The sequence below is a fragment of the Tsukamurella conjunctivitidis genome (genome assembly GCF_007858475.1).
Taxonomy (GTDB): Bacteria; Actinomycetota; Actinomycetes; order Mycobacteriales; family Mycobacteriaceae; genus Tsukamurella; species Tsukamurella conjunctivitidis.
Window position 1 is genome coordinate 1 of record NZ_VIGX01000018.1, and the last position, 57,671, is coordinate 57,671.

Sequence of the window (57,671 nt, forward strand, 5' to 3'; positions counted from 1 at the left end):
CGCAGTCGGACAGATGGTCGCCCTCCACGGCACCCAGATCACCCTCGTCCCCCTCGCCGACGCCGTGAAACAACTCAAACGCGTCCCCCGCGAGCGCTACGACGACGCCGCCACCTTCTTCGGCTGAGACCGTGCGCGGCGTGATGCCCGGCCGGCACGAGGGGATTGGCCTCCCTGAAGCGATCCTTAAGAGGCGTCGTACACAATTCCGGGTATGAATCCGAATCCTCCCTCGAACCCGGGGTTCAACCCGGGGCAGGATCCGTCCGACCCGAACGAGCAGACGCAGCTGCGCCCCACCTGGCAGCCCGAGAACCCGGCCGCCGGCGCCCCACCGTACGGTGCACCGTCGTATCCGCAGGGCGGGCCGTCGTCGCACCCCCAGTACCCGGCGCAGGGCTTCCCCGCCGCCGGCCCGCCGGGGCCCGGTACGCCCCCGTTCCCACCCGGCCCCGGCGCGCCGAAGAAGCCGCGGCCCTCCTGGCTGATCCCCGCCCTGATCGGCGGCGGCGCCGTGGTGCTCGTGATCATCCTCATCGCCGGCATCGCCATCGTGAAGAGTGTGGGTGGTGGCGGCGACACCGGCTCGCCCGGCGGCACCGTCAAGGCCTACTTCGCCGCGCTGCAGGCCGGCGACGCCAAGAAGGCACTCGGCTACGGCAAGGAGGCCCCCGCCTCCACCGAGCTGCTCACCGATGAGGTGCTGCGCAAGCAGCGCGAGTTGGCGCCGATCAAGGACCTCAAGATCGTCAGCGAGACCGACAGCTACATGGGCTCGGTGCACCTGACGGTGACGATCGGTGAGGTCTCCTACGACGAGAACCTGAGCCTCGAGAAGGTGGGCGACGAGTGGAAGCTGCAGACCGCGGCGGTCCAGCTCAAGCCGTACTCGTCGTACGACTCGGACAAGAAGAACGTCACCATCCTCGGTAAGCCGCTACCCGCGTCCGGCGTCGTGTACGTCTTCCCCGGCGCACTCGACCTCGGCTCGGTCAACAAGTACCTGGTGCCGCAGCAGGAGAAGATCACCGTCGGTGACAACAAGGGGCAGGCCCCGGTGAACGGACTGTCGCGCTACAGCGTGGGCAGTACGTTGAGCATCGCCTTCGGCCTGAGCGACGCCGGGAAGACCTCCGCCAGGGAGCAGATCGCCGCGAAGTACTCCGCGTGCGCCGCGTCGAAGGACCGCTACCCGTCGGGTTGCCCGCAGTCGGACTTCTCCGGTGAGAACGGCACGTACACCTGGACCGCCCCGAACGTCCAGGACATCGACCTCGGCGAGACCGTCCGCGACGGCGAGGTCTCCTTCCGCGACACCCGTCCGTGGACGTTCACCGCGACCGGGCGCGACGGCAGGCCGATCACGGGTTCGGACTCGGGCTTCGTCTCGGGCACCATCACGGTGACCGCAGACGCGGTGGCCGTCTCGGTGCGCTGACCGGCGCCCATTAGGCTGGGGGCATGAGTGCCGAGCTTGCCGATATCGACCTTCCCGAGTACGCGGACGTCGTCGCCCGCTACGAGCCCGTCATGGGCATGGAGGTCCACGTCGAGCTCGGCACCGCCACCAAGATGTTCTGCGGCTGCCGCACCGAGTTCGGCGCCGACCCGAACACGCAGGTGTGCCCCACGTGCCTCGGAATGCCGGGCGCACTGCCCGTCGTGAACAGCGAAGCGGTGCGCTCGGCCATTCGCATCGGCCTGGCGCTGAACTGCTCCATCCGGCCGAGCTCGGTGTTCGCGCGGAAGAACTACTTCTACCCGGACCAGCCGAAGAACTACCAGATCAGTCAGTACGAGGACCCGATCGCGTACGACGGCTACGTGGACGTGCCGCTCGAGGACGGCACCACGTGGCGCGTGGAGATCGAGCGCGCGCACATGGAGGAGGACACGGGCAAGTCGACGCACATCGGCTCCGCGACGGGCCGGATCCACGGCGCCTCGCACTCGCTGCTCGACTTCAACCGCGCGGGGGTCCCGCTGGTCGAGATCGTCACCCGCCCCATCGAGGGAGCAGGGGAGCGGGCGCCCGAGATCGCCCGCGCGTACGTGACCGCACTGCGCGACCTGCTCGCCTCACTGGACGTCTCCGATGTCCGGATGGACCAGGGCTCGATGCGCTGCGACTCGAACGTCTCGCTCAAGCCCGTGGGCTCCACCGAGTTCGGCACCCGCACGGAGACCAAGAACGTCAACTCCCTGCGCTCCGTCGAGGTCGCGGTGCGGTACGAGATGCGCCGCCAGGCGGCCGTTCTCGACGCCGGCGGCACCGTCGTCCTCGAGACCCGTCACTTCCAGGAGGGCGACGGCACCACGACCGCCGGTCGCCCCAAGGAGACCGCGGACGACTACCGCTACTTCCCCGACCCGGACCTCGGTCCCGTCGCGCCCGCAGCGGAACTCGTCGAGGAGCTGCGGGGCACGATCCCCGAGCTGCCGTGGCTGCGCCGCGCCCGGATCCAGGCCGACTGGAGCCTCTCCGACGAGGTCATGCGCGACCTGGTGAACCTCGGCGCGATCGACGCGATCATCGCCACCGTCGATGCGGGCGCGACGCCCGACGCCGCACGGTCGTGGTGGGGCAGCTTCCTGCCGCAGCAGGCGAACACGCGCTCCGTGGAGCTCGACGCGCTGGCCATCACCCCGGCCCAGGTGGCCCGGGTGATCGCCCTGGTCGACGAGGGCAAGCTCACCAGCAAGCTGGCGCAGCAGGTGATCGTGGGCGTGCTGGACGGCGAGGGCGGGCCCGACGAGGTCGTCGCCGCTCGCGGCCTCGAGGTGGTCCGCGACGACGGTGCGCTGCAGAAGGCCGTCGACGAGGCGCTCGCCGCCAACCCCGATATCGTGGACAAGATCAAGGCCGGCAAGGTCCAGGCCGCGGGCAAGATCGTGGGCGACGTCATGAAGGCCACCCGCGGCCAGGCCGACGCGGCACGCGTCCGCGAGCTGGTCCTCGCTGCGTGCGAGTGACGGCGCACCCCGCGCCGCGATCGCGGTGACATCGCTGATCACGATGGCCTGGCCGGCCGAGCGCTGTGCGACGCCATGATCGCGGGTGGGCTCATCGCCGATCCGAGCCGACGACGAGCGCCGGGACCGGACGTGCGCGATGCGGCTCCGCGTTCGTCGGATCAGTCCGGGCCTTCGCCGGTCGTTGTCTGATCGGGCGGGACGATTAGCACGACTCGGTCGTCGTTCGGTGTCGCGCCGCCGGACGTGCGATTGACAGTCCCGCCGAGCATGGTCTTCTCCTCCGGCCCGCCACCGATGCGCCCGAAGTGCCCGTAGCTCCCGTTCGCGGTGGAGAAGCGCACAGGCTCTCCGTCTACGAGCGGCCCGCCGTCCTTGAGCTTGAGGAAATAGATGCTGTCGACGCCGCGCTGCGAGACGCCGATCCACTCACCGCTGACGCCGCAGCCCAGCGCGCCGGGGCGCTCAGGCCAGGACCACACGGTCTCGGCGGGGGAATTCGGGCGCAGAACCCTGAGGGTATCGGCGGTGGGACCGTCATCGGCGACGTAGACCGGTCCCTTCGGATTGAGAGGATCGAGGCAGAGAGACGAGCGCACGCCACCGTTCGTCGCCAGGATGCGGGGGTTGGCACGCTGACCGGGTGCTCCGTCCAGGAGGAAGACCTTCCCCGCGAGGGACGCTGGATTGGAGGCCGCACCCGGATCGCCAGCGTTGCCCGCGGCCACCATCAGCCCGGCCGGCGTGAACACGAGGGAACCGAGGTTCCCGACGGAGCCCTTGGGAATCCCTGCGAACACGACCTTGGGCACGTCGCCCTGAGTGACCCGAACGATGCGATTGTCCGTCGGAGTGGTGATCAGGGCATAGATGAGCCGGTCCTGCTCGTAGGTGGGCGACAGCGCGATCGATGCGAGCCCGCCGTCGCCCGACGTATCGACGTCCAGCCGGAGGATCTCCCGATTGGGCTGGTCGGTCGTCGTGTACGTGATCACGCCGTTGCGCTGCGCGACGATCGAATGTTCGGCCGTGTCCGTGGGGATGATTGCGGTGGGGGTATCGAGACAGGTCGCGACGACGGCGACGTTCTTGTCGATGCACGGGCCGTCCGGCTTGGGTGTCCTGCTCGTGGGCGGCGCCTTCTTCGTGGTCACCTGGCCCGTCGGCGGGCCGGTGAAGGGCGCGGCCTCGCTGCCGGAGAAGTCCGCGCAGCCCGCCAGCAGCGCCGCCGCCGTCGCGACCACGACCGCTCGCCGCGCGCCGGAACGCGCGCGCCGGGTCCCCTCACTCATGCCGCCACCCTACCGATCGGACCGGTGCGCGGTTCGCTCCCAGCCCACGGCGCGTTCGCACTCTAGGGTGGTTTCCGTGAGTGACAAGGACGGAACCGAGAACGAGACCAGCGAGGGTGCGGGCGAGTCCCCTTTTGACTTCCGGTCCACGGGCGAACTGCCCCGGTTCGGCGAGCGGCACCCCACCGGCGGGTTCATCCTGGACCCCCACGACGATTCGGACACGGGGATCGGGCCGGTGCTTCCGCGGTACCGCGACGAACCGGCGGGCACGACGCCCGCGGATCCGCCCGCCGCCTCGAGTGCGCCGACGGCCGCGAGCACGCCCGCAGCGGCGACCCCGGCACCATCGGGTGGCGGCGAGCCGGCCGCGTCCGTGCCGGACACCAGCGACCTGGCCGCCGCGATCGCCGCGGCGAACGCGGCCACGGCGGCGATCTCCACCTCCGGAACACCGGGGAGTCCGGACGCCGCCACCGAGCGCGCCGACCTGTCGAGTGACGAGCGGGACGAGTTCGGTAAGCGGTACAACCGTCGGCGGGGCCGCGAGCGCGCCGCCCAGGCCCGCGCCGAGGCGGAGGGCATTCCGCTCGAGACCGCGGCCACCGAGCAGATCGCGCCGCCGCCCGGCCGCCGATTCGGCAAGCCCGTCGCCGACGTCCCCGCGGAACTGGAGGAGGCGCGTAAGGCCGCGCGGCGCGGCACGACCGACCTCGGGCTGCTCGTGCTGCGCGTGGCCGTCGGCGTCATCCTGGTCGCGCACGGCATCCAGAAGCTCTTCGGCATCTGGGGCGGGCCCGGCATCGACGGCTTCGCCGCCTACCTGCAGAACGGCGCCGACCCGTCGCTCGGCTTCGAGCGGTTCACCAAGATCATCGCGATCGCCACGGGCGTCGTCGAGCTCGGCGGCGGCGCGATGCTCATCCTCGGCCTCCTCACGCCGATCGCCGCTGCCGGCGCGGTGGGCGTGATGCTCTCCGCGACGCTGTTCAAGCTGACGACCGCCGGTAACGGCTTCGTCTTCTTCGCGCAGGACAAGGGCGTCGAGTTCGAGCTGCTGCTCCTCCTCGCGTCGGTGGCGATCATCCTCACCGGCCCGGGGCGGCTGTCGTTGGACTTCAACCGCGGCTGGGCGCGCCGCCCGCACATCGGTTCGGTCGTGTGGCTCGTCGTCGCGGTGGCCGCGGCGGTCACCGTCTGGATCCTGCTCAACGGAGCGAACCCGCTGGTCAAGCAGTAGCCGTCCAGATGCCGAACGCCCGGCCTCCCGCGAGGGAGTGCCGGGCGTTCGCGTTCGACGGTGCGCTTACGGCACGTGCCGGACCGCGCCCTTGTCGGCCGAGGTGGCCAGGGCGGCGTAGGCCCGCAGCGCCGTGGTGACGGTCCGCTGCCGGTCCTTGGGCTGCCACGGCCGCTCCGAAGCCTCCATCTTGGCCCGGCGACGCGCGAGCTCCTCGTCGTCGACGAGGACCTTCAGGGTGCGCGAGTGGACGTCGATGAGGATCTCGTCGCCGTTCTCGACGAGCCCGATATCGCCGCCGGACGCGGCCTCCGGCGAGGCGTGGCCGATCACCAGACCCGACGAGCCGCCCGAGAACCGGCCGTCGGTCACGAGGCCGCACTTCTTGCCCATGCCCGTGCCCTTCATGAAGGCGGTCGGGTGGAGCATCTCCTGCATTCCCGGTCCGCCCGCCGGGCCCTCGTAGCGGATCACCAGGACCTCGCCGGCCTGCAGCTCCTTCGACAGGATCGCGTGGACGGCGTCCTCCTGGCTCTCGACGACGCGCGCCGGGCCCTGGAAGTGCCACAGGTCCTCGTCGACTCCCGCGGTCTTGAGGATGGCCCCGTTCCGTGCGATGTTGCCGCGCAGTACGCACAGGCCGCCCTCGACCGTGTACGCGTGCTCGAAGTCGCGGATGCAGCCGTCCGCGGCGTCGGTGTCCAGCGATTCCCACCGGTTCGACGTGGAGAACGGCTCGGTGGTGCGCACCCCACCGGGAGCTGCGTGGAAGAGTTCGATCGCCGCGTCGGTGGCGGTACCGCCGCGGATGTCCCAATCGGCCAGGTAGGCCTGGAGCGAGGGCGAATGCACCGGGCGGACGTCGGTGTTCAGCAGCCCGGCGCGGTTCAGCTCGCCGAGGATGGCGGGGATGCCGCCGGCCCGGTGGACGTGCTCCATGTAGTACTTCGGCGAATTCGGGGCGACCTTCGCCAGGCAGGGCACGTTCCGCGAGATGCGGTCGATGTCGTGCAGGTCGAAGTCGATCTCGCCCTCCTGCGCCGCTGCCAGGATGTGCAGGACGGTATTGGTGGAGCCGCCCATCGCGACATCGAGCGCCATCGCGTTCTCGAAGGCCTCGCGGGTCGCGACGTTGCGGGGGAGGACCGACTCGTCGTCGTCCTGGTAGTACTGCTTGGCGATGTCGACGACCAGCTCGCCGGCCCGGGTGAACAGGTCGCGACGCGCGGTCTGCGTGGCGAGGGTCGACCCGTTGCCGGGCAGCGACAGGCCGAGGGCCTCGGTGAGGCAGTTCATGGAGTTGGCGGTGAACATGCCCGAACACGAACCGCACGTCGGGCACGCGGAGCGCTCCACCTCGAGCAGTTCGGTGTCGCTGACGTTGCCGTCGGCGGACGCCGAGATCGCGTCGATGAGGTCGGTGCCGGGGCGGACGACGCCGTTGATGACGACCGAGGTGCCGGCCTCCATGGGCCCGCCGGAGACGAACACGGTGGGGATGTTCAGGCGCATCGCGGCGTTGAGCATGCCGGGCGTGATCTTGTCGCAGTTCGAGATGCAGACCAGCGCGTCGGCGGTGTGGGCGTTGACCATGTACTCGACCGAGTCGGCGATGATCTCGCGACTCGGCAGCGAGTAGAGCATGCCGCCGTGACCCATCGCGATTCCGTCGTCCACCGCGATGGTGTGGAACTCCTTGGCCACACCCCCCGCCGCGACGACCGCCTCCGCGACGATCTCGCCGACGTTCTTCAGGTGCACGTGACCGGGCACGAACTGCGTGTAGGAGTTGGCGATCGCGATGATCGGCTTACCGAAGTCGTCGTCGGTCATTCCGGTGGCGCGCCAGAGCGCGCGCGCTCCGGCGGCTTCTCGTCCGACGGTGGTGGTGCGTGAGCGGAGCGGTGGCATGTGCTTCTCGCCTCGGATCTTCGTATCGTGCGGGCTGGTGGAGGAGACGCGCTCCCCGTGAACAGGAAAAGGTCTGTCCGGCGGGAATTATTCCGCGGTGACGTCCGGGATCCGGCCGCCGGAGGCGACCGCGACGCGGGGGAGCTGGCTGATGGTGACGGCGGGTAGTCGCACCTCGGAACCGTCGGTGCGGACTGCGTACACCGCACCGTTGCGTCCGATTCTAATGCCTGCCAGTTCGTCCCATCCGATCGTGGTGGCGCCGAGGACCCGGACCGATCGGATCCCGTCGGGGCCGACGACGGTGCGTACGCGCAGGATCCACAGGGCGAGCAGGATGGGCGCGATCAGCATGAACCAGCCGAGGAGCATGATCCCGGTGCCGGCGGCTCCTCCGTCGACGGAGCGGCCCAGGGTCCAGGGGCCGGCGATCGGGGCGAGGCAGATGGCGAACAGTCCGACGCCGAGCAGCGCGATGCGGGGATGTTTGAAGACGACCCGGTCACCCGCGTCGATCGGCACGGCCGTGTCCGACGTGTGATCGGTGGTCACGGTGCGGGTGGTTCCGGTCGTGCCCGGCTGCTTCGCGGCGCGCTCGCTCATAACACGCATTGTCGCATGCGGCAGGCGGTTCCCAGAATGTGGGACGGGGTTGCTCACTGGTTTGACGCGACTGCACATCAGCGCCTAGTTTCACTGGTGTGAAGCACAGCTACCAGCTCCTCGTAATCGGTCGGCGCGTCGCCGCCTGAACCGGTTGCATCCGTTTCACACCAGCATCGACGCGCTACCCTCGCTCAGCTACCGCTGACGGGGGTTTTTTGTTGCCCGGATAGTCTTCGGGCAGCGCCGCCCGCCGATACGTCCATAGAGCAGAGCACCGCAAGAGTGGTGAGAAGGTCACATCGTGAGCGCACCTACAGCTCGGCCCCATCCAGGGCAGAAGCCCGGGGCCCGTAAGCCCGGCGCCGGGATCCCCGGCGCGCATTCCGCCGCCTCGAAGCAGCACGTCGCAGCCGACGTCGCGCACAGCGCCCTCGAGGGCGCCCGCGTCGTGGCCCCCGAGCGCGTCACCGGCGCGCAGTCGGTGGTCCGGTCGCTCGAGGAGATCGGTGTGGACACGGTCTTCGGCATTCCCGGCGGTTGCATCCTCCCGGTCTACGACCCGCTCCTCGACTCCAAGAAGGTCCGCCACGTCCTGGTGCGCCACGAGCAGGGCGCAGGCCACGCCGCCACCGGCTACGCCCAGGCGACCGGCAAGGTCGGCGTGTGCATGGCGACCTCGGGACCCGGCGCCACCAACCTGGTGACGCCGCTCGCGGACGCGCAGATGGACTCGGTGCCGATCGTCGCCATCACCGGCCAGGTCGGCCGCCCGCTGATCGGCACGGACGCCTTCCAGGAGGCCGATATCTCGGGCATCACGATGCCCGTGACGAAGCACAACTTCCTGGTCTACGACGCGGCCGACATCCCTCGCGTCATCGCCGAGGCCTTCTACCTCGCGCAGAGCGGTCGTCCCGGCGCCGTGCTGGTCGACATCCCGAAGGACGTGCTGCAGGAGGACACCGTCTTCTCGTGGCCGCCGCAGATCGACCTGCCCGGGTACCGCCCCGTGACCAAGCCGCACGGCAAGCAGATCCGCGAGGCCGCGCGCCTCATCGCCGCGGCGAAGTCGCCCGTGCTCTACGTCGGCGGTGGCGTGCTCAAGGCGGAGGCCTCGGAGGAGCTGCTCAAGCTGGCCGAGCTGACCGGCATTCCGGTGGTCACGACCCTGATGGCGCGCGGCGTCTTCCCGGACAGCCACTCCCAGCACATGGGCATGCCCGGCATGCACGGCACCGTCGGTGCCGTGGCGGCGCTGCAGCGCTCCGATCTGTTGGTGACGCTGGGCGCCCGGTTCGACGACCGCGTCACCGGCAAGCTGGACTCCTTCGCGCCCGATGCGAAGGTCATCCACGCCGACATCGACCCGGCCGAGATCGGCAAGAACCGCTTCGCGGACGTCCCGATCGTGGGCGACTGCAAGGAGGTCATCACAGAGCTCATCGCCGCGATCTCCGAGGATCGCGCGACCATCGCCGCCCCGGATCTGAGCGCGTGGTGGGAGTACCTGGACGGCATCCGCAAGACCTACCCGCTGGCCTACAAGCCGGAGTCCGACGGTGCGCTGAGCCCCGAGTACGTGATCGAGCGCCTCGGCGTCGCCGCGGGCCCGGATGCGATCTACTGCGCGGGCGTCGGCCAGCACCAGATGTGGGCGGCCCAGTTCGTCAAGTACGAGAAGCCGCGCACCTGGCTGAACTCGGGCGGTCTCGGCACCATGGGTTACGCGGTCCCCGCGGCCCTCGGCGCCAAGATGGGCGCGCCCGAGAAGGAGGTCTGGGCGATCGACGGTGACGGCTGCTTCCAGATGACCAATCAGGAGCTCGCCACCGCCGCGATCGAGGGCGCCCCGATCAAGGTCGCGATCATCAACAACGGCAACCTGGGCATGGTCCGCCAGTGGCAGACCCTGTTCTACGAGCAGCGCTACTCGAGCACCGATCTGTCGACGCACTCGATGCGCATCCCCGACTTCGTCAAGCTCGGCGAGGCGATGGGCTGCGTCTCCTTCCGGTGCGAGCGCGAGGAGGACGTCGACGCCGTGATCGCGCAGGCGCGGGAGATCAACGACCGCCCCGTCGTCATCGACTTCATCGTGGGCGCCGACGCCCAGGTGTGGCCGATGGTCGCCGCGGGCACCAGCAACGACGAGATCATGGCGGCGCGGGACATCCGTCCGCTGTTCGACGAGGACGACGCGGCCGACGAGCCCGCGGTCATCCACGCCGCGATGGAGCGTTCGGAGGAGCAGAAGTGAGCACCACGCACACGCTGAGCGTCCTGGTCGAGGACCGTCCGGGCGTGCTCGCCCGCGTCTCGTCCCTGTTCTCCCGCCGCGGCTTCAACATCGAATCCCTCGCCGTGGGCGGCACCGAGCTCAAGGGCGTCAGCCGCATGACCATCGTGGTCACGGTCGACGAGCTGCCCCTCGAGCAGGTCACCAAGCAGCTGAACAAGCTGGTCTCCGTGCTCAAGATCGTCGAACAGGATTCGACGACCTCGGTCGCGCGTGAGCTCATGCTCATCAAGGTGCGCGCGGACGCCACCTCGCGCGGCCAGGTCACCGACACCGTCGACCTGTTCCGTGCCAAGATCGTCGACGTCTCGCCGGACTCGGTGACCATCGAGGCCACCGGTACGCCGGACAAGCTCGACGCGCTGCTGGCGGTCCTGGATCCCTTCGGGATCCGTGAGATCGCGCAGTCCGGCGTGATCGCGCTGGGACGCGGTCCGAAGTCGATCACCGCGACCCGCTAACTTAACTACTGCAAAAAACCAGAAGGGACACCGAATCACAGTGGCAATCGAACTGTTCTACGACGAGGACGCCGACCTCTCCATCATCCAGGGCAAGAAGGTCGCGGTCATCGGCTACGGCTCGCAGGGCCACGCGCACTCGCTGAGCCTGCGCGATTCCGGCGTCGACGTGCGGATCGGCCTCAAGGAGGGCTCGAAGTCGCGGGCCAAGGCCGAGGAGCAGGGGCTGACCGTGGGCACGCCCGCCGAGGTCGCCGCGTGGGCCGACGTGATCATGCTGCTCGCGCCCGACACCGCGCAGGCGGAGATCTTCAAGGCCGACATCGAGCCCAACCTCAAGGACGGCGACGCGCTGTTCTTCGGGCACGGCCTGAACATCCACTTCAAGCTGATCGAGGCCCCGGCCAACGTCACCGTCGCGATGGTCGCGCCCAAGGGCCCCGGCCACCTCGTCCGCCGTCAGTTCGTCGACGGCAAGGGCGTCCCCGCCCTCATCGCCGTGGACCAGGATCCGACCGGAGGCGGCCAGGCGCTCGCCCTGAGCTACGCGGCCGCGATCGGCGGCGCCCGCGCCGGCGTCATCAAGACCACCTTCAAGGAGGAGACCGAGACGGATCTCTTCGGTGAGCAGGCCGTGCTCTGCGGCGGCACCGAGGAGCTCGTCAAGGTGGGCTTCGAGGTGCTGGTCGAGGCGGGCTACGCCCCCGAGATGGCCTACTTCGAGTGCCTCCACGAGCTGAAGCTCATTGTGGATCTCATGTACGAGGGCGGCATCGCGCGCATGAACTACTCGGTGTCCGACACCGCGGAGTTCGGCGGCTACCTCTCGGGCCCGCGCGTCATCGACGCCGACACCAAGAAGCGCATGCAGGACATCCTCACGGACATCCAGGACGGCACCTTCGTCAAGCGCCTCGTCGCGAACGTCGAGGGCGGCAACAAGGAGCTCGAGGCCCTCCGCAAGGAGAACGCCGAGCACCCGATCGAGGTCACCGGCAAGAAGCTGCGCGACCTGATGAGCTGGGTCGATCGCCCGATCACCGAGACCGCCTAGGGTCTCACCGCACCACCGCAGAGCCCCGTCGGACCGCGCGTCCGGCGGGGCTCTTGCGTGTCCTGAGGGCGGACCGTAGAGTGCTGAACATGTTCAGTGAACCTGTTCAATCACGGGCGGAGGCCAAGGCCGGCACGCGGGCTCGCGTCCTCGCCGCCGCCGACCGGTCCTTCCGGGCCCACGGCTTCGCGGGGACGACGGTGCGCGCCATCGCCGCCGATGCCGGCGTCAGCGTCGGTACGGTGATGGCCGTCGGCGACAAGGATGCGCTGCTCATCGCGATCGTCGACGAGTGGATCGCGGCGGTGCATACGTCTCGCGACGCGGGCAAGGGGCTGCCGGCTCTCGGGCGCGCGGAGGCGACCGCGCGACTGGTGGGCATCGTCGCGCCCTTCGTCACGTACTTCAACGCCGACGGCGACCTCTCCCGCGAGTACGCGGCGGTTCTCGCTCGCGGGAAGCATCGCTCCCGGACCTTCGGCGACCTCGCCGACGAGCTGCAGTCCGATTTCGAGCGGATCTTCGCCGCCGCGGGCTGCGCCGACCCCGGCGCTGCTGCCCGGACTCTGTACTTCGTCTACATCGGTCTGCTGTTCGCCACCTCGGGTGGGGCGGTGACGCGGGAGGCCGCGGCGGAGCGTCTCGTCGAGGCGATAGGACAGATCCTGGGAGAAGGGGTATCGCAATGACCACCGGTTTCATCGACACGCCGCACTGGCCGTGGCTCACCGTCGCGCTCGCGGTCGTCCTGTTGGGCGACGCTCTGCTGTCGGTGCGCCCGCCCGGGTTCATCCAGGACTGCCTCGACGGTGTCCGGTTCCCGCGGGACTGGTGGTGGACGCTCATCGTCATCAAGCTGGTCGCGACGGCGGGGCTGCTCGCGGGGCTGTGGTACCCGGGTGTGGGCGTCGCGGCGAACGCCGGCGTGGTCGCCTACTTCGTGTGCGCCGCGGTCGCGCACGTGAAGGCGGGTTTCCTCGGCTCGACGTTCTGGGTGAACTGCCTGGGCATGCTCGGCTTCACCGTCGTCGTGCTGATCCTGTCCTACGCCTAGCCCGTGAGCGAAGAAACCAGCACTGCTGATTGATAGTGATAGAGTGCTCCGAAACGGCTATCACGACGACGATGGCCGCGGACGGAAGCGAGATGTGGATGCGACTGGCCCTCACGCACATGGGACGCACGCAGGGGAACCCGTTCCCCGGGCAGGCCGAGTACGAGCAGACCCTGCAGGATCTGTCGGAGGCGTCGGTCAACCGGAACTTCGACCCATACCTCGATATCGACTGGGACAACCCCGAGCTCGCCATCGTCCCGGACGATCCCCGGTGGGTCTGCGATTCCCGCTTCGATCCCATCGGCCGGCACCCCTGGTACCAGGCGCAGCCGCTGGCGAAGCAGATCGAGATCGGGATGTGGCGCCAGGCGAACGTCGCGAAGGTCGGCCTGCAGTTCGAGTCGATGCTGATCCGCGGGATCATGCAGTACACGGCGGCCCTGCCGAACAACTCGCCGGAGTTCCGCTACGCCACGCACGAGGCGAAGGAGGAGTGCCAGCACACGCTCATGTTCCAGGAGTTCGTCAACCGCGTGGGCATGGACGTCCCGGGCGGCAGCTGGTTCCTGCGCCGCATCTCGCCGATCGTGCCGCTCTTCGCGACCATGACGCCGCTGTACTTCTACATGATGGTCCTCGGCGGCGAGGAGCCGATCGACCACCTGCAGAAGCAGTTCCTGCGCTCGGGCTCCGAGCAGCACCCGGCGATGAGCTCGATCATGCAGATCCACGTGGCGGAGGAGGCGCGCCACATCGGCTTCGCACACCAGCTGCTCGAGCACCGCATCCCGACCCGCGGCGCGTTCCCGCGGCTCGTGCTCTCCCTGATGCTGCCCATCACCATGCGCGTCATGGTGACCATGATCATGATGCCGCCCAAGGAGTTCTGGGAGACCTTCGAGATCCCGCGGTCGGTGAAGAAGGACATCTTCTGGCGCTCGGACGAATCGCAGCAGATGAAGCGCGACGTCTTCGGCGACGTGCGGATGATGGCCGAGAGGTGCGGCCTGATGAACCCGCTGAGCAAGCTCATGTGGCGGATCTGCGGCATCGACGGCCGCATCTCCCGGTTCCGCAGCGAGCCGGCGTACGCCGCGCAGTAGCCTGCCGCCCAGGGGGAGGACAGTGGACTTCCCGGACCGGCCTGGGACGGACGCGCGCTGAGGTTGCCACCGCACCTGTGGCCGCGAACGCTGCCACTGACGAGGCGCTGCCGTTCGTGGGCCACTGCGTGTGGTGTCGGACGGGCAGTACGCGTCACCGATCAGAGCAGGGGCTTCCAGCGGGTCGATGAGGGTGAGTCCGACAGCGTGGCTTACCTCTCCGAGGTGTTCACCGCTGCAGGTTCCTGAGCCGGCCTACAGCTTCGCAAGTGCCCGGGTGGCGGCGTGGTGGCCGCACATGCCGTGGGCGGCGGGCCCGGGCGGTGTCGCGGCGGAGCAGATGTACATGCCGGGGACACCGAGGTCGTACGGCTGCAGGGTGATCCGCGGGCCGAAGACGAGTTGCAGCGGGTCCTTGGAGCCGGTGTTGATGTCCCCGCCGACGAAGTTGGCGTTGTAGCGGGACATCTCGGTGGTGGAGCAGACCGCCGTGCCCACGATGCGGTCGCGAAACCCGGGGGCGAAGCGTTCGATCTGGGCGACGATCGCCTCGGTGGCGTCGCCGGCGTAGCCGCTCGGCACGTGGGCGTAGGACCAGACGGGGTGCACGTCGCCGACGCTCCGCGAGGGGTCGGCGAGGTACTGCTGCCCGACGAGCACGAAGGGCCGCTCGGGCATTCGCCCCGCCGCGATGGCCCGCTCGGTCGTGGCGATCTCCGCGAACTCGCCGCCCAGGTGGACGGTGCTCGACCGCCGCGCGTCGGGGTTGGTCCAGGGCACGCCGTCCTGGACGGCGAAGTCCACCTTGAACGCGCCGGGCCCGTACCGGAAGCGCGCGAAGGCGCGCCGCACCCGGGCCGGTAGGCGGTCGCCGAGGACCGACGCGACCTGGCGCGGGTCCAGATCGAAGAGCGTGACATCGGCGGCGGGCAGATTCGCCGCGGTCACCCGCACGCCGGTCTCCACCCGGCCGCCCAGGCCCTCGAACTCGGCGAGCAGTGCCGCGGCGATCGCCCCCGAACCACCCTCGGCCACCTGCCAGCCGAAGGCGTGGCCGGCCGTGAGCATGCCCTTCCCGATCGCCGAACTCATCGGCTCGTGCAGCGGGCGGAAGGCGTGCGCCGCGACGCCACCCCAGAGCCCGCGCGCCTGCGGCGTGCGGAAGGCCCGCGCCAGCGCCGCGGCGGGCAGGGGAGTGGGCGCACCGAAGCCGGCCAGCGCCACCGGGTGCCGCGGCACGCGCAGCAGCGGCCCCAGCATCGACGGTCCGATCTTGTCGAAGTTCCGCACGGGCCGGCCGAACAGGGCGCGCCAGGCGGCCCCGTCGGGCCCGAGACCCGCGGCGGTGTCGGCGACGCCGCGGTGCAGCACCCCCGCCGTGCCGTCGTCGAGCGGGTGCACGCACTCGAGTTCCGCGGAGCGCCAGCGCAGCCCGTGGCCCGCGAGATCGACCGTCGCGAGGAAGGGGGAGCCGACGGCCATGGGATGGATCGCCGCGCAGTGGTCGTGGATCAGGCCGGGAACGATCCCCTCGAAGGAGCGCAGGCCGCCGCCGACGGTGTCGCCCGCCTCCAGCAACGTCGTCTCGACGCCCGCGCGGGCCAGGGTGATCGCGGCGGCGAGCCCGTTGGGCCCGCCGCCGACGACGGTGCCGGTGGTCATGCCCGCGAGCCTAGCCCGAGACCGAGCGGGAAGCGGTCGTGGTCCGCTGACCAGGTGATCTCGCACGCGACGGGGCCGTCGGGCAGCCAGGGCTGGGTCGTCACGCACTCCGTGACGCTCCACCGGCCGCGCGCCACCACGCCGAGCGCGGCGTCGATGATCTGGAAGTCCTGCGAGAACCGCGTGATCGGCTGCGATTCCGCCCACACCACGATCAGCTCGCCGGGCTCGAAGCCGGCCTGCTCCTGGACCGCCGCGATCAGGCTCGCGTCGTGCAGGTGGCCGTCGCCGAAGTTGAAGCCGATCATGGTGTTGCACACCAGCTCGCCCTCGCGCAGGGTGCGGCCCTCCACGTCGGGCACGTGGCTCAGCAGGGTGGAGAACAGGCCGCGGCCGTTGCTGTGCAGGGCCCGCCAGCCGAGCCCCATGTTCATGAGCGTCTCGGCCCACTCCCGCGAGACACCGGTGGCCACGAACTGGTCGACGGTGTTCGTCGTCCGGCGCTGCACCCGGTTCAGCTTCTCCTCGGCCCCCGGTGCGAAGGCCCACATCCCCGTCGCCCAGTTGCCGGCGTACTGGCGCAGCGAGGGCAGGAAGGAGACCTTGTCGGGACGGATGTTGCCCAGCACGGGGAACGCGAGGAGCGCGGCCAGCACGACGAGGATCAGCCACGCCGGCGACATGTCGAGCACCGAATAGCCGTCCTGCGCGGGGAATCCGACGAACAGGAACAACGCGGTGTACGCGAACAGGAGGTTCCACTCCAACGGAACGGCCAGCGGGAAGGTGGAGATGATGAACAGGTGGTAGCAGACCATGAAGACGGCGCAGACCACGGTCAGGGTGCGGTTCATCGAGAACAACAGGATGAGCGGCGCGACGATCTCGACGAAGGTGCCCAGTCCCTCCGCCATGAACCGGGCCAGCTTCGACGGCAGCAGGTCGTGCGGGGCGTTGCGGTAGTGGGCGCGGCGCAGGCCCTTGAAGGGCATGCAGGGGGAGTTGGAGACCATCACGGGGATCACGTTGATGAAGTGCTTGCCGATTTTCGACATCCCGGCGCCGACCCAGACCACCACGATCAGCAGTTTCAGCCCGACGATCATCGTCGCGAAGGACAGCAGCGGCAGCAGGCCGAACATGATCAACGCGGGCATGTACTGCTCGCCGCGGGCGGCGAGGAAGATCGTCTTGTCCCGCAGGCCGACCAGTACCAGCAGCGCGACCGGAGCGATCATCAGCCAGGGAGCGACGAGCTCGTACGGCGATGAATCGGTGACGATCACGCCGGGAAGAGCGATACCGAGCACCAGCGAGGCGAGCAGGAGGCAGTAGAGGCCGACGTCCAGCGCGGTACGTCGGGTGCCGGCGGTACCGGGGACCCAGGTGTACGGGCGCAGCCGGATGGTCCCGGTGCGGGCCCAGAACCGGATGCCTCCGGTCATGGGCTTGATCTTGAAGGTGAGAGGTCCCCACGCGCCGGCCACGCCGACGGCCTCGAGCAGGGTGGTCCACAGCACCAGCTTCTGGTAGACGATGGGTTGGTTCCACCAGGTGGACACCTCCCAGAAGTGCAGGCCCGAGGTGGCGGTGGCGAGGAGCACGCCGCCGAAGGCGTAGAGCACCAGCAGCTTCACGACGTAGATGACGAACGCGACCTTCTGCGTGCCGAAGCCGTGATCCACCCAGCGCTGGGTGGCGAAGCGCAGCCGGTCCTGGAGCGGGCGGGTGATGAACTCCGCCGGATCGACCTCGGGGAGGTCGGGTTTCATGAATCCCATGAGAGAAGTCCTTAGGGTGGAGGCGGATCAGGCAGTGGTGGGGGCGGCGTCGAGGCGGCGCAGGGCGGGCTTGTCGATCTTTCCGACGGGGTTCTTCGGCAGCGCGCCGAGCACCGTGATCGCCACGGGCTGCTTGTACTTCGCGAGCTGCTCCCTGGCGTGCGCCGCGATCGTGTCGACGTCGAGCTGCATGCCGGGAGCGGCGGAGACGTAGAGCACGGGCAGTTCGCCGTACTTCGCGTCCGGGCGGCCGATCACTGCGGCCTCGGCGACGCCGGTCACGCCGTACACCGCGGTCTCGATCTCCTTGGGGTAGATGTTCTCCCCGCCGCGGATGATCATGTCCTTCGCGCGATCCACGAGCCGGAGGTAGCCGTCCTGGTCGAGGACGCCCACGTCGCCGGTGCGCAGCCAGCCGTCGACGACCGTCTTCGCCGTCTCCTCGGGGCGGTTCAGATAGCCGCGCATGATGTTCGGGCCCGCGAGCAGCACTTCGCCCGCCTCGCCGACGGGGAGCTCCGCGCCGGCGCCGTCGACGATCTTCAGTCGCTGGCCGGGGAGCGGGAGGCCGACGGTGCCGACCTTCTTCACGCCGTGCAGCGGGTTGACGGTGGCGGCGCAGGTGCACTCGGATAGGCCGTAGCCCTCGATCAGCGGGAAACCGTAGCGGGCTTCGAAGCCCTCCAGCAGTTCCCGGCTCGCGGGCGCCGCGCCGCACACACCGAAGCGTACCTTCGACAGGTCCGGCCGCACCTCGGGCGGGAGGCCCGCCAGCATCGTGTAGATCGTGGGCACCGCGGAGAAGTACGTCGCGCCGGTCTCCTCGAGGACTCCGAAGAAGGTGCGCGGGTCGAACCGGCCGGCGATGGTCACCCGGCCGCCCCCGCGCAGCGGGTTGAGCGTCGACACCACGATGGCGTTGACGTGGAACAGGGGCAGGATCAGCAGGCTGTGGTCATCGGCGTCGAAGTCGAAGGCCGCCGAGGACATCTCGCTCATCGCCACCAGGTTCGCGTGGTCGAGCATCACGCCCTTCGGGCGCCCCGTGGTGCCCGAGGTGTAGATCAGCAGCGCGAGGTCCGACGGTGCCGCGACCGGCTCCGCTCCGTCCGGGGTGTGGTCGAGCAGCGTGCCCGCGGCGATCACGGCGACCCCGGCCGGCGCGTCCGCGTCGGCGACCAGCACCGCCGCGCCCGCGTCCTGCACCTGGTACTCGACCTCCGGCTGCGCGAGGTACGGGTTGATCGGGGTCGCGGCCGCGCCCAGGCGCCAGGCCGCGAACAGGGTGACCACGAGCAACGCGGTGTTCGGCAGCTTCACCGCGACCACGTCGCCGGGACCCACGCCCGCCGCGCGGAGGGCCGCGGCGGCGCTGCGCACCGCACCGTCGAAGGCGGCGTTGTCCAGGTCGATCGCATCGTCGGCGATCGCGGGTGCGTGCGGGGCCGCGGCGGCGCGCACCCCGGGGAGGTGGGCGAAGGTGGTGAAATCGAAGGTCACGGTGGCTCCTAGTCCGGTGGGTGCATCCACGGTAGGCCGGACGTGATGGCGATCACATCGTCCACCGGCGACGATAGGTGGCGCAGAATTCGTCCTGGGAGGACGAATTCGTGCGTGATGGGGGCGTCGGTCGAGCTAGGATTTGGCGATGGACCCCGACGCGCCGCGGCGGCTGATCGCCCGGGTGCTCAGTGCCGCGCCCCGGCGCGCGGTGTCCGACGCCATGACGGAGCGGATCGCAACGGACCTACCCGACCTGCGGGCGGACGACGCCATCTTCGGCGCACTCGCCGCGAGCGTCGAGGCCAACGTCGAGAACGTCACCCACGCCGTCGTCCTCGACGTCCCCGTGGAGCGCATCGAGGTTCCGCTCGCCGCGCTCGAGTACCCGCGCCGCGTCGCGCAGCGCGGCATGGCGGCGACCTCGCTCGTGCGCGCCTACTACCTCGGCCAGCAGACGATCATCGCCCTCATCGGCGATGCCCTGGACGCGGATCCCGACGCGGGCCAGGACCTCCGCGAGGCGGCGATGCGCTGGCTGGTGGGGTGGTCCTTCGACTACAACGACGTCGTCACGCGGCGCGTGCTCGACGAGTACGAGACCGAACGGGCGGCGTGGGTGGACGCCCGCAGTGGCGCCCGGACGGTCCGCGTCCTCGAGGTGCTCGACGGGGAGGTGCCGAGCGTGGCCGCCGCGTCCGCGAGCATCCGGTACCCGTTGCGCGCGACCCACATCGGGGTGGTCGTCTGGTACCCCGAGGGCGTCGACGAGGTCGAGCGGATCGAGCGCTTCCTCCGGGACCTCGGCGCCGCGGCCGGCGCCGTCGCACCGCCGCTCACGGTCGCGGTCGACCGGCTCACCGCGTGGGCGTGGCTCCCGGTCGCCGACGGGGATGCGGCGACCGCCGCCGCCCGGGAGTTCGTCGCCGCCGACGCGGATGCGCCGCGGGTGGTGCTCGGACCGCCGCGGGTCGGCCTCGACGGCTTCCGCGCGACGAACCGCGCGGCGCGGGACGTACGCCGGGTCGCCGACGCGACGGACGCGCGGCTGCTCGTCGCGACGGATCCGGGCGTCGGCCTGGCGGCCCTCGTCGCGCAGGACGTCGGCGCGGCGCGGGCGTGGGCCGACGGGGTGCTCGGGGCCCTGACCGGCGACACCGCCGCCGACGAGCGGTTGCGGAGCACCCTGGAGGTCTTCCTGCGCACGGGCGGCAGCTTCAAGGCGACGGCCGAGCAGCAGCTCATGCACGCCAACTCGGTGAAGTACCGGGTGCGGCGCGCGGCGGAGCGCCGGGGCAGGGAGATCGGCGACGACCGGCTCGACGTGGAGGTGGCGCTCGCGGTGCGCCGGATCTTCGGCCCGCACGCTCCCGGCAACCCGGCGCGGAAGGCGCCCGACGCTGGTCACTAAGCTGACGGTGCAACCGGCACCGTGAATGAGGAGCGCAAGTGACCCGTCCCGTGGTATTGATCGCCGACAAGCTGGCACCGTCGACAGTGGAGGCGCTCGGTGACGACGTCGAGGTGAAGTGGGTCGACGGCCCCGACCGCCCCGCCCTGCTCGCCGCGGTCCCCGAGGCCGATGCGCTGCTCGTGCGCTCCGCGACCACCGTCGACGCCGAGGTCCTCGCGGCCGCCACCAAGCTCAAGATCGTCGCCCGCGCGGGCGTCGGCCTGGACAACGTGGACGTGCCCGCCGCCACCGAGCGCGGCGTCCTCGTGGTCAACGCGCCCACGTCGAACATCCACACCGCCGCCGAGCACGCCGTCGCGCTGATGCTCGCGACCGCGCGCCAGATCCCCGCCGCGGACAAGACCCTGCGCGAGCACACCTGGAAGCGCAGCGCGTTCAACGGCGTCGAGATCCTCGGCAAGACCGTGGGCGTCGTCGGCATGGGCCGGATCGGTCAGCTCGTCGCGCAGCGGCTCGCCGCCTTCGAGACGAAGATCGTCGCCTACGACCCCTACGTGAGCCCGGCCCGCGCCGCCCAGCTCGGCATCGAGCTGCTCTCGCTCGACGAGCTCGTCGAGCGCGCCGACCTGATCACGGTGCACCTGCCCAAGACCCCGGAGACCAAGGGCCTCATCGGTCGCGAACTCCTGGCGAAGGCCAAGAAGGGCGTCATCATCGTCAACGCCGCCCGCGGCGGCCTCGTCGACGAGCAGGCGCTCGCCGACGCGATCACCTCCGGCCACGTCTTCGGTGCCGGCCTCGACGTCTTCGAGACCGAGCCCTGCACCGACAGCCCGCTCTTCGAGCTGCCGCAGGTCGTCGTGACCCCTCACCTGGGTGCCTCGACCTCGGAGGCCCAGGACCGCGCCGGCACCGACGTCGCCAGGAGCGTGCGCCTGGCCCTGGCCGGCGAGTTCGTGCCGGACGCCGTCAACGTCAAGGGTGGCGCCGTCGACGAGGAGGTCGCGCCCTGGCTCGAGCTCACCCGCAAGCTCGGCGTGCTGCTGGGCGGACTGCCCGGCCAGCTGCCCGAGAAGATCGGCGTCACCGTCCGCGGCGAGCTGGCCAGCGAGAACGTCGACATCCTGCAGCTCTCGGCGCTGCGGGGCCTGTTCTCCGCCGTCATCGAGGACGCGGTCACCTTCGTCAACGCCCCCGCCCTGGCGGAGGAGCGCGGCGTCACCGTCGAGCTGGAGAAGGTCTCGGAGAGCCCCAACCACCGCAGCCTCGTGGACGTGCGCGCCGTGTACGGCGACGGCACCGTCCAGAACGTCGCGGGCACCCTGTCGGGCCTGAGCCGCGTCGAGAAGGTCACCAACATCAACGGCCGCAACTTCGACCTGCGCGCCGAGGGCCTGAACCTGTTCATCGCCTACGGCGACCAGCCGGGTTCGCTCGGCAAGATCGGCACGCTGCTCGGCGACGCCGGCATCGACATCCAGGCCGCGGCGCTGAGCCAGGACGCCGAGGGCTCCGGCGCGACGGTGCTGCTGCGTGTCAGCCAGGCCGTCCCGGCGCAGGTGCAGCAGGCGATCGCGGACGCGGTCGCCGCCACCACCATCGCTCAGGTGGACCTGTCGTGAAGCTCGCGGTGATCGGCGGGGACGGCATCGGCCCCGAGGTGACGGACGAGGCGCTCAAGGTGCTGCGCGCGGTGGTCGGCGAGATCGAGACCACCGACTACGACCTGGGCGCGCGGCGCTACGAGCGCAACGGCGAGTTGCTCACCGACGAGGACCTGGCGTCGCTGCGCGAGCACGACGCGATCCTGCTCGGCGCCATCGGCGATCCGCGGAAGGTACCGCCGGGCGTGCTCGAGCGGGGTCTGCTGCTGAAGATGCGGTTCGCACTGGATCACCATGTGAACCTGCGCCCGTCGAAGCTCTTCCCGGGTGTCGAGTCGCCCCTGAAGAATCCGGGTGAGATCGACTTCGTCGTGGTCCGCGAGGGCACCGAGGGCGCGTACACCGGCAACGGCGGCGCGATCCGCGTGGGCACCCCGCAGGAGGTCGCCAACGAGACCTCGGTCAACACTCGGTTCGGCGCGGAGCGCGTGGTGCGCTTCGCCTTCCGGCTGGCGCAGTCCCGCCGGAAGAAGCTGACACTGGTGCACAAGACCAACGTGCTCGTCTTCGGCGGCTCGCTGTGGCAGCGCACCGTCGACGAGGTGGCCGCCGAGTTCCCCGATGTCGCAGTGGATTACAGCCACATCGACGCGGCTACGATCTACCTCGTGACCGACCCGTCGCGGTTCGACGTCATCGTGACCGACAACCTCTTCGGTGACATCCTCACCGACGAGGCCGGTGCGATCTCGGGTGGCATCGGTCTCGCCGCGTCGGGCAACATCGACGCGACGGGCACGAACCCCTCGATGTTCGAGCCCGTGCACGGCAGCGCGCCCGACATCGTCGGCCAGGGCGTCGCGGATCCGACCGCGGCGATCCTGTCCGCTGCGATGCTGCTGCGCCACCTCGGCAACGAGGAGGGCGCCGCACGGATCGAGGCGGCCGTGACGGCCGACCTCGCCGCCCGCGGCGACGCCCCCATCCGCACCACCGAGGTCGGCGACCGCATCGCCGCCGCCCTCAGCGCGTAGCTCTCCGCCGGCACCTACGCTCCGACTCGACAGCGTTAGCCGCGGACGTTTCCCAGGAAGCGCTCCGGCTAACGCTGTCGCGTCATTTCCGGGGCGACGACGGTGCCGCCTCCTGCGGTTCGGGCGCCTGCGCGTCGGAGGGGACCAGCGGGTAGGCGATGAGCGGCGCCAGCGCGACGATGGCGAACGCGGCGCCGAAGCTCGTCGCGTGGATCAGCGCGCCGAGGATCGGCCCCGCGGCGGTCGTGGCGACGAACTGTCCGGTGTTCTGGATCCCGAGCGCGCGGCCGCTGTAGAACGGTCCCGCCTTCTCGGCGATCGCGGTGAAGGCCAGACCGTTGTCGGCGACGGTGACCATCGAGGCCACCAGGAACACGACCACCGCGACGGGAGAGCCGATCGCCGTCAGCGCGCCGAGCCCGCCCATCGCCGCCGCGGCGGCCAGCGCGATCCATTTGATCGGTGCCGTCCGCGAGCCCAGCCGGTCCGACCAGGCGCCCGCCGCGATCCGCCCGAGGGCGCCGAGGAGTTGGCTCGCGGAGACCAGGAGACCCGCGGTGGCCGGCGCCCAGTGCAGTCCGACGATCAGCCACGTGATGCCCCAGGTCCAGATCGCGCCCTGCGGCAGGACGAGAAGCAGTGAGACGGCGTGGATGCGGGCGAGGAAGGTGTCCTCGCGGTACGGGTTCGCCCGGGCCCCGGTCGCGGCGGATCCCGACGCGGGGCGCGGCGGGTCGACGATGAACGCCCACACCAGGAGTAGCGAGATCGCCGCGACGGCCAGCGGCACGGTCATCGCGACGGTGAGGCCCGCGCGATTCGCAAGGAGGGGCATGGTCAGGGACAGCAGGGCGATACCCAGTGGCTGGGAGGTCTGGCGGATCCCCATCGCGGTGCCGCGGCTGGACGCGGGGAACCAGCCGACCACGATCCGGCCGCTGGCACCGTTCCCGCTCGCCGCCATCGCGGAGGCGAAGAACAGGCACGCGGCGGCGACCGTCAGGGGCGCGCGGGTGGCGAAGGCGACGACGGTGCCCGCCAGCCCGACGGTGGCGCCGGCCATGCTGATCAGCAGCACCCGCCGCTCGCCGTAGCGGTCGATGAGCGCGCCCCACAGGATCGTCGTGAGGAGCAGGCCCGCCGGGGCCGCAGCAGCGAAGAGCCCCGCGCGCTGCACGGAGAGCCCGTCGCGGATGAGCTGCGGGATGAGGAACGCGGTGCAGTTCACGGCGGCGGTCGTGGTGATCGCGGCGGTCATGGACACCACCAGGATCCACCATCGGCGGGCGGCTGACATCTCCATATCGAATCCCAATCAGTGGAACGCTATGACTACATTGTGGGATGAAGCCTAGCTGATCGAAGTATTCCCGTCGAACGGTAGGCTCGACCTATGCGCCTTGCACGAATCGCCAGTAGTGACGGGGTCGCGTTCGCGGCCATCGAGGGTGACCCGGAGGATGGTGCCCGGGCCCGCGAGATCTCCGAGCATCCCTTCGGAACTCCCGAGTTCACCGGCCGCAGCTGGGCACTCGACGACGTGCGACTGCTCGCCCCGATCCTCGCCAGCAAGGTGGTCTGCATCGGCAAGAACTACGCGGCGCACGCCGCGGAGATGGGCGGCGAGGCGCCGAAGGATCCGGTGATCTTCATCAAGCCCAACACCTCGATCATCGGCCCTCTCGCGCCGATCAAGCTGCCCCGCAGCTCGCAGCAGGTGGACTACGAGGGCGAGCTCGCGATCGTGATCGGTCAGCCCTGCCGCGACGTGCCGGCCGCCAAGGCCAAGGACGTGATCCTCGGCTACACCGTCGCCAACGATGTCACCGCGCGCGATCAGCAGCGCCACGACGGGCAGTGGACCCGGGGCAAGGGCTATGACACCTTCTGCCCGCTGGGGCCCTGGATCGAGACCGAGTTCGACCCGTCGGACGCGCGGATCTACACCGAGCTCGACGGCGTGATCAAGCAGGACTCGCGGACCTCGCTGATGATCCACTCGGTCGGGGACATCGTCGAGTGGATCTCGTCGGTCATGACGTTGCTTCCCGGTGACGTGATCCTCACCGGCACCCCCGAGGGCGTCGGGCCCTTCACCGCCGGGCAGCACGTCGCCGTCACCGTCGAGGGCATCGGCACGCTGACCAGCCTCGCCGAGGACCGCTGACTCAGGCGCGGTCGAGCACGCGGACGGTCGCCGGATCGCCCGGGCGATAGGCGGTCCAGCCGCCGTCGGCCGGACTCCCGGTCGCGACGAACCCCGCGACGGCGCGGCAGAGTCGGCGTGCGAGCTCGCGGTCCCGGTCGTCGACGGGGCCGAGCATCGGGGCGTTCGCGTAAGCGCCGAGCGCGTCGAAGACGAAGGGGAGTTCGGCGCAGTGCGTCGCGCCGAGCCGCTTCGGGTCGTCGCCGGGTGAGCGGTCGAACCGGTAGGCGTACACCGCGTTCCCCGCCGAGGAGTGCCGGTCGGCGATCTCCCGTGAATCCGCGGCGAACACGGCCTCACCCCGCGCGCGCTCGCGCGCCGGATCGCGCCGGTCGATCCGGGGATCGGAGGCGACGAAGGCGGTCATCTCGTCGCGGACGGTCCCGATCATGAGCGGCTTCCCCTGCAGCGCGGGAAGTCCCTCCCGCCAGGGCACTTCGGTCCCGAAGCCGCCGAGCACGGGATACATGGGCGGCGCGAGGTCCTCCGGCACCGCTGTCTCGGCCGCCAGCGCGGCGTACGCGGCGAGAAGCCGCGCGGCGGGCAGCGCTCGGAGCGCCGTGGGCTCGTCGACGCCGGCGAGGCCGAGGAAGCGCTCGGCGCGGGCGGTCGCCTCATCGAGGTCCTGCGGGGCCAGCCCGAACGGGCCGCTCTGCGCCAGCACCCGGTGCACCAGCGGTGCCGTCGTGGGGGAGAGCGCCAGGTGCAGCGCCGAGTACGCCCCGGCGGACTGTCCGCCCACCGTGATCCGCGTCGGGTCACCACCGAAGGCCGCGATGTTCCGGCTTACCCAATCCAACGCGCTCGCCTGATCGCGGAGGCCGAGGTTGTCCGCGTCCGGAAGCGGGACGTACAGGAAGCCGAGCGGCCCCAGGCGGTAGTTCGCCGTGACCACCACGATCCCGCCCGCCGCCGCGAGCCGCGCACCGTCGTACCAGTCCCAACCGCCCGAGCCGCTCGTGAAGCCGCCCCCGTGGAACCAGAGCAGGACGGGGAGGCCGCTCGCGTCGGCGGGTGCCCAGACGTTCACGGTGAGGCAGCCGTCCTCGTCCCAGTCGGGCGTGCGCCGGCCCATCACGGCCTCCAGTCGCGACGGTCCCTGCGGCGCGGCCGGGCCCGCGGTGGAGGCGTCCCGTTCTCCCGTCCATGACGGTGCCCGAACGGGCGCCGCGAACCGCAGCGGGCCGACGGGGGAGGCGGCGTAGGGGACGCCGCGGTAGGCGGCCACGCCGTCGGCGACGACGCCGCGGACCGCGCCCGCGTCGGTGCGGACGATCGCAGAGGGCATCACGCCCTCGAGGCTAGGCCTCGGTTCCATCGTCCTTCACGGCGAGGACGGGGATCGGGGAATTGAGGATCAGCCGCTGGCTGACGCTGCCGAGCACCGCCTTGCTCACGAGCGACCGGCGGCGGACGGCGATCACCAGCCTCGTCGCGCCGCGCTCGTCGATCTCGTCCAGGACCGCGTCCACGGGGTCGCGGTCCCCGCGCCCCGTCCGCTCGACGACCGTGATCGGCACGTCGCCGGCGAAGCCCGAGACATCGAGTTTCGCGATGCCGAGGTTGACCGCGACGAGGTCGGTACCGAGATTTTTCGCCTCTGCGACACCCGCGCGGAGGGCGACGGGGCCCTCGGTGGTCCCGGGGACCGCGACGATGATGGTCATGTTGCTCCTCGTGTCTGGTGGGCCGGTCAGCGGAAGTCGCCGCGGGAGAAGGACTCCTCCAAGTCCTCCAACGAGCGGCCGCTGGTATTGGGCAGGGTCTTGTAGATGAGGACACCGAACAGCGCGCACACCACGAAGAAGGTCCCGTACGTGCCGACGATGCCACCGGCCTTGATCAGCGTGGGGAACAACTGTCCGACGAGCGCGTTCGTCAGCCACAGTACGAGGACCGACAACCCCATGCCGAAGCCGCGCAGGCGGAGGGGGAAGAGCTCGGACAGGCACACCCAGACCGGCACGTTGAGCGCCGTCTGCATGGCGAGGACGAACAGAGCGACGAAGATCAGCACGGCGTACGCCTGGACCTTGCCCTCGGGCAGAACGAGTGCCGACAGCACCGTGAGGCCGTGACAGATGGTCACGCCGGCCATCCCCAGGATGATGAGGGTCCTGCGGGGCACCCGGTCGATGAGGACGAAGAGGCAGATCGCGCTGCCGACCACCGCGGAGACGCCCATGAAGATGTTGGCGATGGGGGCAGCACTGTCGCTGAAGCCCGCCGTCTTGAGCATCTCCGTTCCGTAGTACATGACCGAGTTGATGCCGGTCAGCTGTTGAGCGACGGCGAGGATCACCGCGGCCAGCATGATGCGGCGGACCCACGGGATGGCGAGATCGGCCCATCCGCCCGTCTGCGCGGCCTCCTCCTCGTGGGCCAGGTGCTCGACCTCCGCCATCTCCGCTCGTGCCCGGTCCTCGGTGCGAACCTGCATGAGCACCGCGAGGGCTTCGTCGTGGCGACCCTTCGAGATGTACCAGCGCGGCGATTCGGGCATCCGGAGCATGCCGAGGAACAGACATACGGCGGGGACCGCACAGACGGCGAGCATGATCCGCCAGACGCCGGGATGGCCGTCGGGATTGGCGTCCGTGAGCGGTGGCCAGACCGCCGCGATGATCGCGTTGATGACGAAGGCGAGCAGCTGGCCGACGACGATCGCCAGTTCGTTCCGTCCGCCGAGCGCGCCTCGTCGTTCGGTGGGGGCGAGCTCGGACAGGTACACGGGGACGACCACCGATGCGCCGCCGACGGCGAGACCGAGGACGAACCGGGCGGGCAGCATCACCGCCAGGTCGTTCGCGAAGACCGCGCCCAGCGTGCCGACGAAGAAGACGACGGCGAGGATGATCATCGTCTTCCGGCGACCGATGGCGTCGGCGAGGCGGCCGCAGCACAGGGCACCCACAGCGGCGCCGATCAGCAGGGTGCTGACCACCAGGCCCTCGGTCGTCGTGGTGAGTCCCAGGTCGTGCTTCATCGGTTCCAGCGCGCCGTTGAGCACGCCGGTGTCGTAGCCGAAGAGCAGCCCGCCGAAGGTCGCGACCACCGCGACGAGGTCCATCCGCCGCTGGTGGGGGCCCGGTCTGAGGGCGGGCAATGCCGTTCCGCCCTCCGGCGTGCTGGTGCTTCCGTGCGTCATCCTGGAGTCCTTCCCGCTGTCGCGTGAGGTACATCACATCAGATGGCGGCCGAGTTTGACAAGTAGTTCCACAAGATTGAAAGAATGTTCGGACATGTGGGGTGCAGTCTGGCATTCTGATGCGGTTCGCTCGGCGAGAAACGAAGGAGGTGGCGCGCGATGCACCACGGGACACAGCAGGATCCGAACCCGGTGCGGGTTGCGGTCATCGGCATGGGCTGGATGGGGCGGGTGCACGCGCAGGCGTACGCCCGGGTGCCGCATCACTATCCGGACGGGCCTGCGCTGCCGGTCCTGGTCGCGGTGGCCGACGACGTCGCAGGGCGCGCGCAGGCCTTCGCCGCCCGCTTCGGGGCGGAGGCCGCGTACACCGATTGGCGTGCGGTCCTCGACGATCCGTCGATCGACGCCGTCTCGGTGACCGTGCCGAACTTCCTGCACCGGGATATCGGCGTCGCCGTGCTCGACGCGGGGAAGCATCTCTGGATCGAGAAGCCCGTCGGACTGACCGAGGCCGACGCTGCCGCCGTAGCCGCGGCCGCGGCGCGGAACGGCCGCCGCACCGCCGTCGGTTTCAACTACCGCAACGCCCCCGCCGTCCAGGCCGCCCGGGCGATGATCGCCGAGGGCCGGCTCGGTGCCGTCACGCACGCGCGTTTCCGCTTGTTCAGCGACTACGCGGCGCACCCCGACGGCGCGCTCACCTGGCGTTACCAGCGCGATCGGGGCGGCAACGGCGTGCTCGGGGACCTCGGTTCGCATGGCGTGGACCTGGTCACCCATCTCCTCGGGGACATCGACGCACTGGTCGCCGATACGGCGATCTTCATTCCCGAGCGGGCGGAGCCCACCGGAGCCACCTCAGGGCATCAGCTCGCGACCTCCGGCGTGCGCGGCCCCGTCGAGAACGAGGATTACCTGTCGGCGCAGCTCCGGCTGGCCTCCGGGGCGCGCTGCGTGCTGGAGGCGAGCCGGATCGCGGTGGGGGAGCAGAACTCCTACGGCTTCGAGATCCACGGCACGTCGGGCATGGTGCGGTGGGACTACCGGCGGATGGGCGAGCTCGAGGCGTCGGTCGGTGCGGACTTCCAGGACCAGCCGGTGTCGATGGTGCACGTCGGGCCCGGCAGCGGCGACTACGCCGCGTTCCAGCCGGGCGCGGCGAACCCCATGGGCTACGACGACCTCAAGGTCATCGAGGCCCAGCACTTCCTGCGCTCCATCGTCACCGGCGTCCCCGAGGGTGCCACCGTCGACGATGCGGTGCGCAGCGCCCGCGCGCTCGACGCCATGACCCGCTCGGTCGACGAGGGGCGCTGGGTGACGCTCGCGTAGTCCGCGCGGAACGGGTGCCGACGGTCCGCGGACCGTCGGCACCCGTCGTCCGTCACCCGCGCGCCGGTTCCGTCCGCAGGGATGCCGTGAGCGCGGCGTCCGCCGCGAGCAGGACCTCGGCCGCGACGGCGACGCCCTCCTCGCGGCCCAGCTCGGTGTCCTCGTGCTCGATGTTCACGAGCATGTCCGGATCGACCTCGTACAGGGCGCGGAGGAACTCGGTCCAGTACGCCACGTCGTGCCCCTTGCCGAGCGCGACGAAGTCCCACGCCGACTCCCGCGGCCACTCGTTCGCCCATTCGTCGCCACCGAGGTTGGTCCGCGGCTCGTCGGCACCGAGCCGGCGGAAGGAGTTGTCCAACACCCCGTTCAGTGCCGCGTGCTCCGGGTTGATCCGGACGTCCTTGGCGGCGGCGTGCACCACCAGATCGCCGAGGTGCCGGACGACGGCGACCGGGTCCATCTGCTGCCAGAACAGATGCGAGGCGTCGAGCTCCACGCCGAGGTGAGTGGACCCGGTCCGCTCGACCAGCTCGTGCACCGACGCGCTGTTGAACACGAGGTTCTGCGGGTGCAGCTCGAGGGCCACCTTCACTCCGTGGTCCGCGGCCAGACGGTCGGTCTCGCGCCAGAAGTCGGCGGCGATCTCCCATTGGCGATCCAGCACGTCCAGGGCCGCGGAGTTCCATGCGTTGACCACCCAGTTCGGGTGCGCCGCAGCGGGGTCGCCGCCCGGCAGTCCGGACATGGTGACCACGCGATCCTGGCCCAGGCGGGCCGCCAGCCGGATCGAGCGGCGGACGTCGTCGGCGTGGCGGGCGCCGATCGCGCGGTTCGGGTGCAGCGGGTTGCCGTTGCAGTTGAGCCCGGCGATGGCGACGCCGGTGCCCTCGAAGGTCCCGAGGAAGTCGTCGCGGGCGGTGTCGCTCGCGAGGATGTCCGCGATGTTCGGCACGTGCACGGGCGGCAGGAAGCCGCCGGTGTTGAGCTCGATGCCGGTGAGGCCGACGTCGGCGATCGCGCGGAGCGCGTCGGGGAGCGGGCGGTCGTGGTAGATGGCGTTGTACAGGCCCAGTTTCATGGGATTCTCCGTCGGGGATGTCAGGGCTGGGGGAGGAGGGCGGGCACGTCCACGGGTGCTCCGCCGGCGACAGCGGAGCGGGCGACGGCGTCGATGAGTTCCATGTTGTGCAATCCGTCGGCGAAGTCGGCGTTGCGCGGCAACGATTCGTCGGCAGGTAGGCCCGCGATCTCCTCGAGGAGGGCGCGCGCCTGGAAGACGAAGCCGTCGTTCTGGCCGATTCCGACACCGGGTGCGTCCATGGCGAGGCCGCCGCGCCAGTACGGGTGATCGGGGCCGAGGGTCACCGTCCGCGGCCCGCCGAGCGCGTGGTCGCCGTCGGTGAAGACGACCTGGACCTGCCCGGGGTTGCGGAAGTCGAACGCGGCCGAACCGCGCTCGCAGAAGATCTCGAACTTCAGGGTGTTGGGGTGCCCCGCCGCGACGCGGGAGACTTGCAGGGCACCCGTCCCGCCGCCGGCGAAGTCCACGAAGAAGCCGGCCACGTCGTCGTTCTCGACGGCTCCCCGCTCGTCGCTCACCGCGCCGTGCTCGTGGCCGACCACGCGGCCGAGCGGCACCGGCCGCGTGGGGAACGTCGTGTGCAGCGTCGCGCCGCGGACCGTGGCGACTGGGCCGCCGAAGAGCTCGGCGATGTAGGTGAGGTGACTGCCGACGTCGGCGAGGGCGCCCGAGCCGGCGGGGCCCTTGAACCGCCAGCTGATGGGGCCGTCGGGGTCGCAGGCGTAGTCGGTCCAGTACGCACCGTCGAAATTGATGAGCCGACCGAGCCGCCCGCTGCGCACCAGGTCACCGAGCAGTGTGATGCCCGGCGATCGGAGGTAGGTCAGGCCGATCCGCCCGAGAACACCACGCTCCGCCGCCGCGTCTGCGGCGGCCACCATCGCGCGGGCGTCGTCGAGCGAGTCCGACAAGGGCTTTTCGCACAGCACGTGCTTGCCCGCGGCCAGCAGGGACTCGACGATCTCGCGGTGCAGCGAATTGGCGACGACGACGCTCACCACGTCGATGTCGTCCGCCGCTGCGATCGCCTGCCAGGACGTGTCGTGGCGTTCGAAGCCGAAGCGCCGGGCGGTGTCCTGCGCCAGCGGCTCGTACGCGTCCGCGATCGAAACCAGCCGCACGTCGGGCAGCCCGGGGCCGTAGACGGCGGTGGCGGATCGATAGCCGGCTGCGTGTGCCTTGCCCGCCATGCCGGCGCCGATCACCGCGACGCCGATGCTGTTGCTGCTCATGTCCCTCCTTCAGGGGTTGCCGTGCGCTCCGTCGCGGCCTAGCGTCGATGGAGTTGGAGCGCTCCAACAATCATGAATAATGTTCGTATGTCCTGTCAAGAGGAGTGTGATGGCGGGTAAACGGCCGACGATCTACGACGTCGCGACGCGAGCGGGGGTATCGAAGTCCCTGGTCTCGCTCGTCCTGCAGGGGTCTCCTCGAGTCGGGGAGGGCTCGCGCCGCGCCGTCGAGGAGGCGATCGCTGACCTCGGGTATCGCCCCAGCAGGGCGGCGGCGAGTCTCGCCGCGCGTCGCACGCGCACCGTCGGGGTGCTGATCGACGACTACACGAACCTGTGGTTCGTGGACCTCGTGCGCGGCCTGCACGCGGCGCTGGGGCCGGCCGGCTACCGGCTGGCCGTCGTTGACGTCGCGACCGCGGACCAGGCCGAGGATCCGGTCGAATCCATGCTCGCGATGCGGGTCGACGGGCTCGTTCTCGGCATGGATCCCCCGCGTTCACTGCTCGCGCGCGACGGTGCGGTGCTCCCGCCGGTCGTGGTCGCCGGCACGCGGGCCATGCGCGACGCCCGGTTCGACGCCGTTGCCAACGATGACGACGCGGGGGCGCGCCTCGTGGCGCGGCACCTCTGCGAACTGGGGCATCGCGCGCTCGGGCAGGTGTCCGCGGCCGGCGGCGCGGGCGACGCGCGACGTGCGGCGTTCGCCGACGAGGCCTCGCGCCTGGGGGCGACGGTGGTCGAAGCGTCCTGGCGCGGGGAGGCGTCGGACGAGGCGGGCTTCCGTGCGGCAGCCGAGTTGTTCGCGGCGGGTCCGCGGATCACCGCGATCTTCGCGGCGAACGACGTGCTGGCCGTCGGCGTGCTCGGCGCGGCGCGGGAGCGCGGGCTCGCCGTCCCGCGGGAGTTGTCCGTCGTGGGCTACGACGACACGTCGCTGGCCTCGGCTCGTCTCGTCGACCTGACCACTGTCGACGACCGCAGCTTCGACGTGGGGAACCGGGCGGGTGCGCTCCTGCGCGACCGGATGGGGGCGGACGGCGGCGGCGCACCGTCGGTGGCGCGCGACAGTCGGAGAGATGTTCTCGCACCGCGACTGATCGTCCGGGGAACCACTGGAGCTCCCGGTTGAGCCGCAAGATCGCGTCAATGTGCGTATGTCTGAACAAACACTAGGCAAGCGCTGTGATCTGTACTACATTCAGCTCAGCGAGTGGGTCGTCTCACTCGGTGAGGTCGAAGGGACACAGCAATGAAGAAGACCACGCAGCGGCCGCGGAGGCTCCGTACTCTGCTCGCCGCGACCGCGGCCGGCACGGCCGCGCTGATCACGGTGGTGGGGTGCTCGAGCACGGGCGGCGCGCCGCGCGACAGCGGCGACGGCGGTGCCGGCGTCGGCTCGGCGGGCACGAAGCGCCTGACCATCGCCATGGTCACGCACCAGCAGCCCGGCGACACCTTCTGGGACCTCATCCGCAAGGGGGCGGAGATGGCGGCGAAGAAGGACAACGTCACCCTCCGCTACTCCAACGACCCGCAGGCCCCGAACCAGGCGAACCTCGTGCAGGCGGCGATCGACAGCAAGGTCGACGGGATCGCGCTCACCCTCTCCACGCCGAACGCCTTCCAGGCCGTCGTGCAGAACGCGCAGAAGGCGGGGATTCCGGTCTCCGCGTTCAACGCCGGCTACAACGACTACGCCCGCATGGGGATCCAGCAGTACTTCGGCCAGGACGAGACCACCGCGGGCGTCGCCGTCGGCGAGCGCCTCGCGAAGGAGGGTGCCAAGAAGGCTATCTGCATCATCCAGCAGCAAGGCCAGGTCCAGCTCGAATCGCGCTGTGCGGGCGTGCGGACCGGCCTCGCGGGCGGCACCGTCGAGAATCTCAACGTCAACGGCGAGGACATGACCGATGTGCAGTCCAAGGTCAACGCCAAGCTGCAGCAGGACCCGAGCATCGACACCGTCGTGGCGCTGGGCGCGCCCTTCGCGCTGACGGCCACCAAGGCGGTCGAGAGTGCCGGTGCCAAGCCCCGGATCGTCACCTTCGACACCAACGCAGCCCTGGTCGGCGCGATCCAGAACGGCAAGGTCGCGTGGGCCGTCGACCAGCAGCCCTACCTCCAGGGCTACCTCGCCATCGATTCGCTCTGGCTGCAGATCATCAACGGCAACACCATCGGCGGCGGCCAGGCGGTGTTCACCGGCCCGGCGTTCATCGATAAGACGAATGTCGACAAGGTCGCCGAGCTCGCCAAGGGCGGTACCCGCTGATGACCACCGACGAGGCTCTTGATCTGAGCACGCACACGCCCGTCACCGACGAGCGCGTCAAGAAGCAGAAGCCGCTGCAGCGGTTGATCCTGCGCCCCGAGGTGGGTGCGCTGATCGGCGCGATCGCGATCCTGATCTTCTTCCTCATCGTCGCGCCGCCCTTCCGCAGCCCGGAGGCCTTCGCCACCGTCCTCTACGCCAGCTCCACGATCGGCATCATGGCCTGCGGGGTCGCCGTGCTGATGATCGGCGGCGAGTTCGATCTGTCGACCGGTGTGGCCGTGACCTTCTCGTCCCTCGCGGCGTCGATGCTCGCCTACAACCTGCACCTGAACACCTGGGTGGGATCACTCCTCGCCCTGGGGCTGTCGCTCGCGGTCGGTGCCTTCAACGGCTACATGGTGATGCGAACCAGGATCCCCAGCTTCCTCATCACGCTGGCGACCTTCCTCATGCTCACCGGCATCAACCTCGCGGTGACCAAGATGGTCACCGGTCAGGTCGCCACCCCGACGATCGCGGACATGCAGGGCTTCCCGTCGGCGCAGGCCGTCTTCTCGTCGACGATCCATGTCTTCGGGGTCGGGCTCAAGGTCACGGTCCTCTGGTGGGTGCTGTTCACGGTCGTCGCCACGTACGTCCTCATGCGCACGCGCGTCGGGAACTGGATCTTCGCCGTCGGCGGCAACCAGGATTCCGCACGCGCCGTGGGCGTCCCGGTCACCAAGGTCAAGATCGGTCTGTTCATGTTCGTGGCCTTCTGCGCCTGGTTCGTCGGGCAGCACCTGCTGTACGCCTACGACACCGTCCAGTCCGGCCAGGGCGTCGGCAACGAATTCCTCTACATCATCGGTGCCGTCATCGGCGGCTGCCTGCTCACCGGCGGCTACGGCACCGCGGTGGGCGCGATGATCGGCGCGTTCATCTTCGGCATGGTCAACCAGTGCATCGTCTACGCCGGCTGGAACCCCGACTGGTTCAAGTTCTTCCTCGGCATCATGCTGCTGTTCGCCGTGATCGCCAACAACGCATTCCGCAACTTCGCCGCGAAGAGGTGACCCTATGACCACGGACGACATTTCGGTCGAGAGCCCCGAGACCGGCGACGACAAGGTCGCGCTGATCGAGTTCAAGGACGTCGGCAAGCAGTACGGCAACATCATCGCGCTCAAGGGGATCAACCTCCGGGTCTTCCCCGGCGAGGTCACGTGCGTGCTCGGCGACAACGGTGCCGGCAAGTCGACGCTCATCAAGACGATGGCGGGCCTGCACAAGCCGAGCGAGGGTGAGGTCCTCGTCGACGGCGTGGCGACGATGCTCGACTCGCCGAAGGACGCGCTCGAGAAGGGGATCGCCACCGTCTACCAGGACCTCGCTGTCGTGGGCCTGATGCCGGTGTGGCGCAACTTCTTCCTGGGGCAGGAACTGCGCTCCGGTTTCCTCAAGAGCCTGGACGTGCAGACCATGCGCGCCACCACGAAGGAGGAGCTGTTCAAGATGGGCATCGACCTGCCCGACGTGGACGCTCCGATCAGCTCGCTGTCGGGCGGCCAGCGGCAGTGCGTCGCCATCGCGCGGGCGATCTACTTCGGCGCACGCGTGCTGATCCTCGACGAGCCGACCGCGGCCCTCGGGGTCAAGCAGTCGGGCATGGTGCTGCGATACATCACTGCGGCCCGGGACCAGGGCTTCGGCGTCGTCTTCATCACCCACAACCCGCACCACGCCTACATGGTGGGCGACCATTTCGTCCTGCTCAACCGCGGACGCCAGAAGCTCGACTGCACCTACGACGAGATCAGTCTCGACGAGCTGACCTCGCAGATGGCGGGCGGCGACGAGCTCGAGACGCTCAGCCACGAACTGCGCAGGTGAGCGAGTGACGGCGACGCTCCTCGAACGCTTCGGTCGCCGGCTGCGGGTCGCGATGGTCGGCGGTGGGATCGGCAGCTACATCGGCGAGACCCACGCCATCGCGCTCCGTACCGACGGGGTGTGGGACCTCGTGGCGGGAGCCTTCTCCCGCACGTCGGCGACGAACGCGGCCACCGGGCGGTCGTGGCTCGTGGCACCCGATCGCACCTACGCCGACCACCGCGCCCTCATCGCGGGGGAGTCGGCGCGGGCGGACCGGGTGGACGCGGTCATCGTCGCGACCCGGCCGTCGAGTCACGCCGAGATCGCGTGCGACCTCCTGGCCGCGGGTTTCCACGTGATCTGTGAGAAGCCGCTCACCGATACCGCCGCAGACGCCCGACGGGTCGCGGCGGCGGTGGCCGGCTCGGGACGCCGCCTCATGCTCACCCATTGCTACAGCGGCTATCCCATGGTCCGGCAGGCCAGGGAGATGGTCGCCCGGGGCGACCTCGGCCGGATCACCCTGGTCGAGAGCAGGTTCGCCGGTGGGATGTACGCGGCGAACACACCGCACGGCTCGTGGCGCGTGGACGGCACGGAGGGCGGGGTCACCGCGCTGATCGCCGACCTCGGGACGCACGCCGTGCATCTCGCGGAGTTCGTCGCCGGCCGCCGCATCACGACGGTTCACGCCGACCTCGCCCGCGTCGATCCGGCGCACGTGGCCTTCGACAACGCCTACCTGACGCTCGATTTCGAGGGCGGCGCCCGCGGGCGGTGCTGGGCGACCTCGCAGGCCGCGGGGGCGACCCACGGGCTCGCGATCACCGTCCACGGCGACCGCGGCAGCCTTTCCTGGAACCACGACACCCCGGAGACGCTGTGCTGGCGCGCGGACGGCGAACCGGACCGCCTCCTGACCAAGTCCGGCCCTGGGGCCACGCCCGCCGCGCTCGCCGCGGCCCGGTTCACGGCGGGGCACCCGGACGGATACGCACTCGCCTTCGCGAATCTCTACCGCGACTTCGCGTTCGCGTTGTTCGCCGACGCCCTGGGCGACGATCCCGGGCCCCATCTCGCTGATCTTCCGGACGTCGCCGACGGGGTCCGGACCCTCGCCGTCGTCGAGGCCGCCGTCCGCTCCGACGAGACCGGGCGCCCCGCCGCCGTCGACGCCTGACCACTCCGACCCGAATCGAGAGACTATGACCGAGCCGATCCGCGTGGCCCTCGTGGGCTGCGGCAACATCGCCCTGGGCTTTCACATCCCCGCGTACCTCGCCGCCGACGACCGGTTCCGCATCGTCGGCATCGCCGATCCGACCCCGGAGCGGCTCGAGCTCGGCCGTGTCGCCGCAGGACTCACGCCGCAGCAGGTGCACGCGGACGTCGCCGACCTCCTGGCCCGCGAGGACGTCGACGCGCTCGACCTGTGCACCCCGCAGCACCTGCACCGCGACGTCGCGGTCGCCGCCGCCCGCGCGGGCAAGCACGTGTTGTGCGAGAAGCCGATCGCCGCGGTCCCCGCGGACGCCGAGGCCATGCGCGCGGCCGCCGCGGAAGCGGGAACGGTGCTCGCCGTGGTCGCGAACTACCTGTTCTTCCCGGAGGTGGTGGCGCTCCGGAGGATCATCGACTCCGGCGAGCTGGGTGAGATCCGCACGGCGCGCGTCGACATGCTGGGTGTCCTGGACCTGCCGGGCGCGGCGGGGTACCGTCCCGCGTGGCGCCACGATCCCGCGCAGGCGGGTGGGGGAGTCCTGGTCGACATGCTGCACGGTGTGTACCTCGCCGAGGCGCTCCTCGGCGCGCGTGCGGAGCGGGTCTCGGCCTTCGTGGACAGCGCGACAGATGGCGACGCCGTTGACGGAATCGCGTTGTGTCGCCTCGAGGCCGGCCGTCGCGTCGCGCTGGTGAACATCGGCTGGGGCGTGGGCCAGGGAGGAATCGCGGTCGAGGGCGATCGCGGCCGGGCCGTCGCCCACTACCGTGCGGACGGGACCATGCCGTGGGCGCCGTTCGAATCTCTCACCGTCACCACGAAGTCCGGGACGCGCACCGCCGACCTCCCGATGGGAGCTGAACTGGAGCCGCTCATCGCCGCGTCGATGCGGGAGACCGTGCTCGACTTCGCCGATGCGGTCGCCGGCGGCCGCGCCCCCGTCGTCGATGCCGCAGTCGCCCGGCACATCCTCGAGATCACGGTCGCCGCGTACGCGTCGGGCGCCCTCGGCGCGACGGTGCCGCTCCCGCTCGACGGTGCGCTCTTCGCCTCGGGCGCCTCGGGCCTCGCCGACATCGGGGTGCCCGAGGACTCCTTCGTGCGCCGCCGCGGTCTGTTCGGGCTCTCGGTTCCGGCGTCGTCCGGGATCGGGGGCTGACGTGCAGATCGGATTGCTCACCGACAGTCTCTCGGACCTGACCCGCGCCGAGGCGCTCGACACCGCGGTGGACCTCGGTGTCGAGACCGTCGAGATCGGCTTGGGCGGCGTGCACGGCGGGTGGTCGCCCGCCCCGCACGCCGACCTGGCGGAACTCCGCAGCGACGGTGGCGCGCGTGCGGCCCTGGCCCGCGACATCGCGTCTCGCGGCCTGCGCCTCGAGGCCTTCAACGCCTCCGGTAACCCGCTGCATCCCCGGCACGGGGAGCGCGATGCCGCCGTCCTGCGCGGCGCTCTCCAGCTCGCGCAGGAGTTCGAGATCGGCACCGTCGTCACTATGTCCGGCCTTCCCGGCTATCCGGGGGACACCGTGCCACCGTGGATCACCACCGTCTGGCCGCCCGAGAATCTGGAACTCCTGGACTACCAGTGGGAGCGGGCGATCGAGTGGTGGGGGCCGATCGCCGACGAGGCCCGTGCCAGGGGCGTGCGGATCGCCGTCGAGATGCACGCGAACCAGCTCGTCTACAGCGTCCCCGGCCTCTTACGGCTGCGCGCCGCCGTCGGCGACGCGGTGGGCGCGAACGTCGATCCCAGCCATCTCATCTGGATGGGCGCCGACCCGCTCGCCGCGATCCGCGCGCTGGACGGCGCGATCCATCACGTCCACGCCAAAGACACCCGCATCGAGGACCGCGCTGCGGTCGCCTCGCGGCTCGAGACCGTCCCGAACCCGCGCACCGAGGAGCGGGCGTGGAACTACGTCGCGGTCGGCACCGGGCACCCCGACGGCGTCGACTTCTGGGTGCGGTTCATCGCGAACGCGCGCCTCGCGGGCTACGACGGTCCGCTGTCCATCGAGAACGAGGACTACACGCTGGGCCAGCGCGAATCCGTGGCGCTGGCCGTCGAGACGCTGCGCGGAGCGCAGAAACTGGAGGAGGTGCGATGAGCAGGACCCGGATCGCGGTGCTGGGTTGCGGCCGGATCGGGCGAGTGCACGCCGATTCCGTCGCGGTGAGCGACCGCGCCGAGCTGACGTGGGTCTTCGACCCGATCGAGGCGGCTGCACGGGAGGTCGGGGAGCGCTACGGCGCGGCGTGGGCGACCGACGTGGAGGACGTCCTCGCGGCCGGCGATGTGGACGCCGTCGTGGTGGCCTCGCCCACGCCGACGCACGTGGACCTGCTCAGCCGAGCGGTGCGCACCGGCCGGACCGTGCTGTGCGAGAAGCCCATCGACCTCGACATCGCCCGGGTCGACGCCTGCCGCGCCGATCTCGGCGACCTCACCGACAGGGTGATGCTCGGCTTCAACAGGCGGTTCGACGCCTCCTTCGCCGAGGTCCGCCGTCGCGTCGACGCGGGAGAGGTCGGCCCGCTGGAGCAGCTCACCATCGTCAGCCGCGATCCCGCGCCGCCGCCGGCGGACTACGTCGCCTCGTCGGGCGGGCTGTTCCGGGACATGATGATCCACGATCTCGATCTCGCTCGGTCCTTCCTCGGCGAGGTGGTGGCGGTGTCGGCCCTGGGATCGAACCTGGTCTCCGCGGAGATCCGCGCGGCCGGCGACGTCGACGGCGCCATGGTGGTGCTGCGCGGCGCCGGCGGGCAGCTGGCGACGATCACCAACTCCCGGCGCTGCGCCTACGGCTACGACCAGCGGCTCGAGGCCTTCGGCGCGTTGGGCGCGCTCACCGCGGCCAATCAGCACGCGACCTCCGTGAACTTCTCGGGGGCGGCGTACACCGGTGCCGCGGGCCCGGCCCTGAACTTCTTCCTGGATCGCTACACGCCCGCCTACCGTGCCGAGCTCGACGCCTTCGTGACGATGACCGAGACCGGCGGCGTCGCGTCGCCCGGGTTCGACGACGGCCGGGCCGCGCTGCTGCTCGCCGACGCCGCTGCCGAGTCGCTCCGCACCGGAGCCGTGGTGGAGGTCCGCGCGTGACGGTGCGCTGGGGCCTGCTGTCGACGTCGGGGATCGGTCGGGTCGCCGCCCGCGCGATCGCTGCGGCCGACGGTGCCGAGCTCGTCGCCGTCGCCGGGCGCGAGCCCGATCGTGCCGCGGCGTACGCCGCCGAGGTCGGGGTGCCCGTCGCGTTCGGGAGCTACGAGGAGCTGCTCGCCGACAGCGGCATCGACGCGGTCTACGTGCCGCTGCCGATCACACTCCACGGTGAGTGGGCGATCCGGGCGCTGGAGGCGGGGAAGCACGTGCTGTGCGAGAAGCCGCTCACCCTGGACCCGGATGAGGCGACGGCTGTCTTCGACGCCGCGGAGCGTGCGGGGCGGCTCGCGATAGAGGGCTTCATGTGGCGGCTGCACCCGCAGACGCTGCTGGTCCGTCGACTGCTCGCGGAGGGCGCGGTCGGTGAGCTCGCGCTCGTCCGCGCTGCGCTCAGCGTGAGCGCCCCGCCCGGCGACATCCGGCGCACGACCGACCTCGGCGGCGGCGCGCTGGCGGATCTCGGCGGATACTGCGTCAGTGCGGTCCGCCTGTTCGGCGGCGAACCGTCGACGGTGCGTGCCGTGCGGGTCGCCGACCCCACCGGGACGGGCGCGGGCCACGATCTGCGCGCCTCCGCGGTGTTCGAGCTCGATTCCGGCGCGATGGGGCTCATCGACGTGGGCCTCGACCTGGAGCGGCGCGATCAGCTCGAGCTCGTCGGCAGCTCGGGGCGGATCGTCGTCGAGGACCCGTGGCTGTGCCGCTCGGGCACCATCGAAGTGATCCGTGGAGAGCGGTCCGAGAGTCTGCCCGCAGACCCGAGCGGAGCCTTCCGGCTCACCGCAGCGGGCCCGGACAACGAGGACGCCTACCGGATCGAGTTCGAGGCCGCGAGCGCGGCGTTCGCCGGAGAGGTGAGCCCGCCGTTCGGCCGCGCCGATGCGATCGCGCAGGCCCGTGCTCTCGCGGCCACGCGGCGCTCCGCCGCGGAGGGCGTCACGGTCCGCCTGTAACGCCCCGCCACTGCCCGACGGTGCGGTCACCGTCGGGCGGCGGCGTGCTCACCGGCCGACGCGGGCAGCCTCAACGCTCCGGCCAGCGGGATCAGGAGCAGTGCCGCGAAGGGCACGAAGGCGAGTCGGTAGGCGGACTCCACCGCATCCGGGTCCGCGACACCGGTGCCGAGGCGCACCGCCGCCGCGGCGGCCGCGACCCCGAGCGCGGTGCCGACCTGCTGCAGCGTCGCCGACAGGCTGTTCGCGGCCGGAAGCAGATCGCGCGGTACGTCGGCGAACATGACGGTGTTGTAGGCGCTGAAGCCGATGGACCGCACCATCCCGGAGAAGACGAGGAGCGCGGCGACGACCGGCGTCGGCGTCGCCTCGTGCACCCGGGCGAACGCGAGCAGTGTCGCCGCGCCCGCGACGATCGACCACACCAGGGTGCGCCGGAAGCCGAGCAGCCGGATGATCGGCGAGGTGAGCGGCTTGATCCCGACGTTGCCGATGAACACCGCCGTCACCATCGCGCCCGCCGTCGCCGCGCTCCATCCGAACCCCGCCTGGAAGAGCAACACGAACAGGAAGGGCGCGCCGGTGATCACCGCGCGGTAGACCGATCCGCTCACGTTGCCGGCGCGGAACGTCGGGATCCGCATGACGGCGAGGTCGAACAGCGGATCGGCGCGCCGGCCCATGCCTCGCCCGGCGGCGACGGCGAGTACGACGGCCGCGCCCAGCAGTCCGGCTACCGCCCAGGGGCGCCCGCCCTGGAGCAGCTCGACGCCGCCCGTCAGGAACACCACCGCGCCCGCCGTGAGCAGGTAGCCCCAGCGGTCGAGCGGAGTACGGATCCGTTCGTCGCGCCGGGGGAGGAGGAACGCCCCGCCGATCGCCAGCGCCACCCCGATCGGCACGTTGAGCACGAAGATCCACCGCCATCCCAGGGCGTCGGTGATGACGCCCCCGAGGAACGGGGCGATCACCGGCGCGATGAGTGACGGCCACGTCAGGTACGCCATCGCGGCGAGGAGGTCGGTGGGGCGCACCGCCCGCAGCACCGCGATCCGGCCGACGGGGATCATCAGCGCCCCGGCGATCCCTTGCGCGATGCGGAAGAGGGTCAACCACCGCAGGTCCGGCGCGAGCGCGCAGGCGACGGACGCGACGGTGAACCCCGCGACGGACCACAGGAAGACGCGACGTGTGCCGTACCGCTCGGCGGCCCACCCCGCCGCGGGGATCGCGACCGCCACCGCCAGCAGGTAGCCGACGATCGCGGGGCTGACGCCCGCCGGAGCGATCCCGAAGTCGCGGGCGATCGCCGGCGCGGCGGTCTGCAAGACGGTGCCGTCGAGGTTCTCGAGGAACAGCGCGCCCGCCACGAGGAGCGCGAGGGGGCGGCTGAAGCTCGCGGCCTCCTGCGTGCGGAGGCGCAATCCGATGCGCAGCATGTCAATATGTTCGGTCAAATAGGTCTGAGGTGCAAGTTCTCAGTCGTACGCGCCGCAGACCTGCTGGTCCCAGTCGATCACCGAGCCGGTGACCACGCCGCTGCGGTCCGAGAGTAGGAAGATCACCGCTGCGGCGGCGTCCTCGGCGGATGCGAGGCGACCCGCGGGCAGGCCGCGCCCGGCCTGCTCCGCCCAGTCGTCGGGAGCGTTGTGGAACCGCTTCTGCACCTGCGCCTCGCCCTCCGTCTCGGTCCAGCCGATGTTGAGGCCGTTGATCCGGATCCGGTCGAACCGGTGCGCGTGGGCCGCGTTCTTGGTGAGCCCGATCAGCCCGGCCTTCGCGGCGACGTACGGCGCCAGGTAGGGCTGTCCTCCGTGCGCGGACATCGAGATGATGTTGACGACGGTGCCGGGGGCGCGGCGTGCGCGCATGTCGCGCACCGCGGCGGCCATGGTGAAGAAGGGCGCCCGGAGATTGATCGCGACGTGCTCGTCGAACAGCTCCGGCGTGGTCGCGGTCAGGGTGCCACGAGACGTGAGTCCCGCCGCGTTGCACAGGCAGTCGACCCGGCCGAGGGGCTCGACCACCGCTTCCACCGATCCCGTCGCCTGCGCGGGATCGGCGACGTCGGCGCGAACGAACAGCGCCTCAGTCCCCTCCGCGGCCAGGTCGGACCGCAGGGCCTCCCCGACAGCGGCATCCCGTCCGGAGAAGGCGACGCGGGCTCCGGCCGCGGCGGCCGCGCGGACGACGGCGGCGCCCACGCCCCTGCTGCCGCCCGATACGAAGACGACCCTGTCCGCGAGATCGGCGGGCCGCCCGGTCACGGGCGGTGCCGCTCGTCGAGGGCGGCCAGTTCGGCCGCGAAGGCCACCGGGTCCAGACCGGACGCCAGCGCGCGGCGGGTCAGTTCCGCCTGCGTCTCGCCGTGCATGCCGCCGAGCGGTTGGTCCCGGTCCAGGTTCGACGGGAACGCGTACCCCTCGGCCGAGGCGGCGACGAGGTTCTCCACGGCGCGAGCGTCTCCGGTGGCGGCGAACCCCTGCAGCTCGGGGTAGACGGCGCGGAGGATCGCGGACCGGTCCACCGCGTCCATCGCGCGCCCGAACGCCGAGCTGATCTGCAGCAGGTTGGCCATCCGGCGGATGCTCGCCGATCGGTTCGAGCCCGCGGCGTGGAACAGCGCCGGGTTGAAGAAGACGGCGTCTCCGGCGCGCAGCGGGAGCTGAACGTGGTTCGCCTCGAAGTAGTCCCGGAACTCCGGGAGGTTGAAGGCGAGGTACCCGGGCTCGTAGCGCTGGGAGTACGGCAGGTACAGGGTAGGGCCCGATGAGACCGGCATGTCCACCTGTGCGACGGCGCCCTGCAGGGTGAGCGCTGGGGAGAGCTGGTGCGTGTGCCGTGGGAAACGCTGCGCCGTCTCCGGTTCCATGAATCCGAGGTGGTAGTCGCGGTGCGGGGACTGCGCCGCCCCGCCGGGGTTCACCACGTTGATCGCGGACGTCACCTGGTACATCGGGCCCAGCCACGCGGTCGCGACCAGCGCGAGCACATCGTTGGCGTAGTAGCGGGCGAACGAAGCGGGATCGCGGAGCGCGTGCTTGGTCAGGGCGTTCCAGATCCGGTCGTTCGCGCCCGGCGCGGCGAAATGGTCGCCGCCGCCGGAGCCGACCGCGCGCTGTTCGGCGATCATGGCGGTGAACAGTGCTGTCGACTCGTCGAGGCCGTGCCGGTGGTCGAAGGCACCGTCGAAGACGACGATGCCCGGGCCGGTCAGGAGCGCGCGCGCCAGCTCGCCGGACAGCTGCTCGCGCTTGTCCGGATCGGCGGCGGCCTCCGTGGCCGCGGCGCCGTAGAACAGGACCCCGCGCACCGCCCGGTCCGCGAAGGGATACGAGGCCAGGTCGGTCTCGAACTCGAGCTGCGCCGTGAACTCCTCGAGGCGGCAGTCGGCCTCGCTGATCCGGCCCGTGCGGTCCGGCGCCCCGGTCCGGTCCGGGAAGGTGGTGGACATATCGCTTTTCCTGACGTCGATGCGAAGCGGGAGTGGGGAATCGGTGTCCGCCCCGGATTCATCGTGGCAAGCTGTCGAGGTTCCGGCTACCCCGGAAAACCCTCAAGAATCCCTCAGCACGAGGAGGCCCGCGGTGGCGCACTCCCATCCGATCCGCGAGATCGCGCAACAGGCGGGCGTCAGCGAGGCCACTGTCGACCGCGTGCTCCACGGCCGCGTCGGGGTGCGCGAGGGAACGGCGGCACAGGTCCGGCAGGCGATCGCCGATCTCGACCGGCAGCGCTCGCAACTGCGGCTGTCGGGTCGCCGGTTCATGCTCGATCTGGTCATGGAGACTCCGCGCCGGTTCTCGGACCTGACGCGCGCCGCGCTGGAGGCCGAGCTGCCCACCCTGCGCCCGGCGGTCTTTCGCGCCCGCTACCACGTGCGGGAGGCGTGGCAGCCGGAGGAGCTGGTCGCGGAGCTCGACGGCATCGCGCGCCGCGGGAGCCACGGCGTCGTCCTCAAGGCTCCGGACACACCCGCGGTCGCGGCGGCGATCGCGCGCCTGACCGCGCGCCGCATCCCCGTCGTCACCGTCGTCACCGACGTTCCGCAGAGCGCCCGGATCGCATACGTGGGCATGGACAACCGCGCCGCGGGCGTGACCGCGGCGCACCTCGTCACCCAGTGGGTGGGGGAGTCGCGCGGAGCCCTGCTCGTCGTCACCAGCGGCCGTCTCTTCCGGGGTGAGGAGGAACGGGAGACGGGGTTCCGCAGCGAGATCCACCGGACCGACCCGGCGCGGCGGATCGTCGGCATCGTCGATACGGGCGGCCTCGATGCGGTGTGCCATCGGGAGGTCGCCGCGGTGCTCGCGAGCGACCCGGACATCGTCGCGGTCTACTCACCGGGTGGCGGCAACCGGGGGATAGTCGCGGCGTTCGATGAGGTGGGGAGGAGGTATCGCGGCTACATCGCCCACGATCTCGCCGAATCGAACCGCGAACTGTTGCTGGCGGGGCGGATCTCGGCGGTGCTGCACCACGACCTGCGGGCGGATCTGCGCGGCGCCGCCCACGCGATCATGGCCTTCCACGGCGCGATCGACGGTCCGCACCGGCCGCGGCCGACCGCGATCCAGATCGTCGTGCCGCCCAATCTCGCGGCGGTGGACGGCTAGCGGCTGAACACCGAGACGTCGAAGAAGTACCGCGATGCGCGGTACACGTGCCGTCCCAGCTCGATGGCGGTGCCGGACTCGTTGAAGGCGACGCGCTGCATGGTGAGCACGGCGCCGCCGGCCGGCTCGTCGAGGAGGCGCGACTCCTCGTCGTCGGAGATACGCGCGCCGATCCGCTGCTGCGCCTGGGCGATCGTGATGCCGCGTCCGCGCAGGCACTGGTACAGGCCCTTGCTCTGCAACTCGTCGGGGGCCGGTGCGAGCTCGGCGGGGATGTAGTTGGTGAGGATCGCGAGCGGCACGTCGTCCGCGCTGCGCAGGCGCCGGATCGAGACCACCTGTGCATCGTGCTCGATGCCCAACTCGTCCGCGATCTCCTCGTCCGGCCGGCCGAGGCGGTAGTCGAGCAGCTCCGTCGACGGGGTCTGCCCCGCGGCGATCAGGTCCTCGTAGAGGCTGGTGAGCTCCACGGCGCGGTGCACCTCGTTGCGCACCACCTGGGTGCCGACGCCGCGCTTGCGGACCAGCAAGCCCTTGTCCACGAGGGCCTGGATCGCCTGGCGGGCGGTGGGGCGGGACAGGGTGAGGCGCTTGGCGAGGTCGATCTCGTTCTCGATCCGATCCCCGGGGACGAGCTCGCCGTTCAGGATGGACCGCTCGAGGGCCTGCGCCAGCTGGTAGTACAAGGGCACGGGGCTGGTGCGGTCCAGTTCGACCGAGACCGGGGCAGGCGACATGCGATGCAGTCTAGTGCACCGAACGGCGAAACGCGGCCGCTGATCTCTCTTTGTTCGTACAATCGCGCCTTGCTTCACGAGCAGGTCTATGTCCGCACATATCTCGATCATGTTCGTCTCGGGGATCCGGCTCCGGCGCGGAGCGCTCGCCTTCATTTCAATGATCTGTGCAGTTGAGAGGCTATTGAAGTATGTCGGCACCTTCTGTTAGATTGACAGGACAAACGAGCGGGAGTGATCCACATCTCGTCCGGGACCAGGCTAAGGAGGGCCTCCCACATGACTGACGCCGGTACCCACGGTGCCCCGTTCGACCTGCTCACTATCGGGCGGGTGGGGGTCGACATCTACCCCCTGCAGGACGGTGTCGGGCTCGACCGGGTCGAGACCTTCGGCAAGTACCTCGGCGGGAGCGCGACCAACGTCGCAGTGGCCGCCGCACGCCACGGCCGACGGTCCGCGGTCATCACCGCGACCGGTGCGGATCCGTTCGGGCGCTTCGTCCACCAGGAACTGGTGCGCCTCGGCGTCGACGACCGGTACGTCGGCGAGGTCCGCGGCCTGAACACCCCGGTCACCTTCTGCGAGATCTTCCCGCCGGACGACTTCCCGCTGTACTTCTACCGCGATCCGATCGCGCCGGACCTCATGGTCGACGACGACGCGCTCGACCTCGGTGCGATCCGGTCGGCCCGGATCTTCTGGGCCACGGTCACCGGACTGTCGCGTGAGCCGAGCCGCTCCGCGCACCACACCGCGTGGAACGCCCGCGGCCGTGCCCCGCTGACCGTGCTCGATCTCGACTACCGCCCGATGTTCTGGGAGTCGGCGGAGGTCGCGAGCCAGGAGGTGGGCAAGGCGCTCGAGCACGTCACCGTCGCCATCGGCAATCGCGAGGAGTGCGAGGTCGCGGTCGGTGAGACCGAGCCCGACCGGGCCGCCGACGCGCTGCTGGAGCGCGGCGTCGAACTCGCGGTGGTCAAGCAGGGGCCGAAGGGCGTCCTGGCGAAGACCCGCGACGAGCGGGTCGAGGTCGCGCCGCACTTCGTGGAGGTGATCAACGGGCTCGGCGCCGGGGACGGCTTCGGCGGCGCCGTCTGTCACGGTCTGCTTGCGGGGTGGCCGCTCGAGCGCGTGCTCCGGTTCGCCAACGTCGCGGGGGCGATCGTCGCCTCGCGCCGGGAATGCTCGACCGCCATGCCCACCACCGCAGAGGTGGAGACCGTCATCGAGGAACGAGGCGCCGACCATGTCTGATCCCATCACGCCCACGGCCGGCCCTCTCGGTGCCGCCGACTTCGATCGCCTGCGCGTCGCCCGGCACGAAAGCCCCGACGCCATCGCCGACGTGCTCGGCGCACGCATCCGCCGTCCCCTCGTCCGGGGCGACCGCAGACTGCTCATCGTCGCCGCGGACCACCCCGCCCGTGGCGCGCTGGGAGTCGGCTCCGACGCCATGGCCATGGCGGACCGGTACGAGCTGTTGCAGCGCATGGCGCTCGCGCTCTCCCGGCCCGGGGTCGACGGCGTGCTCGGCACCCCGGACGTCATCGAGGACCTCGCGTTGCTGGGCCTGCTCGACGACAAGATCGTGGTCGGTTCCATGAACCGCGGTGGCCTCCGCGGCGCGGCGTTCGAGATGGACGACCGCTACACGTCCTACGACGTACCCGCGATGCGCCGTGCCGGCCTGGATTTCGGCAAGCTCCTCGTGCGCGTCGACCTCGACGATCCCGCCACCGTCGTCACGCTCGAGGCCACGGCGCGCGCAGTCGACGCAGCGGCCGCCGCGAAGCTGCCGATCATGCTGGAGCCCTTCATGAGCCGACGCACCGACGGCAAGGTCGGCAACGACCTGTCCACGGACGCGGTCATCAACTCGGTCGCCATCGCCTCCGGCCTCGGCAACACCTCCGCCTACAGCTGGCTCAAGCTGCCGGTGGTCGACGACATGGAGCGGGTGATGGCCGCGACGACGCTGCCCACGCTGCTTCTCGGCGGCGATCCCGGCGGCGACCCCGCCGCCGTCTACGCCTCGTGGGCCAAGGCCCTCGCCCTTCCCGGGGTGCACGGCCTCGTCGTCGGGCGCACCCTGCTCTACCCCCGCGACGGCGACGTGACCGCCGCCGTCGACACCGCCGCCGGCCTCGTGCACGGCGCCTGACCACCCGCAACCACCTCCGTGAAGGAGCCAGCTCGATGACCACCACCGAGACCCTCACCGTCGTCCCGCACTGGATCGACGGCGCCGAGTACCCGTCCACCAGTGGCCGGACCGCCGACGTCTACGACCCCGCCCGCGGCGTCGTGACCAAGCGCGTCGCACTCGCCGACCGCGCCGAGATCGACGCCGCCGTGGCCTCCGCCAAGCGGGCGTCCGAGAGCTGGGGGGAACTGTCCCTCGCCAAGCGGCAGGCCGTGCTGTTCTCCTTCCGCGAGCTGCTCCACGCCCGCAAGGGCGAGCTCGCCGAGATCATCACGAGCGAGCACGGCAAGGTCCTCTCGGACGCGCTGGGCGAGATCAGCCGCGGCCAGGAGGTCGTCGAGTTCGCCTGCGGCATGGCGCATCACCTCAAGGGCGAGTACAGCGAGCAGGTGTCCTCCGGGATCGATGTCTACTCCACTCGTCAGCCGCTCGGCGTGGTCGCGGTGATCAGCCCGTTCAACTTCCCCGCGATGGTGCCCGCGTGGTTCTTCCCCATCGCGATCGCTGCGGGCAACGCCGTGGTGCTCAAGCCCAGCGAGAAGGATCCGTCGGCCGCGATCTGGATCGCGGAGCTGTGGCGCGAGGCGGGCCTGCCCGAGGGCGTCTTCACCGTGCTCAACGGCGACAAGGAGGCGGTCGACGGCCTGCTGACCCACCCGGACGTCGCCGCCGTCTCCTTCGTCGGCTCGACGCCCATCGCCCGGTACGTCTACGAGACCGCCACCGCGCACGGTAAGCGGGTGCAGGCCCTCGGCGGCGCCAAGAACCACATGCTGGTGCTGCCCGACGCCGACCTCGCCCTGACCGCCGACGCCGCGATCAACGCCGGCTTCGGATCGGCCGGCGAGCGGTGCATGGCGATCTCGGTCGTCGTCGCGGTCGAGCCCGTCGCGGACGCGCTGATCGAGGAGATCTCGGCCCGCATGGCCGGCCTCCGGATCGGCGACGGCCGCCGCGGCTGCGACATGGGCCCGCTGGTCACGCAGGTGCACCGCGACAAGGTCGCCTCCTACATCGACGTCGCGATCGAGGACGGTGCGGATGTCGTGGTCGACGGCCGCGACGTGAACCCCGACGGCGACGCGGGCGGCTTCTGGCTCGGACCGACCCTGATCGACCGCGTGCCGACCACCTCCCGCGTGTACACCGAGGAGATCTTCGGACCCGTCCTCGCTGTGGTGCGCGTCGCCTCCTACGAGGAGGGCGTGGACCTCATCAACGCGGGCGCCTTCGGCAACGGCACCGCGATCTTCACCAACGACGGTGGTGCCGCGCGCCGGTTCCAGAAGGACATCCGTGTGGGCATGGTGGGCATCAACGTCCCGATCCCGGTTCCCGTGGCCACGTTCAGCTTCGGTGGTTGGAAGGATTCGATGTTCGGCGACACCAAGGCGCACGGCGCCGAGGGCGTCAAGTTCTTCACGCAGCTCAAGGCCATCACGAGCCGGTGGCTCGACCCGAGCCACGGCGGGGTCGACCTGGGATTCCCGCAGAACGACTGACGCGGGCCGACAACGGCAGCAACATCGTCCGCGAGGACTGACGAGAGAGGACGGCGATGGCGACGACGCCCAACGAATGGTTCCACGCCCGAGGCGCGCTGGCGCGCGACGGGTGGGAGTCAGTGGTCGACGGTTCCCTCCCCGGCTGGGCGCACACGGGGATCCGCGTCGCGGACGTCGGAGACGAACCGATGCCCCTGCCCGGCGGTGACATCGAGCGCATCGTCGTGCCGCTCTCGGGCCGTGTCGTCGTCGAGCTCGACGCGGCCGCCGCTGCGGGCTTCGATGCCGGCGCCGTCGTCACGCTCCCCGGGCGAGCCTCCGTCTTCGACGGCCCCACCGATGTCCTGTACGTCGGCGCCGGTGGCGGGTTCAGCCTGCGCGGCCCGGCGCGCGTGGCGATCGCAGAGGCCCCGACCTCGCAGCGCCGTCCCACCCGGCACGTCGCTGCGGGCGAGGTGCCCGTCGAGGTGCGCGGCGCGGGTCGGGACACCCGGCAGGTGCACAACTTCGGTACCCCGGGCGCGCTCGATGCGGCGGCCCTCATCGTGTGCGAAGTGATCACCCCGGGCGGGAACTGGAGCAGCCACCCGGCCCACAAGCACGACGAGCACATCGCCGGCCACGAGTCGCGCCTCGAGGAGATCTACTACTTCGAGGCGGCGCCCGCCCGTGGCTTGCCCGCCGGGACCGTCCCCGAGACCGCCGACGCCTTCGGCAGTTTCGTCACCTACTCGTCGGCGGCGGGGGAGATCGACACCCACGCCCTCGTCCGCACCGGCGACATCGCCCTCGTGCCCTTCGGATACCACGGCCCGGCGATGGCCGCACCCGAGTACGACCTCTACTACCTCAACGTCATGGCCGGCCCCGACCCCGACCGGGTGTGGCTGATCAGCGACGACCCGCGGCAGGCATGGCTGCGGGACACCTGGCCCGCGCAGGGCCCCGACCCGCGGCTGCCCTACACGGCTGCACCGACCGAAGGAGACGAGCGATGAGCACCCGGCGGATGACCGTGGGCCAGGCCCTCATCGAGTTCCTGGCGCACCAGTGGACCGTGGACGAGACGGTGCACGCCGACGGGACCGTGACCGAGGTGCGCGAGCGCACAGTGCCCGCGACGTTCGGCATCTTCGGCCACGGGAACGTCGCCGGTGTGGGCCAGGCGCTGTTGCAGTACGCGGCTACCGACGCCGGTCTCATGCCCTACCACCAGGCCCGCAACGAGCAGGCCATGGTGCACCAGGCCGTCGGCTACGCCCGCATGCACCGCCGGCGCGGCACGTACGCGTGCACCGCCTCGGTCGGTCCCGGCGCCGCCAACATGCTGACCGGCGCCGCGCTCGCGACCGCGAACCGCTTGCCCGCCCTGCTCCTGGTGTCCGACACGTTCGCCACCCGCGTGGCCGATCCGGTGCTGCAGCAGCTCGAGCACCCCCACGACATCGGGCTGCAGGTCTCCGACGCCTTCCGGCCGCTGTCGAGGTTCTTCGACCGGGTGCAGCGGCCCGAGCAGCTGTTCTCCGTCGCGCTCGCCGCGATGCGGGTACTCACGGACCCCGCGGAGACCGGCGCCGTGACCATCGCCCTCCCGGAGGACGTCCAGGCCGAGGCCGTCGACGTTCCCGAGGAGTTCCTCGCCGACCGCGAGTGGCACCTGCGCCGGCCCCTGCCCGAGCGCGGACCGCTCGCCCGCGCCGCCGCGGCGATCCGCGGCGCACGGCGTCCCCTGATCGTCGCCGGCGGTGGCGTCCTGTACGCCGGCGCCGAGGACGAGTTGCGGCGGTTCGCGGAGGCGACGTCGATCCCCGTCGGCACCACGCAGGCGGGAGGCGGCGTGCTCCCCTGGGACCACCCGCTGAACCTCGGCGGTGTGGGGGCCACCGGCACGGCAGCGGCCAACGCCGTCGCCGCGCAGGCCGACGTGGTCATCGGCGTCGGCACCCGGTACAGCGATTTCACCACTGCCAGCCGTACCGCATTCCAAGACGCGGGAGTGCGTTTCGTCAATCTCAACGTCGCGTCGTTCGACGCCTACAAGCACGGCTCCCAGCTACCGCTCGTCGCCGATGCGCGCGAGGGCCTCGCGGCGCTGCGGACCGAACTCGCGGACTACCGCGTCCCCGACGAGGCCGTCGCCGTCGCCGCCGCCGTCAAGGCCGACTGGGACGCGGTCGTGGACGCCGCCCTCGCGCCCACGGGCGCGGACCTCCCCGGCCAGCCCGAGGTGATCGGCGCGGTGCACGCCGCGATGGACCCCGCCGACGTGATCATCCAGGCCGCGGGCTCCTTGCCGGGAGACCTGCAGAAGCTCTGGCGGGTGCGGGATCCGCTCGGCTACCACGTCGAGTACGCGTTCTCCTGCATGGGTTATGAGATCGCCGGCGGCCTCGGCGCCAAGCGCGGGCTGCTCGCCCTCGGCGACGACCGCGACGTGGTCGTCATGGTCGGCGACGGTTCGTACCTGATGCTGAACAGCGAGCTGGTGACCGCGGTCGCGGAGGGCATCAAGCTGATCGTGGTGATCGTCGAGAACCAGGGCTACGCGTCGATCGGTCATCTCTCGGAGACCGTCGGATCGCAGCGGTTCGGCACCCGCTACCGCACCGCCGACGAGTCCGGCGGTGTCCCCGCGCCGGATCTCGAACGCGGCGATTTCCTCCCCGTCGACCTCGCGGCGAACGCCCGCAGCTACGGCGCGCGGGTCATCGACATCGCGCCCGGGGCGGGCTCGGTGGCGGCGCTCACCGAGGCCGTGCGCGCAGCCAAGGCGGCGTCCGGCCCCACCGTCATCCAGATCCACAACGACCCGTATCTCTACGCCCCCGAGGGCGACGGCTGGTGGGACGTGCCCGTCGCCGCGGTCTCCGCGATCGACAGCACCGCCACCGCCCGCGCCGAGTACCTCGAGCAGCAGAAGGCGCAGCGACCCCTGCTCGGCTGAGCCGCGCCCGACACCAGCGCCCACCACTCCGCACGACCCACGTAAGGACCACCGACATGACCGACACCCTGGGCACGACCGCCTCCGCAGCCGCCCACACCGAGGGCCTCCGGATCGGCACCGCCCCCGACTCGTGGGGCGTCTGGTTCCCGGACCACCCGCGGCAGACTCCGTGGGAACGCTTCCTCGACGAGGTGGCCGAGGCCGGTTACCACTACATCGAACTGGGCCCGTACGGCTACCTGCCGACCGACCCCGAGCGTCTGCGCGACGAACTCGACAAGCGGGACCTCGAGCTGTCGGGCGGCACCATCTTCACCGGCTTCCACAAGGGCGCCGATCAGTGGGACCGCGCCTGGAAGCAGGTGAGCGAGGTCGCGACGCTCGTGGGCGCCCTGGGCGCCGAGCACATCGTCGTCATCCCCGATCTCTGGCGCTCCGATCTCACGGGTGAGGCCCTCGAATCCCGGACGCTCGACGACGACCAGTGGAAGGCCCTCGCCGCCGGCCACGATCGGCTCGGCAAGGCCCTGGCGGAGGAGTACGGGATCAAGCAGCAGTTCCACTCGCACGCCGACAGCCACGTCGGCACCACCGGCGAGGTGGAGCGGCTCCTCGCCGAGACGGACCCGCGTTACCTCAACCTCTGCCTCGACACCGGTCACTTCGCGTACTACGGCGGTGACAACGTGGCCCTCATGCAGCGCCATCCGGAGCGCATCGGCTACCTGCACCTCAAGCAGATCGACCCGGCTCTGATCTGGGAGGTGCTCAAGAACGACACCCCGTTCGCCGACGCGGCCTCCGCGATCATGGTCGAGCCGCCGAACGGGATTCCGGACTTCGCCCCGGTGATCGAGGCGGCGCTGCGGATCAACCCGGACCTGTTCGCCATCGTCGAACAGGACATGCCCGGCTGCGACATCGACCTGCCGGCGGGCATCGCGACCCGTACCCGGCAGCACATCTTCGGCTGCCACCCGCTCACCCGCACCCGCTGACCCGCATCCCGGGACCGAGACCTGCAAGGAGACACCGCACCATGACCAACGACCTCCGCGTCGCCGTGGTCGGCGCCGGCATGATGGGCGCCGACCACGTGGGGCGCATCGCCACCACCATCGCGGGGGCGACCGTCTCCGCCGTCGTCGAACCCGACGAGGCGCGCCGGACCGCCGCCCTCGGACTCGCGCCCGGCGCCGCCGGATTCGCCGACCTCGACGCGGCCCTCGCCTCCGGCGTCGTCGACGCCGTCCTCGTCGCCACCCCGGGGCAGTTCCACGAGCAGGCCCTGCTGAAGGTCCTCGCCGCCGGCCTGCCCGTGCTCTGCGAGAAGCCGCTCACCCAGGACCCCGAATCCTCCTGGCGCGTCGTCGAGGCCGAGATGGCCGGCGGCCGACAGCTGATCCAGGTCGGCTTCATGCGCCGCTTCGACCGCGAGTACGAGGAGCTGCGGAAGGTGGTGGCGGCCAAGCCCGCCGGCGAGCTCGTCATGCTGCACGCCCGCCACCGCAACGCCTCCGTGCCCGAGAGCTACGTGCAGACCATGCTCATCAACGACTCCGTGGTGCACGAGTTCGACGTCGTGCCGTGGCTGGCCGGCGGGGTCGTGACCTCGGTCGAGGTGAAGTACCCGCGCCGCAACTCGCGGAGCCCGGAGCACCTGCGCGAGCCGATCCTGGTGCTGATCGAGCTCGACAACGGTGTGCTCGTCGACGTCGAGATGAACGTCTCCATCGAATTCGGCTACCAGGTCGAGACCGAGGCGGTCTTCGAGCGCGGCGTCGCCCGGATCGGCGAGCCCGCGGGCCTGCAGATGTGGCAGCAGGGCCGGTTCTCGGTCGCCGACCACGCGGACTTCACCACCCGGTTCCGGGAGGCGTACGACCGTCAGGTGCAGGCCTGGGTCGACGCCGCTAAGGCGGGAACCATCGCCGGGCCGTCGGCCTTCGACGGCTACAAGGTGGCGGTGTGCTGCGCCGCCGGCGTGCAGGCCCTGGAGACGGCCGGCCCCGTGCCCGTCGAGCTCCCCGAGATGCCGGCGTTCTACGCCGAGCGCGCCTAGGGGGGCACCGTGGTCCGCATCGCCCTCGACCCCACTCCGTACCACTCGACGCACGACTTCGAGGACTTCTTCGACGTGGCCGCCACAGCCGGCTACGAGTGGATCCAGCTGACACCGCACGCCGACTTCATCCCGTTCTTCGCGCATCCGCGCGTGGACCGGGCGCAGCTCGCCCGGGTGCGCAAGCGCGCCGCCGACGCGGGGGTCGGGGTCACGTCGCTCCTTCCCGTGCAGCGCATCTCGTGGCCCGACGAGCCGCAGCGTGAGACCGCCGTCCGGAATTTCCGGCGCATCATCGCGATCGCCGCCGAGCTCGAGGTCCCCGTGATCAACACCGAGTTCAGCGGCCGGCCCGAACGCGCCGAGGAATCCGAAGCCGCGTTCTACCGGTCCATGGAGGAGATCGTGCCGCTGCTCGAGCGCGAGGGCGTCACGCTCAACATCGACCCGCACCCCGACGACTTCGTCGAGGACGGGCTCGAGGCCTGGCGGATCATCCGTGGGCTGGACACGCCCGCCGTCGGCTTCGTCTACGTGGGCAGCCACACCTTCCACTACGGCGACCGCGCCGCCTCGCTGATCCCGCAACTGGGGGAGCGGCTCGGCGCCGTGTACGCCGCCGACACCTTCGACCACCACCGGTCGCACGGTCTGCGGTACATCACCAACCCGCCGGGCAACGCGGTCCGCGTGCACCAGCACCTCACGATCGGCGACGGCGACGTCGACTGGGACGAACTGTTCGGCGTGCTCGGCGCGTCGGGCTTCCTCGCCCGGGAGGACGCGATCATCTGCTCCAACGTCTTCGCCGAGGACGAGCGCGCGGACGAGGTCTCCGCGCTCCAGCTCGAGAAGATCCGGGCGCTGGTCGCGGCGCACTCGTGAACGGACGCGCTGCGCGCGGCGACTACCCTGGACCCCGTGACTGAGTCTTCCGCCGCACCGTCGAACGCCGCCGCGCCCGGTTCCGTCCGGGTGCGCTTCTGCCCCTCGCCCACCGGCACGCCGCACGTCGGCATGGTGCGCACCGCGCTGTTCAACTTCGCCCACGCGCGACACACGGGCGGCACCTTCGTCTTCCGCATCGAGGACACCGACGCCGCCCGCGACAGCGAGGAGAGCTACGCCGCGATCCTCGAGTCGCTGCGCTGGCTCGGACTCGACTGGGACGAGGGGCCCGAGGTGGGCGGACCGTACGGCCCCTATCGGCAGTCCGAGCGCAAGGACCTGCACTTGGACGTCGTGCGGCGCCTCGTCGAGGGCGGTTTCGCCTACGAGGCCTTCTCGACGCCCGAGGAGGTGGAGGCGCGGCACGTCGCCGCGGGCCGTAACCCGAAGCTGGGCTACGACAACTTCGACCGCGACCTCACCGAGGAGCAGAAGGCCGCCTACCTGGCGGAGGGGCGCAGCCCCGTCGTGCGCCTGCGGATGCCCGACCACGACTTCACCTGGAACGACATGGTGCGCGGCGAGACCACCTTCGCCGCGGGCAGCGTGCCCGACTTCGCGCTCACCCGCGCCAACGGCGACCCGCTGTACACCCTCGTCAACCCCGTCGACGACGCGATGATGAGGATCACGCACGTGCTGCGCGGCGAGGACCTGCTCAGCTCCACGCCGCGCCAGATCGCGCTGTACGAGGCGCTGGCGGAGATCGGCGTCGCCGAGCGCACCCCCGAGTTCGGGCACCTGCCCTTCGTGATGGGGGAGGGCAACAAGAAGCTCTCCAAGCGCGATCCCGAGTCGAACCTCTTCCACCACCGCGACCGCGGCTTCCTCCCCGAGGGCCTGCTCAACTACCTCGCGCTGCTCGGCTGGGGCATCTCGCCGGACAACGACGTCTTCAGCCTCGACGAGATGATCGCCGCCTTCGACGTGCACCGGGTGAACTCCAACCCCGCCCGCTTCGACCAGAAGAAGGCCGACGCGATCAACGCCGAGCACATCCGACTGCTCGCGCCCGCGGACTTCGAGGCGCGCCTGCGGGCCTTTCTCGTGGACCGGGGCTACGTCGACGGTGCGCGGCTGGGCCCGGAGTTCGCTACCGCCGCGGAACTCGTCCAGACCCGCATCGTGGTGCTCTCGGACGCCTGGGACCTGCTGAAGTTCCTGTACGTGGACGAGGCCGA

The 57,671-nt window shown here is 70.8% G+C and carries 49 protein-coding genes and 1 pseudogene (1 of these 50 running past the window's edge); 34 read left to right on the plus strand and 16 right to left on the minus strand.

Going from position 1 to position 57,671, the window contains the following annotated elements; genetic code table 11:
* The 3 genes and pseudogenes from FK530_RS26760 to gatB all read left to right on the plus strand — a co-directional run.
* Nucleotides 1-127: pseudogene (locus tag FK530_RS26760) on the plus strand (6-phosphofructokinase); the annotation flags it as partial.
* Between the two features lie 87 nt (nucleotides 128-214).
* Nucleotides 215-1,438, plus strand: coding sequence for a DUF4878 domain-containing protein (locus FK530_RS20330; protein WP_146488800.1), 1,224 nt, complete (start codon nucleotides 215-217; stop codon nucleotides 1,436-1,438).
* A 23-nt stretch (nucleotides 1,439-1,461) separates the two neighbouring features.
* Nucleotides 1,462-2,973, plus strand: coding sequence for an Asp-tRNA(Asn)/Glu-tRNA(Gln) amidotransferase subunit GatB (gatB, locus tag FK530_RS20335; RefSeq protein WP_146488801.1), 1,512 nt, complete (start codon nucleotides 1,462-1,464; stop codon nucleotides 2,971-2,973).
* A gap of 161 nt (nucleotides 2,974-3,134) precedes the next feature.
* Here the strand turns inward: gatB and FK530_RS20340 are convergent, their stop codons facing one another.
* Nucleotides 3,135-4,217: a PQQ-dependent sugar dehydrogenase gene (locus FK530_RS20340; protein ID WP_158645158.1), complete on the minus strand. Its 1,083-nt coding sequence runs from the start codon at nucleotides 4,215-4,217 to the stop codon at nucleotides 3,135-3,137.
* Between the two features lie 124 nt (nucleotides 4,218-4,341).
* Here FK530_RS20340 and FK530_RS20345 point away from each other — a divergent pair, with 124 nt between their 5' ends.
* Nucleotides 4,342-5,505: a DoxX family protein gene (locus FK530_RS20345; RefSeq protein WP_158645159.1), complete on the plus strand. Its 1,164-nt coding sequence runs from the start codon at nucleotides 4,342-4,344 to the stop codon at nucleotides 5,503-5,505.
* 66 nt (nucleotides 5,506-5,571) lie between these two features.
* On the opposite strand, the gene ilvD is transcribed toward FK530_RS20345, so the two are convergent.
* On the minus strand, nucleotides 5,572-7,416 hold the full coding sequence (gene ilvD / locus FK530_RS20350) for a dihydroxy-acid dehydratase (protein WP_146488804.1): 1,845 nt from the start codon (nucleotides 7,414-7,416) through the stop codon (nucleotides 5,572-5,574).
* An 87-nt stretch (nucleotides 7,417-7,503) separates the two neighbouring features.
* Nucleotides 7,504-8,019 (minus strand): PH domain-containing protein, encoded by a 516-nt coding sequence (locus tag FK530_RS20355; protein WP_158645160.1) that lies wholly within the window; start codon nucleotides 8,017-8,019, stop codon nucleotides 7,504-7,506.
* A gap of 304 nt (nucleotides 8,020-8,323) precedes the next feature.
* Here FK530_RS20355 and FK530_RS20360 point away from each other — a divergent pair, with 304 nt between their 5' ends.
* The 6 genes from FK530_RS20360 to FK530_RS20385 all read left to right on the plus strand — a co-directional run bounded on the left by FK530_RS20360 (nucleotide 8,324) and on the right by FK530_RS20385 (nucleotide 13,993).
* Nucleotides 8,324-10,279, plus strand: coding sequence for an acetolactate synthase large subunit (locus tag FK530_RS20360; RefSeq protein ID WP_146488806.1), 1,956 nt, complete (start codon nucleotides 8,324-8,326; stop codon nucleotides 10,277-10,279).
* Nucleotides 10,276-10,779, plus strand: coding sequence for an acetolactate synthase small subunit (gene ilvN / locus FK530_RS20365; protein WP_013127475.1), 504 nt, complete (start codon nucleotides 10,276-10,278; stop codon nucleotides 10,777-10,779). The genes FK530_RS20360 and ilvN overlap by 4 nt, the downstream gene beginning before the upstream one ends.
* A 40-nt stretch (nucleotides 10,780-10,819) precedes the next feature.
* Nucleotides 10,820-11,833 (plus strand): ketol-acid reductoisomerase, encoded by a 1,014-nt coding sequence (gene ilvC / locus FK530_RS20370; protein WP_146488807.1) that lies wholly within the window; start codon nucleotides 10,820-10,822, stop codon nucleotides 11,831-11,833.
* An 89-nt stretch (nucleotides 11,834-11,922) separates the two neighbouring features.
* Nucleotides 11,923-12,522: a TetR/AcrR family transcriptional regulator gene (locus FK530_RS20375; protein ID WP_146488808.1), complete on the plus strand. Its 600-nt coding sequence runs from the start codon at nucleotides 11,923-11,925 to the stop codon at nucleotides 12,520-12,522.
* On the plus strand, nucleotides 12,519-12,887 hold the full coding sequence (locus FK530_RS20380) for a DoxX family protein (RefSeq protein ID WP_146488809.1): 369 nt from the start codon (nucleotides 12,519-12,521) through the stop codon (nucleotides 12,885-12,887). Before FK530_RS20375 ends, FK530_RS20380 begins: the two co-directional genes overlap by 4 nt.
* A gap of 98 nt (nucleotides 12,888-12,985) precedes the next feature.
* Entirely contained in the window at nucleotides 12,986-13,993 is a 1,008-nt protein-coding gene (locus FK530_RS20385; RefSeq protein WP_146488859.1) for an AurF N-oxygenase family protein, read from the plus strand.
* A gap of 255 nt (nucleotides 13,994-14,248) precedes the next feature.
* On the opposite strand, the gene FK530_RS20390 is transcribed toward FK530_RS20385, so the two are convergent.
* Genes FK530_RS20390 through FK530_RS20400 form a run of 3 tightly spaced genes read right to left on the minus strand, consistent with a single transcriptional unit; the run spans nucleotide 14,249 to nucleotide 18,936 of the window.
* Nucleotides 14,249-15,655, minus strand: coding sequence for a phytoene desaturase family protein (locus FK530_RS20390; protein ID WP_146488810.1), 1,407 nt, complete (start codon nucleotides 15,653-15,655; stop codon nucleotides 14,249-14,251).
* Nucleotides 15,652-17,436: a DUF3556 domain-containing protein gene (locus FK530_RS20395; protein ID WP_146488811.1), complete on the minus strand. Its 1,785-nt coding sequence runs from the start codon at nucleotides 17,434-17,436 to the stop codon at nucleotides 15,652-15,654. The genes FK530_RS20390 and FK530_RS20395 overlap by 4 nt, the downstream gene beginning before the upstream one ends.
* Before the next feature lie 27 nt (nucleotides 17,437-17,463).
* Entirely contained in the window at nucleotides 17,464-18,936 is a 1,473-nt protein-coding gene (locus FK530_RS20400; RefSeq protein ID WP_146488812.1) for a class I adenylate-forming enzyme family protein, read from the minus strand.
* 148 nt (nucleotides 18,937-19,084) lie between these two features.
* On the opposite strand from FK530_RS20400, the gene FK530_RS20405 reads away from it, so the two are divergent.
* The 3 genes from FK530_RS20405 to FK530_RS20415 are packed head-to-tail and all read left to right on the plus strand — an operon-like array spanning nucleotide 19,085 to nucleotide 22,988.
* Entirely contained in the window at nucleotides 19,085-20,347 is a 1,263-nt protein-coding gene (locus FK530_RS20405; protein ID WP_146488813.1) for an RsbRD N-terminal domain-containing protein, read from the plus strand.
* A gap of 38 nt (nucleotides 20,348-20,385) precedes the next feature.
* Nucleotides 20,386-21,972 (plus strand): phosphoglycerate dehydrogenase, encoded by a 1,587-nt coding sequence (gene serA / locus FK530_RS20410; protein WP_146488814.1) that lies wholly within the window; start codon nucleotides 20,386-20,388, stop codon nucleotides 21,970-21,972.
* Nucleotides 21,969-22,988: a 3-isopropylmalate dehydrogenase gene (locus FK530_RS20415; protein WP_146488815.1), complete on the plus strand. Its 1,020-nt coding sequence runs from the start codon at nucleotides 21,969-21,971 to the stop codon at nucleotides 22,986-22,988. The genes serA and FK530_RS20415 overlap by 4 nt, the downstream gene beginning before the upstream one ends.
* 82 nt (nucleotides 22,989-23,070) lie before the next feature.
* Here the strand turns inward: FK530_RS20415 and FK530_RS20420 are convergent, their stop codons facing one another.
* A complete protein-coding gene (locus tag FK530_RS20420) occupies nucleotides 23,071-24,291 on the minus strand; it encodes an MFS transporter (protein WP_146488816.1) in 1,221 nt (406 codons plus the stop codon).
* A 90-nt stretch (nucleotides 24,292-24,381) separates the two neighbouring features.
* On the opposite strand from FK530_RS20420, the gene FK530_RS20425 reads away from it, so the two are divergent.
* The gene (locus FK530_RS20425; protein WP_146430709.1) at nucleotides 24,382-25,155 is read left to right on the plus strand and encodes a fumarylacetoacetate hydrolase family protein; all 774 of its coding nucleotides are present in this window, start codon (nucleotides 24,382-24,384) and stop codon (nucleotides 25,153-25,155) included.
* Between the two features lies 1 nt (nucleotide 25,156).
* Here the strand turns inward: FK530_RS20425 and FK530_RS20430 are convergent, their stop codons facing one another.
* Genes FK530_RS20430 through FK530_RS20440 form a run of 3 tightly spaced genes read right to left on the minus strand, consistent with a single transcriptional unit; the run spans nucleotide 25,157 to nucleotide 28,342 of the window.
* A complete protein-coding gene (locus tag FK530_RS20430; RefSeq protein WP_146488860.1) occupies nucleotides 25,157-26,482 on the minus strand; it encodes a carboxylesterase family protein in 1,326 nt (441 codons plus the stop codon).
* Nucleotides 26,483-26,495: 13 nt separating this feature from the next.
* Nucleotides 26,496-26,861 (minus strand): universal stress protein, encoded by a 366-nt coding sequence (locus FK530_RS20435; protein ID WP_146488817.1) that lies wholly within the window; start codon nucleotides 26,859-26,861, stop codon nucleotides 26,496-26,498.
* Nucleotides 26,862-26,887: 26 nt separating this feature from the next.
* A complete protein-coding gene (locus FK530_RS20440) occupies nucleotides 26,888-28,342 on the minus strand; it encodes a sugar porter family MFS transporter (RefSeq protein WP_166443323.1) in 1,455 nt (484 codons plus the stop codon).
* A 159-nt stretch (nucleotides 28,343-28,501) separates the two neighbouring features.
* On the opposite strand from FK530_RS20440, the gene FK530_RS20445 reads away from it, so the two are divergent.
* Nucleotides 28,502-29,677, plus strand: a complete 1,176-nt coding sequence (locus FK530_RS20445; protein WP_146488818.1) for a Gfo/Idh/MocA family protein — start codon at nucleotides 28,502-28,504, stop codon at nucleotides 29,675-29,677.
* A 52-nt stretch (nucleotides 29,678-29,729) separates the two neighbouring features.
* Here FK530_RS20445 and FK530_RS20450 read toward each other — a convergent pair whose 3' ends face one another.
* Entirely contained in the window at nucleotides 29,730-30,758 is a 1,029-nt protein-coding gene (locus FK530_RS20450; protein WP_146488819.1) for a sugar phosphate isomerase/epimerase family protein, read from the minus strand.
* A 20-nt stretch (nucleotides 30,759-30,778) separates the two neighbouring features.
* Complete coding sequence (locus FK530_RS20455) at nucleotides 30,779-31,993, minus strand: Gfo/Idh/MocA family protein (protein ID WP_146488820.1); 1,215 nt, start codon at nucleotides 31,991-31,993, stop codon at nucleotides 30,779-30,781.
* Between the two features lie 109 nt (nucleotides 31,994-32,102).
* Here FK530_RS20455 and FK530_RS20460 point away from each other — a divergent pair, with 109 nt between their 5' ends.
* From FK530_RS20460 to FK530_RS20500, 9 genes are all read left to right on the plus strand, one after another.
* Complete coding sequence (locus tag FK530_RS20460) at nucleotides 32,103-33,125, plus strand: LacI family DNA-binding transcriptional regulator (RefSeq protein ID WP_146488821.1); 1,023 nt, start codon at nucleotides 32,103-32,105, stop codon at nucleotides 33,123-33,125.
* A 120-nt stretch (nucleotides 33,126-33,245) separates the two neighbouring features.
* Nucleotides 33,246-34,268, plus strand: a complete 1,023-nt coding sequence (locus FK530_RS20465; protein ID WP_146430695.1) for a substrate-binding domain-containing protein — start codon at nucleotides 33,246-33,248, stop codon at nucleotides 34,266-34,268.
* Nucleotides 34,268-35,326: an ABC transporter permease gene (locus tag FK530_RS20470; RefSeq protein WP_146488822.1), complete on the plus strand. Its 1,059-nt coding sequence runs from the start codon at nucleotides 34,268-34,270 to the stop codon at nucleotides 35,324-35,326. Before FK530_RS20465 ends, FK530_RS20470 begins: the two co-directional genes overlap by 1 nt.
* 4 nt (nucleotides 35,327-35,330) lie before the next feature.
* Nucleotides 35,331-36,143, plus strand: coding sequence for an ATP-binding cassette domain-containing protein (locus FK530_RS20475; RefSeq protein WP_146488823.1), 813 nt, complete (start codon nucleotides 35,331-35,333; stop codon nucleotides 36,141-36,143).
* Nucleotides 36,144-36,147: 4 nt separating this feature from the next.
* Entirely contained in the window at nucleotides 36,148-37,305 is a 1,158-nt protein-coding gene (locus FK530_RS20480; RefSeq protein ID WP_146488824.1) for a Gfo/Idh/MocA family protein, read from the plus strand.
* 25 nt (nucleotides 37,306-37,330) lie between these two features.
* A complete protein-coding gene (locus FK530_RS20485; protein WP_146488825.1) occupies nucleotides 37,331-38,506 on the plus strand; it encodes a Gfo/Idh/MocA family protein in 1,176 nt (391 codons plus the stop codon).
* A 1-nt stretch (nucleotide 38,507) separates the two neighbouring features.
* The gene (locus FK530_RS20490; protein WP_146488826.1) at nucleotides 38,508-39,458 is read left to right on the plus strand and encodes a sugar phosphate isomerase/epimerase family protein; all 951 of its coding nucleotides are present in this window, start codon (nucleotides 38,508-38,510) and stop codon (nucleotides 39,456-39,458) included.
* Complete coding sequence (gene iolG / locus FK530_RS20495; RefSeq protein WP_146488827.1) at nucleotides 39,455-40,456, plus strand: inositol 2-dehydrogenase; 1,002 nt, start codon at nucleotides 39,455-39,457, stop codon at nucleotides 40,454-40,456. The genes FK530_RS20490 and iolG overlap by 4 nt, the downstream gene beginning before the upstream one ends.
* Nucleotides 40,453-41,469 (plus strand): Gfo/Idh/MocA family protein, encoded by a 1,017-nt coding sequence (locus FK530_RS20500; protein ID WP_193560355.1) that lies wholly within the window; start codon nucleotides 40,453-40,455, stop codon nucleotides 41,467-41,469. The genes iolG and FK530_RS20500 overlap by 4 nt, the downstream gene beginning before the upstream one ends.
* A gap of 26 nt (nucleotides 41,470-41,495) precedes the next feature.
* On the opposite strand, the gene FK530_RS20505 is transcribed toward FK530_RS20500, so the two are convergent.
* From FK530_RS20505 to FK530_RS20515, 3 genes are read right to left on the minus strand one after another with little or no spacing between them, the layout of a single operon-like run.
* Entirely contained in the window at nucleotides 41,496-42,908 is a 1,413-nt protein-coding gene (locus tag FK530_RS20505; protein WP_146488828.1) for an MFS transporter, read from the minus strand.
* A gap of 39 nt (nucleotides 42,909-42,947) precedes the next feature.
* Nucleotides 42,948-43,736 carry an SDR family oxidoreductase gene (locus FK530_RS20510; protein ID WP_146488829.1) on the minus strand — a complete coding sequence of 263 codons (789 nt, stop codon included), beginning with the start codon at nucleotides 43,734-43,736 and terminating at the stop codon, nucleotides 42,948-42,950.
* Complete coding sequence (locus tag FK530_RS20515) at nucleotides 43,733-44,923, minus strand: phytanoyl-CoA dioxygenase family protein (protein WP_146488830.1); 1,191 nt, start codon at nucleotides 44,921-44,923, stop codon at nucleotides 43,733-43,735. The genes FK530_RS20510 and FK530_RS20515 overlap by 4 nt, the downstream gene beginning before the upstream one ends.
* A 133-nt stretch (nucleotides 44,924-45,056) precedes the next feature.
* On the opposite strand from FK530_RS20515, the gene FK530_RS20520 reads away from it, so the two are divergent.
* Complete coding sequence (locus FK530_RS20520; RefSeq protein WP_146488831.1) at nucleotides 45,057-46,085, plus strand: LacI family DNA-binding transcriptional regulator; 1,029 nt, start codon at nucleotides 45,057-45,059, stop codon at nucleotides 46,083-46,085.
* Here the strand turns inward: FK530_RS20520 and FK530_RS20525 are convergent.
* Nucleotides 46,082-46,822 carry a GntR family transcriptional regulator gene (locus FK530_RS20525; RefSeq protein ID WP_146488832.1) on the minus strand — a complete coding sequence of 247 codons (741 nt, stop codon included), beginning with the start codon at nucleotides 46,820-46,822 and terminating at the stop codon, nucleotides 46,082-46,084. The two genes, FK530_RS20520 and FK530_RS20525, sit on opposite strands and share 4 nt — an antisense overlap.
* Nucleotides 46,823-47,101: 279 nt before the next feature.
* On the opposite strand from FK530_RS20525, the gene iolC reads away from it, so the two are divergent.
* From iolC to gltX, 9 genes are all read left to right on the plus strand, one after another.
* Nucleotides 47,102-48,079, plus strand: coding sequence for a 5-dehydro-2-deoxygluconokinase (iolC, locus tag FK530_RS20530; protein WP_146488833.1), 978 nt, complete (start codon nucleotides 47,102-47,104; stop codon nucleotides 48,077-48,079).
* Nucleotides 48,072-48,986 (plus strand): Cgl0159 family (beta/alpha)8-fold protein, encoded by a 915-nt coding sequence (locus FK530_RS20535; protein WP_146488834.1) that lies wholly within the window; start codon nucleotides 48,072-48,074, stop codon nucleotides 48,984-48,986. The genes iolC and FK530_RS20535 overlap by 8 nt, the downstream gene beginning before the upstream one ends.
* 35 nt (nucleotides 48,987-49,021) lie before the next feature.
* Nucleotides 49,022-50,530 (plus strand): CoA-acylating methylmalonate-semialdehyde dehydrogenase, encoded by a 1,509-nt coding sequence (locus FK530_RS20540; protein WP_146488835.1) that lies wholly within the window; start codon nucleotides 49,022-49,024, stop codon nucleotides 50,528-50,530.
* A 56-nt stretch (nucleotides 50,531-50,586) separates the two neighbouring features.
* Nucleotides 50,587-51,531, plus strand: coding sequence for a 5-deoxy-glucuronate isomerase (locus FK530_RS20545; RefSeq protein WP_146488836.1), 945 nt, complete (start codon nucleotides 50,587-50,589; stop codon nucleotides 51,529-51,531).
* Entirely contained in the window at nucleotides 51,528-53,477 is a 1,950-nt protein-coding gene (gene iolD / locus FK530_RS20550; protein ID WP_146488837.1) for a 3D-(3,5/4)-trihydroxycyclohexane-1,2-dione acylhydrolase (decyclizing), read from the plus strand. Before FK530_RS20545 ends, iolD begins: the two co-directional genes overlap by 4 nt.
* Before the next feature lie 56 nt (nucleotides 53,478-53,533).
* Complete coding sequence (locus FK530_RS20555; protein ID WP_146488838.1) at nucleotides 53,534-54,478, plus strand: sugar phosphate isomerase/epimerase family protein; 945 nt, start codon at nucleotides 53,534-53,536, stop codon at nucleotides 54,476-54,478.
* A gap of 41 nt (nucleotides 54,479-54,519) precedes the next feature.
* Nucleotides 54,520-55,542, plus strand: coding sequence for a Gfo/Idh/MocA family protein (locus FK530_RS20560; protein ID WP_146488839.1), 1,023 nt, complete (start codon nucleotides 54,520-54,522; stop codon nucleotides 55,540-55,542).
* A gap of 9 nt (nucleotides 55,543-55,551) precedes the next feature.
* On the plus strand, nucleotides 55,552-56,427 hold the full coding sequence (locus FK530_RS20565; protein WP_146488840.1) for a sugar phosphate isomerase/epimerase family protein: 876 nt from the start codon (nucleotides 55,552-55,554) through the stop codon (nucleotides 56,425-56,427).
* Nucleotides 56,428-56,559: 132 nt separating this feature from the next.
* A protein-coding gene (gene gltX, locus FK530_RS20570) for a glutamate--tRNA ligase (RefSeq protein ID WP_231706735.1) crosses the window boundary here: on the plus strand, nucleotides 56,560-57,671 show its 5' portion. It continues 319 nt past the right edge of the window; only the first 1,112 of its 1,431 coding nucleotides appear in the window; it begins with the start codon at nucleotides 56,560-56,562; the stop codon falls past the right edge of the window.

Bases quoted from the DNA above. Each gene is read 5' to 3' on its own strand.
- FK530_RS20330 (WP_146488800.1), top strand. From the start codon at position 215: ATGAATCCGAATCCTCCCTCGAACCCGGGGTTCAACCCGGGGCAGGAT.
- gatB (WP_146488801.1), top strand. From the start codon at position 1,462: ATGAGTGCCGAGCTTGCCGATATCGACCTTCCCGAGTACGCGGACGTC.
- ilvD (WP_146488804.1), bottom strand. From the start codon at position 7,416: ATGCCACCGCTCCGCTCACGCACCACCACCGTCGGACGAGAAGCCGCC.
- FK530_RS20355 (WP_158645160.1), bottom strand. From the start codon at position 8,019: ATGAGCGAGCGCGCCGCGAAGCAGCCGGGCACGACCGGAACCACCCGC.
- FK530_RS20375 (WP_146488808.1), top strand. From the start codon at position 11,923: ATGTTCAGTGAACCTGTTCAATCACGGGCGGAGGCCAAGGCCGGCACG.
- FK530_RS20380 (WP_146488809.1), top strand. From the start codon at position 12,519: ATGACCACCGGTTTCATCGACACGCCGCACTGGCCGTGGCTCACCGTC.
- FK530_RS20385 (WP_146488859.1), top strand. From the start codon at position 12,986: ATGCGACTGGCCCTCACGCACATGGGACGCACGCAGGGGAACCCGTTC.
- FK530_RS20390 (WP_146488810.1), bottom strand. From the start codon at position 15,655: ATGACCACCGGCACCGTCGTCGGCGGCGGGCCCAACGGGCTCGCCGCC.
- FK530_RS20395 (WP_146488811.1), bottom strand. From the start codon at position 17,436: ATGGGATTCATGAAACCCGACCTCCCCGAGGTCGATCCGGCGGAGTTC.
- FK530_RS20405 (WP_146488813.1), top strand. From the start codon at position 19,085: ATGGACCCCGACGCGCCGCGGCGGCTGATCGCCCGGGTGCTCAGTGCC.
- FK530_RS20420 (WP_146488816.1), bottom strand. From the start codon at position 24,291: ATGGAGATGTCAGCCGCCCGCCGATGGTGGATCCTGGTGGTGTCCATG.
- FK530_RS20425 (WP_146430709.1), top strand. From the start codon at position 24,382: ATGCGCCTTGCACGAATCGCCAGTAGTGACGGGGTCGCGTTCGCGGCC.
- FK530_RS20430 (WP_146488860.1), bottom strand. From the start codon at position 26,482: ATGCCCTCTGCGATCGTCCGCACCGACGCGGGCGCGGTCCGCGGCGTC.
- FK530_RS20435 (WP_146488817.1), bottom strand. From the start codon at position 26,861: ATGACCATCATCGTCGCGGTCCCCGGGACCACCGAGGGCCCCGTCGCC.
- FK530_RS20440 (WP_166443323.1), bottom strand. From the start codon at position 28,342: ATGACGCACGGAAGCACCAGCACGCCGGAGGGCGGAACGGCATTGCCC.
- FK530_RS20445 (WP_146488818.1), top strand. From the start codon at position 28,502: ATGCACCACGGGACACAGCAGGATCCGAACCCGGTGCGGGTTGCGGTC.
- FK530_RS20450 (WP_146488819.1), bottom strand. From the start codon at position 30,758: ATGAAACTGGGCCTGTACAACGCCATCTACCACGACCGCCCGCTCCCC.
- FK530_RS20455 (WP_146488820.1), bottom strand. From the start codon at position 31,993: ATGAGCAGCAACAGCATCGGCGTCGCGGTGATCGGCGCCGGCATGGCG.
- FK530_RS20460 (WP_146488821.1), top strand. From the start codon at position 32,103: ATGGCGGGTAAACGGCCGACGATCTACGACGTCGCGACGCGAGCGGGG.
- FK530_RS20465 (WP_146430695.1), top strand. From the start codon at position 33,246: ATGAAGAAGACCACGCAGCGGCCGCGGAGGCTCCGTACTCTGCTCGCC.
- FK530_RS20470 (WP_146488822.1), top strand. From the start codon at position 34,268: ATGACCACCGACGAGGCTCTTGATCTGAGCACGCACACGCCCGTCACC.
- FK530_RS20475 (WP_146488823.1), top strand. From the start codon at position 35,331: ATGACCACGGACGACATTTCGGTCGAGAGCCCCGAGACCGGCGACGAC.
- FK530_RS20485 (WP_146488825.1), top strand. From the start codon at position 37,331: ATGACCGAGCCGATCCGCGTGGCCCTCGTGGGCTGCGGCAACATCGCC.
- iolG (WP_146488827.1), top strand. From the start codon at position 39,455: ATGAGCAGGACCCGGATCGCGGTGCTGGGTTGCGGCCGGATCGGGCGA.
- FK530_RS20505 (WP_146488828.1), bottom strand. From the start codon at position 42,908: ATGCTGCGCATCGGATTGCGCCTCCGCACGCAGGAGGCCGCGAGCTTC.
- FK530_RS20515 (WP_146488830.1), bottom strand. From the start codon at position 44,923: ATGTCCACCACCTTCCCGGACCGGACCGGGGCGCCGGACCGCACGGGC.
- FK530_RS20525 (WP_146488832.1), bottom strand. From the start codon at position 46,822: ATGTCGCCTGCCCCGGTCTCGGTCGAACTGGACCGCACCAGCCCCGTG.
- iolC (WP_146488833.1), top strand. From the start codon at position 47,102: ATGACTGACGCCGGTACCCACGGTGCCCCGTTCGACCTGCTCACTATC.
- FK530_RS20535 (WP_146488834.1), top strand. From the start codon at position 48,072: ATGTCTGATCCCATCACGCCCACGGCCGGCCCTCTCGGTGCCGCCGAC.
- FK530_RS20540 (WP_146488835.1), top strand. From the start codon at position 49,022: ATGACCACCACCGAGACCCTCACCGTCGTCCCGCACTGGATCGACGGC.
- FK530_RS20545 (WP_146488836.1), top strand. From the start codon at position 50,587: ATGGCGACGACGCCCAACGAATGGTTCCACGCCCGAGGCGCGCTGGCG.
- iolD (WP_146488837.1), top strand. From the start codon at position 51,528: ATGAGCACCCGGCGGATGACCGTGGGCCAGGCCCTCATCGAGTTCCTG.
- FK530_RS20555 (WP_146488838.1), top strand. From the start codon at position 53,534: ATGACCGACACCCTGGGCACGACCGCCTCCGCAGCCGCCCACACCGAG.
- FK530_RS20560 (WP_146488839.1), top strand. From the start codon at position 54,520: ATGACCAACGACCTCCGCGTCGCCGTGGTCGGCGCCGGCATGATGGGC.